The following is a 56,373-nucleotide window of genomic DNA, read 5'->3' on the forward strand; positions in this document are numbered from 1 at the left end:
CTCGGGCGAGTTTGTGATGATCGGCCTGCCCGGCGAAGACGGCGGAAAGCCTGTTTTGCGCGCCTATTCCATCGCCAGCCCTTGCTGGGCCGAGGAGCTGGAGTTCTTCTCGATCAAGGTCGCCGACGGCCCCCTGACCTCGCGCCTGCAGAAAATCCAGCCCGGCGACACCGTCCTGATGGGCAAGAAGCCGACGGGCACGCTGGTGCTAGACGCCTTGACCGGCGGCGAGCGCCTGTTCCTGATCGGCACGGGAACGGGTCTGGCGCCCTGGCTCAGCGTCGCGCGCGATCCAGAGACCTATTCCCGCTTCGGCCATGTCTATGTGATCCACACGGTCCGCAGCGTCGCCGACCTGGCCTATCGCGACTTCTTCACCCGCGAGATCCACGACGATCCACTGATCGGCGAAGAGGCCCAGGCACAGCTGACCTATTACCCCACCGTGACCCGTGAGGATTTCGAAACCCCCGGCCGGATCACCGACCGCATCAAGTCCGGCGACTTCTTCCGCGACCTGGGCCTACCCGAGGGCTTCGACCCCGCCCGCGACCGCGCCATGCTGTGCGGCTCCATGGCCATGATCAAGGAAGCCGGCGAACTGCTGGAGACCTATGGCCTGAAGGAAGGCTCCAACGCCGAACCGGCCGACTATGTTCTGGAACGCGCCTTCGTCGGTTGAGACAGTCTGACGGCTTGGCTTGGGCGGCCTGACCCGCTAACCCCACGCCCATGTCAAAGCCTGCTCTTGTCGCCGTCGATGCGCGCGTCGATCCCGCCGAATGCCAGTCGATGGCCGAGGTCCGCCAGGGCGTCGACGCCCTGGATCGCGCCCTGGTCGCCCTGCTGGCCGAGCGTCAGCGCTACATGGACGCCGCCGCCCGCATCAAGCCCGACCGCGACGCCGTCTTCGACCAGGCCCGGATCGACGACGTGGTCGCCAAGGTTCTGGTCTCAGCCGAGGCCCACGATCTGTCACCCGACATCGCCGAACCCGTCTGGCGGCTGCTCATCGACCGCTGCATCGCCCACGAGTTCGCGACCTACGACCGCACGCGCAGCTGAACGCGACAAGCCCGACTAGGTCTTGAGACTTCTCAGCATGATTTCGTGCCGATAGGCCGCGACATCAGCCAAGGCCGTCGCCAGCGCATCGCGCACCCGCTCAACCGCCGGCGCAGCCAGCTTCTGATCCACCGCTTCCGCCTCGGCGCAGATCACCGCCAGGTCTCGCGCGCCGATGCCCGCCGCCGCGCCTCGGATCGTATGGACCCCGTCGCGCCAGCCCTCGACCTTGGGATCCATCATGACGGACCACAGGCCGGCCTGATTGACGAACAGGCCCAACACCTCCTCATTGATGGCGTCGTCCCCGCCCGTCATGCCGTTCAGCACGGCGAAATCGACGGCGCCCGTCAGATCGCGCAACGCCATCAGGCCGCCGTCTCCTCGCCCTTGGCGAGGCGGGAGTTCCGCGAGGACCACAGCAGATAGATCGCCACGCCGACCACGTTCCAGACCACGAAGCCGATCTGCGTCACCGGCTTCAGGCTCAGGAAGAAGACCAAGCAGCCGATCACGCTGACCGCTCCAACCAGCGGCCACAGCGGCGCCTTGAACACCCGCTTGCGACCGGGCTCGCGGATGCGCAGCACGATCAGGCAAACCCCGACCGAGCAGAAGGCCGCCAGCGTCCCGGCGTTGGCCAGCGACGCCAGTTCGTCCAGCGGCAACAACCCCGCCAGAATCGCCACGACGATGGCGGTGAACACAGTCACCACCGCCGGCACGCCCCGGCTCGATACCTTGGCCAGGCGACGCGGCAGCAAGCCATCGCGCGCCATGCCCAGGAAGATGCGGCTTTGCCCGAACAGGAAGGCCAGCAGGACGGTCGGAAGCGCGATCACCGCCGCAGCGGCGATCCACTGGGCCGCCGTCCCCTGCCCCATCTGACGCAGAATCAGGGCCAGCGGCTCGGGGCTGCTGGCGAAGGTCGCGACCGGCCGCGCGCCGATGGCTGCGGCCGCGACGACCAGATATAGCGCCGTGCAGATGAGCATGGAGCCGACGATGCCGATGGCCAGGTCACGCTCAGGCTTCTTGGTCTCTTCCGCCGCCGTCGAGATGGCGTCAAAGCCGTAGAAGGCGAAGAAGATGATCGCCGCCGCCGCCATTACCCCGGTTTGGACGAAGGGCGCGCCGAAGCCGTTGGGCATGAAGGGCGTGAAATGCTCGGGCTTGAACGCCGGCAGGGCGATGGCGACGAACACCACCAAGGCCGCGATCTTGATCAGGACCAGCACCGCGTTCAGCGTCGCGCTCTCCTTGGTGCCCAGCAGAAGCAGGCCCGTCACCACCCCGATGATGGCCACGGCCGGTAGGTTGATGATGCCCCCCGCATGCGGCCCGGCGACCAGCGCCGTCGGCAGATCGATCCCCAGCCCGCTCAGGAAACCGACCGCATAGCCGGACCAGCCCACCGCCACAGCGCTGACGACCAGCGAATATTCCAAGATCAGACTCCACCCCACGATCCAGGCGATCAACTCACCCAGCACGGCATAGGAATAGGTGTAGGCGCTGCCCGCCGTCGGCATCATGGTCGACAGCTCGGCATAGGCCAGAGCCGCGCAGGCGCAGACCAGTCCCGCGAGGCCGAAGCTGATCAACACGGCCGGGCCCGCCAACCCCGCCCCGACCCCGATCAGCGTCAGGATGCCGGTGCCGACGATGGCCCCCACGCCCAGGGCCAGCAGGTGCGGCCAGCTCAACGTCGGCTTCAGCCGCGGTCCGTCGTGCGGCGCCATCATGGTGTCGATCGATCGACGACGGTTCCAGAAGGCCATGATGTTCGCTCCCCCGCCGCTTGCCGCGGCTGATTCCACGGGGACCATACTCCGTCGCAGAAAGTTTGCGAAAGCGCTTGCCAACCCCCGAACCGCTGGGTAGTAGGAGCGCCCTTCGGCAAGGCCTCGCCCCCGAAGACGCAGACGATCGGTCGGGTGATTAGCTCAGTTGGTAGAGCAGCTGACTCTTAATCAGCGGGTCGTAGGTTCGAACCCTACATCACCCACCATCGTCTTTCTCCAGAATGTATGGATACACGGCTGGCTGGCTTTACTGCGAGGCTAGATCGCGTTTTTCGCCGGTTTGTATCGCCCCGTCAGAGAACCAGGATCGACAAGCCCTGCAGTTCGCGCGACTGATCACAAAGGCAGCCGCCGATCTGCCCAAGCATTCCCCTCTTCACCGGTTACGCCCGATGACTCCTGCTCCGCTGAAACGCATTCTGATCGTCGGGGGTGGCACGGCCGGCTGGATGGCGGCCGCCGCACTGGCGCATGTCACGCGCGGCACGGTGAAGGTCGAGTTGGTCGAGTCGGAGGTTATCGGCACGGTTGGCGTCGGCGAGGCGACCATTCCGCCGATCCTGCTGTTCAACCAGTTGCTGGGCATCGACGAGAACGAATTCGTCCGCGCCACTCAAGCCACCTACAAGCTGGGCATCCAGTTCAATGACTGGTTCCAGAAGGGCCGGAGCTATTTCCACCCGTTCGGAACCTATGGCACGCGCATCGACGCCGCCTCCTTCCACCAATATTGGCTAAGGCTGAACAAGGCGGGGCTGGACGACGACCTGGACGCCTATTCCGTCACGACGATGGCGGCGCGCATGGGCCGGTTCACCCGGCCTGACACCGACCCGCGCGGAGCCGGCTCACAGATGACCTACGCCTTTCATTTCGACGCCGGCCTGTACGCCAAGTTCCTCCGCCAGCGCGCCGAGTCGCAAGGCATCGTGCGTCACGAAGGCAAGATCGCCGACGTGCGCCTGCGCGACGGCGACGGCTTCATCCAGTCGGTGCGGTTGGACGACGGCCGCGAGCTGGAGGCGGACTTCTTCATCGACTGTTCGGGCTTCCGCGGCCTGCTGATCGAAGGCGCGCTGAAGACAGGTTACGAGGACTGGACCCATTGGCTGCCGGCGGACCGTGCTGTGGCCATGCCCTGCACCCGGGTCGGCGATCCGACGCCCTATACCCAATCGACGGCCCTTGAGGCGGGGTGGCGCTGGCGCATTCCGCTGCAGCACCGCACTGGCAACGGCTATGTCTATTGCAGCCCCTACATCTCCGACGACGAAGCCCAGGCCCGGCTGCGCGCCTCCCTGGACGGCGAGGCGATGGCGGAACCCAACTTCCTGCGCTTCACCACCGGTCGCCGAAAGAAGGCCTGGAACAAGAACTGTCTGGCCTTGGGCCTGGCGTCGGGGTTCCTGGAACCACTAGAATCGACCTCCATCCATCTGGTGCAGTCGGGCATATCCAAACTGCTGCTGCACTTCCCCGACACCGGCTTCGCCCAGGCCGATATCGACAACTACAACCGCATGATGCGGCTGGAGACCGAGCGCATCCGCGACTTCATCATCCTGCACTATCACGCCACGGCGCGCGACGACTCGCCCCTTTGGCGCCACGTGCGGGCCATGCCGATTCCCGAGACGCTGAAGCAAAAGATGGATCAGTTCCACAGCCGGGGCCGCATCTTCCGCTATGAGGACGAACTGTTTCAGGAGACGAGCTGGATCGCCGTGTTGCTCGGCCAAGGCGTCATCCCCGAGCGGCACGATCCGATCACGGAGACCATCCCTCTGGCGCAGGTCCAGCAATGGTTGCAGAAGATGAAGGCGATGATCCAGCAGGGCGTGGCGCGAATGCCGACCCACGAGGCCTTTATCGCCGCCAACTGCAAGGCGCCGCGGATCAACTGAACGACTCGACGCGACCAACCTGATTAGGTCTGAACAGACCGTTGAGCTCTTGGATTTCGCGCAGCGTGGCTTAAATGGCGATGCCTGCCGCTGAACGGAATCCGACCTATGGCCGACTACGACTACGACCTCTTCGTCATCGGCGCCGGTTCGGGCGGGGTGCGGGCGGCGCGGCTGACGGCGCTGGATGGCAAGAAGGTCGCGGTCGCCGAGGAATATCGTGTCGGCGGCACCTGCGTGATCCGCGGCTGCGTGCCCAAGAAGTTCATGGTCATGGCATCCGAAGTCAGCCACACGCTCGAGATCGCCGAGGGCTACGGCTGGTCGTTCGACAATGCGAAGTTCGACTGGCCCACCTTCCTTGAAGCCAAGGACGTCGAGATCGCGCGCCTGTCCGGCATCTATGCCGCCAATCTGGGCAAGGCCGGGGTCGAACTGGTCCACGGGCGCGCGGTTCTGAAAGACGCCCACACGGTTGAGATCGTCGGCAAGGATCGCACCATCACCGCCGAGAAGATCCTGATCGCCACGGGCGGCCGCCCGTGGAAGCCGGACGAAATGCCGGGGATTGAGCACGCGATCACGTCCGAAGAAGCCTTTCACTTGCCTGAACTGCCCAAGCGCATCCTGATCGCAGGCGGCGGCTATATCGCGGTGGAGTTCGCCGGCATCTTCGCGGGCCTGGGCGTGGAGACGACGCTGATCTATCGCGGCCCCAACATCCTGCGCGGCTTCGACGACGATGTGCGCGCGCACCTGGCCGGAGAGATCGAAAAGCGCGGCATCAAGGTCATTCTGGGCTGCCAGCACGAGAAGATCGAAAAGACCGAGACCGGCCTCATCAACCACCTCGAAAACGGCATGAAGCTGGAGACGGACGTCGTCATGTTCGCCACCGGCCGGATCCCTCACGTCAAGGATTTGGGGCTGGAGAGCGCTGGGGTCGAGCTGAATGAAGCGGGCGCCATCAAGGTCGATCCCCATTCCAGGACGACGGCCGACAATATCTGGGCCATCGGCGACGTCACCGACCGGATGAATCTGACGCCCGTCGCCATCCGCGAAGCCGTCGCCTTCCATCAGACCGTCTATCGCGACAATCCCCAGCATTTCGACTACGAGGCCGTGGCCACCGCCGTCTTCAGTCAGCCGCCGGTCGGGGTCGTGGGCCTCAGCGAGGCGGAGGCCCGCCGCTCCTGCTCGAACGGCGTCGATGTCTATGTCACCCGGTTCCGGCCCATGAAATACGCCTTCACCGGCTCGGATGAACGGGTGCTGATGAAGCTGGTGGTCGATGCCGACAGCCAGCGCGTGGTCGGCGTCCATATCGTCGGCCCCGACAGCCCCGAGATGATCCAGCTGGCCGCGATCGCCGTGAAGGCCGGCTTGACCAAGGCGCAGTGGGACGCCACCTGCGCCGTCCACCCGACCATGGCCGAAGAGCTGGTCACGCTGAAGGAAAAACAGTCGGGCGCGACCTCCGCCGGCTGACGCTTGCTCTCAGGGTCTGGGCCGCTCGCGGAACCGCTCGAGCAGGTCCAGCCTGGCGCTCAACGGCACGGGCGTCACGGTCGGTCCCGGATTCACGAAGTTCATCAGCCGGGTGTCCCTCAATGTCGCCGTGGGCCAGCGTGGCCGCCCGACGCCGTTCGGATCGCCCGAGCGCGCGAAGGCGGTCCAGTAGCCCATCATGGCCTCCGATGCCTTTCGATCCCGATCCTCGACCGGATACGGCAGGGTGTTCAACGTGCCGAACACATAGGGCCGCTCGATCGCATGGGTCGCGCCGCCATGCGGCTCGGGATTCTGTGGCGACGAGATATCGAACCGATAGAGCCACGCCGGATGGCCCGCCTTGGTATGCAGTCGCGCCAGCATACGGGCGGGCTCCGAAAACACCAGATCCGTGATCGCCAGCTTGTCAAACGCCTCCAGCCCGCCATAGGCCTGGACGGCGTCGGCGCGCTCGAGCCAGGTCATGTCGTCGTCGATCTGACCATAGCCGTTGCGATCCGTGGGCCGCATCCACCAGAACTCGGCGCTGTTGCTGCCGATGATGAAGGGCACCGGGGCCTGCCGACCCGCCTTGAAGGCCACCTCGACGGTGGACGGCACGATCCTCCCGTCGATCAGCGTCAGGTCGCCGTTGGCGAAGACCGGCGGCGGCGTCAGGAACAGATCGGCCGGCGCCGCGCGCAAATCCGCCGCCGTTCGCAGTCCCGCGCCATAGGCCCAGACCTCGCCGCGCTCCCGCGCTGAGGGCGCGCCATAGGGGCCCTTGCGGTCCAGCGGCGTCTGTAACTCCCGCCCCAGTCCGGACTGAACGATCGCCCGATCGAACAGACCGCGCGCCGGGGGCGAGATCATCAGCCGCGTGACGATCGCCCCGCCCGCCGATTCGCCGAAGATGGTCACGTTCTTGGGGTCGCCGCCAAAGGCCGCGATATTAGCGCGCACCCATTTCAGCGCCGCCGTCACGTCCATCAGACCGTAGTTGCCAGCCGCCTCGCCTGCCGGCCGCTCGGCCGCCAGCGCCGGATGATCGAAGAAGCCCAGCCGCCCCAGTCGATAGTTCAGCGTCACCACGACCATGCCGCGCTTGGCCAGGTTCGTTCCGTCATACAGCGGCGCGGTTCCCGACCCGTTCACCAGGCCGCCGCCGTGGATCCAGACCATGACCGGCGCGGGCTGAGCCGCGCTGATGGGCCGCCAGACGTTCAGGTTCAGACAGTCCTCGCTCATCGGCAAGGGACCGACGCCGGGGTCGCCGTTCGGGGGCGCCTGGATGCACAGCGGACCATATGTCGAGGCGTCGCGCTGGCCCTGCCAGGTCGGCGCGGGACCGGGCGGTCGCCAACGCCGCTCGGCCGTCGGCGGCGCGGCATAGGGAATATTCTTGAACGCAGCCACTTCGGCATCCGCGCGTCCGTTCAGGACGCCCTGCGGAATGCGGACAGTGGGCTGGTCGGCTGCGGGCGCCATCATGAGCGAAAGGGTGGCGAAAACGCCGGCAATTGTCATGCGCGCTGATTAGCAAATTACGGCGGCGCGCCAATCATCTTGCGATCACAGATCACGACACACGGTGAGAGAACCGATTTCGATGTGGCGCGTTATCGCCAAGCTGTGCGGGGTAAGCGTTGAACGAAGCGGCAAAATCTGTCGATCCGACCGTCAATCTGGGTGCGGCTTTCGAGGCCTCGCCCAATCCCTATGTGCTGCTTACGCCTGACCTTCGGATCGCGGAGGTCAACCAGGCCTATATGGATGTGACGGGCGCCAAGCGCAGCGAAGTGTTGGGTCAACCGCTTTTTGCCGCCTTTGACTCGGGCCCTGGCTCGGACGCCCCAGAGAACGTCCGCCAAGTCCGTGCCTCACTGGAAAAAGCGCGTGATACCCGACAACGCGATCACCTGGCGGTCGTGCGCTTTTCAATGCCCCGAGCCCAGCCGGACGGCAGCGAGATTTTCGAAGAGCGCCTTTGGAGCGCCACCCATACGCCCATCCTGAACGCCGACGGCGAAGTGGTCATGCTGCTTCAGCACACCACGGATGTGACGGATTTGGCGCCCGTCATCCGCCCGGATGAGCCGACAACCGCGCTGGACGCGATTGTCGGCGGCTCGGTCCTGCGTCGCGCCCAGTCGGTGCAGGAGGACAATCGTCGCCTGGAGACCGAGCGCAATCGCCTCGTTGAAATGTTCATGCAGGCCCCTGGCTTCGTCGCCATCCTGTCCGGGCCGGATCACCGGTTCCAGATGCACAACGACGCCTACAGCCAGCTCATTGGTCACAGGGATATCGCCGGCAAGCCCGTCAGGCAGGCCCTGCCGGAACTGGAAGGCCAGGGCTTCTACGAGTTTCTCGACAGTGTCTTCGCCACAGGCGAACCCTATGAAGGGCGCGAGAGCGCGGCCCAGCTGCAGCGCAAGCCCGACGGGCTGCTAGAAACCGTCTATCTCAACTTCATCTATCAGCCGATCCGGGACGACGCAGGTGCGGTCGTGGGCATCTTCGTGCAGGGCCACGACATCACCGAGAACGTCCTGGCCGCCCAGCGCCAGAAGTTGATGATCGACGAACTGAATCACCGCGTGAAGAACACACTCGCCACGGTCCAATCCATCGCCATCCAGACGGCCCGCTCCAACACCGATCCGTCCAGCTTCGCCGAGACCTTTCAGTCCCGCATCATGGCGCTTTCGCACACCCACAATCTGTTGACGCAAAGCCACTGGGAGGGCGCCGACCTGCGCGCCATTCTGGAACACGAGACTGAAGCCTACGGGCCGACCCGCATCAGCCTGAATGGACCGCCGGTGTCGCTGGAGCCCGCCGTCGTTCTGTCTCTGGGCATGATCTTCCATGAGCTTGCGACGAATGCTGCGAAATACGGCGCCCTTCATACGCCGGACGGTCGCATCCTCATCGACTGGGGTCTGGCGGATCAGCGCGACCGCAAACTGAAGCTGAGCTGGCGCGAAATCGGCGGCCCCAAAGTTACGGTTCCGGACAGAAGAGGCTTTGGTAGCCGTTTGATAGAACGAAACATTCGACATGATCTGGCGGGCGAGATCGATCTGGTCTACGCCCCCGATGGATTGATCGCGGAACTGACGGTTCCATTGGACAGGACGGCCGCACAATGACTCAACCTCTGACCGGTCGCCGTGTCCTTGTGGTCGAGGACGAGTCGCTCGTCGCCATGCTTCTGGAAACGATTCTGGAAGACATGGAATGCGTGCCGATCGGTCCGGCCTCAAATGTGGACGACGGTCAAAGACTGGCCCGGGACACGGAAAATCTCGACGCCGCATTGCTGGACGTGAACGTCGCCGGCCGTCAGGTCTTTCCCGTCGCGGAGGCATTGAAGGAACGCGGCGTGCCGTTCGTCTTTTCGACCGGCTACGGCGAAGGCGGACTGCCCGACGAATGGCGCGGCCAGCCCACGATCCAGAAACCCTTCACAGAAGCCGCCATCCGCGACGCGCTGATGAAGGCAATGGGAGTCGCCGAGGCCTGACCCTAACTCGGCATCCGCCGTGGCGCGAACCACCCGGCGTCCGTTCGGTAGATGCTGCCGGCGGCTGTCATAACATCCAGAGTGTGTCGTAGGTTTTCGGCGACCGCTTTCGCGCCCTTCGGAATCTCGAGACAGGATGCGAGATGTTCGACGTCCACCGGTCGCCCCTCCCCGCGCATCACCTCCAACACGGTCATAATCCGCGCGATTTCGTCAGATGGTAAGATCGGACGAGAAGTGGGCGCCTCTTTCTGCATCGATGGGTGTGATTTGCGGAATTTGGGAGACCTGGCTGTCTGGTAGTCAGGTCGAACATAACGAATCTGGCCCGCATCTTCCTCCGCTGATCGGCTTTGATTTAGCGCCGCCAGCAGTGAAATGACGGCCTCGTCACCGAGATCAGAGGGCCATCCATAAGCTTTCAACACCAGCGCATCCAAACGCTGGTTAATATGCAAAAGCAGGTCCACGCACCCTGCCTGCCGGATGGTTCGATCATTGTCGGTAAGCGCTACGCCCGCCAGGATCTTTTGCATCACGTTGTACAGGCCCGTCATCGACAGGTCCTCATTTTGACCCAGCACGCGGGATCTCAGATCGTCCAGGCCCTCAGCAACGGTGGCGACTTCCTCACGCAGCAATGGACTTGCGTCGGGGAAGGGAAACCGGTCGAAACACGTTCCCTTAGAATAGACAGGGCGATCTTCGAGCTTTCCGCCGACGGCAAGCGCCCACGCCCGGTGTACCCTGGACGACAGCACGCCCAGCACGAAGGCATCGTCAGACGCGATGCAGACCAGCCGATTATCCGGCAATATCGAGGCGTCCAGAAATCGGAACCAACGGTGTTTGGACGTCTCTACCGTTGCAATGAAGCGCGGCAATCCTTTCAAGGCCCGACGAAGTTCTCGTCTCGGCTCGCCAAAAATCCACCAGTTGTCACGATAGGACGCCCTGTTGTTTGCGTCCCGGTCCGGTTTCACAGTTTCCATCAAATGCTGCATGAAGCCGGGATGCTGTCGGATCGCCTCGTCCTGAGGCCATCCGAATAGATCGATGACCTGCAGATTACGCGAGCGGTCCGTCAAATCCTTGCCGTTGCGGTAGGACCTGAGGGGTGCGGTCTGTCGGTCAACCGACTGGTTCGCCAATGCAGCGGCTTTCTTTGAAGCAATGAGAAAGCCGTCTCCCATCAATTGCACGCCTCGGTGAGCCAAAGTGGCGTTGGCCTTCAGTCGCACGGTGCGTTCGACCCCGCGCCCGATCGTGAGATCGCTGCCGATATCGCCTCTGGCCTCTGAGTAGGTCACGCCTTCCGCACTCTCCCGCGCGACGGTCAGCAGCCTTCCCCGCCCATTGGGAGGCCCTGCTTCTGCGACCAGCATCGCCACCCTGACTGCTGCTGCGCCCTTACCCTTGGTCCAGGGATGATCAGCAATGGCGAACGTCAATCGGATCGGCACGTCGCCCTGAAGCCTTTCCTCAATGACGCGGCGCGAAAATGTTTGGGTGATGGAATTCGTCGTCACGAAACCGAAACGCTGCAATGCAGGCGCAGGCATGGAATGGGTTCGAAGCGCACCAGAGAGGTCATCGAACGGACCTCGGTTCGCGGCATCTTCGATTAGAACTTCTGCCGCTCGATCCCACCACACCGTCACGATATCGGCGGACCTAAAACGCTCTCCACGAGAAGCCCACAGCGCCTCGGCGTAGTCCGAGCCCAGTTCGTCGCGAAGGTTCTTCCCCGCGATAAAGGGTGGATTTCCGATGATGAAATGGGCTTTTGGCCATGTTGGCGCGCAGGGTTGGATGTGCCGTACGCCGTCTTTCGATGACGAACAGGGAATCTTAGTGGTCCGCAAGATCGCATCGCCCTGCTCGATGACGCAGTAATTCTTCAAAACTGGATTGGACGTAAGCACCTGGCCCGAGTGCCGGTAATGCCATTGTAGATGGCCGATCCACATGACGACGGTGGCGATCCAGACGGCTTGAGGGTTCTTCTCGATGCCCATGAACTGACGTGGGCCGACCGACAATCCATCGGTCTCCAGCACGCGCTGCGAGACACCCAGCGACGCCAGCCGCTCAACAACCTCGCCCTCAAGGCCCTTCATCCTGTCCATGGCGATGTAGAGAAAATTGCCCGTCCCGCAGGCAGGATCAAGCACGGCGATGTGGCACAAGGCGTCGTGAAAAGACTTCGCCAGCTCACACGCCTTGCGAAGATATCCCTCCCGCTCGAGCTTATCGATTTGGACGCTCGTTGCTTCCCACTCGTTCTGCAGCACATCAATGATGGTCGCCTGCACCAACGTCTCAACCATGGCTTTTGGCGTGTAATGCGCTCCAAGCTCGCCCCTCTCCCCGGCGGACAAGGCATTTTCCATGAGCGCGCCAAAGATCGCAGGCTCGACCTTCGCCCAGTCGCAGGCCGCAGCCTTACAAAGAATATCCAGCTCACTTTCCGAAACCGCGATCGCCGCATCTTCGGCATACAAGCCGCCATTGTACCAGAGCATGTCGCATCGAAGGACCGGGCAGTAACCCCCTGTATCCATCGTGCGAAACACCTGACTGATCGCCTTGCTGAAGTTCTTCGCAGCCCCCTGATAGCTTTTCAGGAACTCGCCAAAGGCTCGGTCCGGGATTAGCTTTATGCTGTCGGCAAACATGGCGAAAACGCACTGCATCACAAAGACGGCCACGCGCCGTTCCCATGCTGCGCGATGAACCGGATCGTTCGCTGCCCCCGCCTCGCGAGAGAAGCGTTTTCGGAAGGACTGAACCAGGCGTCCCAGAAGCGCAGCAATTTCTGTCGTCGCCTCCTCCACACGCCTCGCAGGGTCCAGCGACATGGGATCGCTCCAAACGGCCGCCAGGCGCTCCCTGATCTTGGGATCGCGCAGGTCCGAAAGCGCAATCCGGTAGTTTTCGCGGTCGGGATATTGGAGGTAGGTCTTTCCCATCCGGCTGAAGTCGGACCAGAGTTCAATGGTCCGCCCCACGTCGACCATGATGAGAAACGGCGGCCATTCGTCCAGTGTTCGCGCATAGCCTTTAGCTTGAGCCCGAGCCTTCTCCATTTTTCGTTCGACAACGTCGGGTCCGACCAGCTTCATCTGCTGCTTGTCGGGAGTGTTGGCCAACCGCTTGGCTGTCTGTTTCGCTTCAAGCACGAAACATTCGCGACGATAGCAGTCGATGTAGCCCCAATGGGAGCTGAGGTCGTCGTGACGGAACCTCACGATCCGTTCGAACCCATAATCGGGGTCGTCGACCTTTTCGTCGTTAGGAGCGGCGACGCCAAGAACCCTGCAGAGTTGAATAACGAAGGACTGCGCTGTCTGCCGCTCTGAAGCCGATGCGTTTGCCCAAATCCTGATGAAGTCTTCTACATCCATAAGTCGCACCCCAGAACAGGAATGCGTCTTTAACGTGCATTACAACCGGCCACAACCGGTGATTATGTTTGGCCGAGAAGCATCGGCTTTCCTAGCCAGTAAGACAGTTCAGCAGGTCGCGAGATGTCCCAGATCGCGAAGTCAGCGGCTTTGCCACTTTCCAAAGTGCCGATCTCACCCAACAGACCCAGCGCCCGCGCCGCCTCCCGCGTTGCGCCGGCCAAAGCCTCTTCCGGCGTCAGACGGAACTGCACGCAGGCGAGGTTGAGCGCGGCGGTCATGGAAGCGATGGGAGAGGTGCCGGGGTTGCAGTCGGTGGCGACGGCCATCGGCACGCCGTGCCGGCGCAGTCGATCGATGGGCGGCGCCTGGGTCTCGCGCAGCATCAGATAGGCGCCGGGCAAAAGGACGGCGACCACGCCGGCGGCGGCCATGGCGGCGACGCCTTCCTCGGTCGCATGTTCGATGTGATCGGCGGACAGAGCCTGATAGCGCGCCGCTAGGGCAGCACCACCGCCGTTCGACAACTGGTCGGCGTGCAGCTTGACCGGTAGCCCCAGCGCGCGCGCCTTGTCGAAAAGACGCGACACTTCTTCGGTCGAGAAGGCAATGGGCTCGCAGTAGGCGTCGACCGCGTCGACCAGACCTTCGGCATGGGCGGCGGGCAGGATGTGGTCGATGGCCAAGTCTACATAGGCGGCCCGGTCGTCGCGATATTCAGGCGGCACGGCATGCAGGCCCAGATAGCTGGTACAGACACGCACGCCGCCGTCGCGCCCGATCCTGCGTGCGACGCGCAGCATCTTCAGCTCGGTCTCAAGGTCCAACCCATAGCCGGACTTGATCTCGACGGTGGTGACCCCTGTGGCCTTCAGCCCCGCCAACCGCGTCATGGCGGAAGCGAACAGGTCGTCCTCAGACGCCGCCCGCGTGGCCTTGGCCGAGGAGACGATGCCACCGCAGGCGCGTGCGATTTCCTCATAGGTCGCGCCGCCGAGCCGCTGTTCGAACTCGGCAGAACGGTCTCCGCCGAACACCAGATGGGTGTGGCAGTCGATCAGGCCAGGCGTGATCCATCGCCCCTCCAGCCGCTCGGTTTCAGCCGTCTCTACGGGCGGCAGGTCAGCGCGCGGTCCCACCCAGGCGATGCGGCCATCGGCGACGACCACGGCGGCGTCCTGAATCGCGCCATAAGGGACCGGTCCCTCGACCATGGTGGCTACATGGCAATCGATCAGCAGACGATCGGCCTTCATCGGCGAGGCTCCTTGGCCAAAACGGGTGAATGGGCTGACGAGAAACGCGCGACCAGATCGTAGCGGTCGCCGGGGAAGGTCTGCCAGACCCGCGTCACCCCCTGCCCGTCCCGCCACGTCCGCCGCTCGACGCACAGGCAGGCGGCGCCGGGCTTGAGTTCCAACAGGCGTGCAGCGCGGGCGTCGGCCGCGATGGCCGAGATGCGGTTCTCCGCCTCGGTCCAGGGCGCGGAGTCCAAGAGCCAGCTTCCCGGCGGAACCGTACGAAAATCGACGTCTATGGCTTGAGGCGCCGCGCCGAGCGCGATGAGCCGATATTCCAAAGCCAGGGGCGCGCCGTCGGCGCTGTGCAGACAGGTCAGATCCAACAGAAGACCACCCGACGCCAGTTCGATTTCGTCCGCACCGTCCGGCTCGCGTTCGATCCGCTCCAGCAGGACATAGCCGTAAGCCTGCCCGCGCTCGATCACTTCGGCCCGCAAGTCGGGAATAGCCAGGACGGCGGCGTGGGCCTTGGGCTGGGCGACGAAGGTGCCGGCGCGACGCCGACGCGTCACTAGCCCCCGCCCTGCCAGTTCCGAGATGGCCTTGGAGACCGTCATGCGCGAACAACCGTAGCGTTCGGTCAGCTCATGCTCGAACGGAATGCGGTCTCCGGGCGATAGCTCGCCGGACAGGATAAGCCCCTCCAGATCGGCGTAGATGCGGCGATGCAGGCTCATCCCAACACGGCCGATAAGGCCTTGCGATAGCGCGCCACAATGCCGTCTCGGGCGATATGGCGGCCGTCTTTCACGACCTCCCGCCCCGCTCGCCAAACCGAACGGATCGAGCCCGTCGGCGCGCCGAAGATCCAGCTGTCGAGCACCGCATCGCCCGACCGTCCCGCAAAGGCGACGCCGCTTGTATCCAGCGATACGATGTCCGCCGACGCCCCGACGTTCAGTCCCGACGCCGCGCCTGTCGCCTGGACGCCGCCCGCCAACGCGCGATCGAACAAGGCGCGCCCCGTCGAACGCTGCGGATCGGCCATGACGGCTCGGCCGCGCAACGAAAGACGCTGGCTGTACTCCAGCATCCGCAGTTCCTCTGCGACGCCGATCTGCACGTTGGAATCGGTCCCGATGCCGAACCGGCCGCTGGCGCGCGTGAAATCGACCGCCGGGAAGACGCCGTCGCCCAGATTGGCCTCCGTGATCGGGCACAGACCGACGACGGCGCCGCGCGCGACGACGCCCTGCCACTCGGTCTCGGTCACATGGGTGGAGTGGATCAGGCACCAGCGCTGATCGACCGGCGCATTGGCCAAGAGCCATTCGACCGGCCGAGCGCTAGACCAGGCCAGGCAGTCCGCGACCTCCTTGGTCTGTTCGGCGACATGGATATGGATCGGCCCATCGCCCGCCAGCGCAGGCATTGCCCTCAGCTGATCCGGGCTGACGGCGCGCAAGCTGTGCGGCGCCACCCCGACCACAGCGTCGGGCAGATCGGCGGTCAGGGTCCGGCATCGCTCGACCAGATCGACGAAACCGTCCAGATCGTTGATGAAGCGCCGCTGTCCATGCGCCGGCGGTTGTCCGCCGAACCCGGCATGGGCGTAGAAGACCGGCAGCAGGGTCAGGGCGATGCCCGTCGCCTGCGCCGCCGCCACGATCCGCGCAGCGATCTCGGCCCGGTGCGAATAGGCCGCGCCTGACGGGTCGTTGTGCAGATAATGGAACTCGGCGACGCGGGTGAAGCCGCCCTCCAGCATTTCCATGAAGGCCAGGGCGGTGATGGCCTCGATCTCTTCCGGCCCGCCCCGATCAAGGAAGCGGTACATTAACTCGCGCCACGTCCAGAAGTCGTCGTCTGAAGGCCCGCGCGCTTCGGTCAGGCCCGCCATGGCGCGCTGAAAGGCGTGGCTGTGGACATTGGCGACGCCAGGCAGGGCGACACCGCCCCCCTCGTCCGCCGGGCTGCGCGCAACGTCTGTTTCAAGACTGACGATCCGCCCGCCTGCGATGCCGATGCGGACGCCGCGCCCCCAGCCGTCCGGCAACAAGGCCGCCTCGAACCAGAGGGTGCGATCCACAGGCTGCGGCTGAAGGGTCACTGGACAGGTCCGTGTCGTTACGATCAATATGTCTAGACATACCACGGTGGATCGATTTGGCGAGGGAGGCCGAACGGATGCAGGACTGGCTGACCATCCACGAAGGTTCGGCGCCGCTGGTGATCGGCCTGCCGCACACGGGGACCGACATTCCGCCCGCCATCGAGGCGCGGATGACCTCATCCTGGCTGGCCCGCAAGGACGCAGACTGGTGGGTGGATCGGCTGTACGACTTCGCGATCGACATGGGCGCGACCCTGGTGCGAACGGGCGTGTCGCGCAGTGTCATCGACGTGAATCGCGATCCGTCGGGCGTCTCACTCTATCCCGGCATGACCACGACCGGCCTGTGTCCGACCGAAACCTTCGACGGCGAGCCGCTGTATCGCCCAGACCAAGAACCCGACGCGGCCGAAATCGCCGAGCGACGCGCGACTTGGTTCGATCCCTATCACGCCGCCCTGCAAGCCCAGCTAGAGCGACTGCGCAGCCGAGGTCCGGTCGTGCTCTACGACGCCCATTCCATCCGGTCCGTCGTGCCGCGCCTTTTCGAGGGCGAACTGCCTCAGTTCAACATCGGCGACAACGACGGCGCCACCTGCGCCGGCGAGCTGACGCAGGCTGTCGAAAAAGCCTGTGTGATCAGCGGCGACAGTGTCGTCGTCAACGGCCGCTTCAAGGGCGGCTGGACCACGCGCCACTACGGCCAACCCGACGCAGGTGTTCACGCCATTCAAATGGAGTTGGCGGACCGGGGCTACATTCTCGATCCGGCCGGACCGGTGTCGCCAGAAAACTGGCCCAGCCCCTATGAGCCGGACCGCGCCGAGCCGATGCGCGGCCATCTGCGCCGCGTCCTGACCGCCTGCATCGCCTTCGCCGAGAGCCAACGATGAACACGCCCAACGCCCGGATCGTCCGCAGCCCGCGCGGCCCGGAAAAGACCGCCAAGACCTGGGCCGCCGAAGCGGCCATGCGGATGCTGATGAACAACCTGGACCCCGAGGTCGCCGAGCGGCCCCAGGACCTCGTCGTCTATGGCGGCATCGGCAAGGCGGCGCGGGATTGGGCGGCGTTCGACAGAATCGTGGAAAGCCTGCAGGCGCTGGAGGCCGACGAGACCCTGCTGGTTCAATCCGGCAAGCCGGTCGGCGTCTTCCGCACCCATTCCGACGCCCCGCGCGTGCTGATCGCCAACTCCAACCTGGTGCCAAAGTGGGCGACCTGGGAGCATTTCAACGAACTCGATCGCAAGGGCCTGGCCATGTATGGCCAGATGACCGCCGGGTCTTGGATCTACATCGGCACCCAGGGCATCGTTCAGGGCACCTACGAGACCTTCATGGAGGCGGGCCGCCAGCACTACGGCGGCGACTGGTCGGGCAAATGGATCCTGACCGCAGGCCTGGGCGGCATGGGCGGGGCCCAGCCTCTGGCCGCGACCATGGCGGGCGCATCCTGCATCACGATCGAATGCCAACGCAGCCGCATCGAGTTCCGTCTGCGGACGCGCTACGTCGATGTCATGGCCGAAACCCTGGACGAGGCCCTTGCGCTGCTGGAGCAATCGTTCCGGGACAAAAAACCGTTGTCGATCGGCCTGTTGGGCAATGCAGCCGATCTGATGCCTGAAATGGTCCGACGCGGCATCCGGCCCGATTTGGTCACCGACCAGACCAGCGCGCACGATCTGATCAACGGCTACCTGCCCTCGGGCTGGACGTTCGCGGAGTGGGAAGACAAGCGCGTCAGCGATCCCGACAGCGTCGCCGCCGCCGCGCGCACCTCCATCGTCGCTCATGTGAAGGCCATGCTGGACTTCCAGGCGATGGGCGTGCCGACCACCGACTATGGCAACAACATTCGTCAGGTCGCCTTTGACGCGGGCGTGACGAACGCGTTCGACTTCCCCGGCTTCGTGCCTGCCTACATCCGCCCGCTGTTCTGTCGGGGCATCGGCCCGTTCCGCTGGGCGGCCCTGACCGGCGATCCGGAAGATATCAGAAAGACAGACGCGGCGATGAAGCGCCTGTTCCCCGACAATCCGGGTTTGCATCGCTGGCTCGACATGGCGGGCGAGCGCATTGCTTTTCAGGGACTTCCAGCCCGCATCTGCTGGATCGGATTGGGTGATCGCCACTGCGCCGGCTTGATGTTCAACGACATGGTGGCGTCGGGCGAATTGTCCGGCCCTATCGTCATCGGCCGCGATCATCTGGATAGCGGGTCGGTCGCCAGCCCGAACCGAGAGACCGAGGCCATGATGGATGGATCGGACGCCGTATCCGACTGGCCGCTGCTGAACGCCCTGCTGAACACGGCCTCGGGCGCCAGCTGGGTGTCGCTGCACCACGGCGGCGGCGTCGGCATGGGCTATTCCCAGCATTCCGGCGTCGTCATCGTCGCCGACGGCACGCCGGAGGCCGCCAAACGGCTTGGACGGGTGCTGTGGAACGACCCCGCCACCGGCGTCATGCGTCACGCAGACGCCGGCTACGAGATCGCCCGCGCGGCGGCTCGTGAGCACGAACTGAACCTGCCGAGCCTGAAGGCCTGAGCCATGACGACCCTGACTATCGGCCAATCGCCCCTCACCCTCTCCCAACTGCGCGCCGTGCTGGATGGCCCTGTGACCGTCTCCGTCACACCTGCCGCCTGGACTGATGTTGAGAAGAGCGCAGCGACCATCGCCGCCATCGTGGCCGAGGGACGCACCGTCTATGGCGTCAACACCGGCTTCGGCCTGCTGGCCAACACCTCCATCGCGCCGGAAGATCTGGAGACGCTGCAGCGCAATCTGGTTCTCAGCCACGCCTGCGGGGTCGGGCCGCTGCTGCCGGATTCGGTGACGCGTCTTCTGATGGTGCTGAAGATCGCCAGCCTGTCGCGTGGCGCCTCCGGCGTTCGGCGTGAGACGCTGGAGGCCCTGATTGCTCTGGTCAACGCGGACATCCTGCCCTGCATTCCGTCTAAGGGATCGGTCGGCGCCTCGGGCGACCTGGCGCCGCTGGCCCATATGTCCTGCGTCCTGATCGGCGTGGGCGAGGCGCGGCTGAACGGCGAGACCTTGGAGGCCGAAGCGGCTCTAGCCAAGGTCGGTCTGACGCCGCTCACGCTCGGCCCTAAGGAAGGCCTGGCCCTGCTGAACGGCACCCAGTGTTCGACGGCGCTGGCCCTTGCCGGTCTGTTCGCGGCCGAGGCGGCGTTCGCCGCCGGGATCGCCGCCGGGGCCTTGTCGGTCGATGCCTTGAAAGGATCCGACGCGCCGTTCGATCATCGCATTCACGCCCTGCGCGGCCAACCGGGCCAGATCGCCGTCGCCGCCCGCCTGCGCGAGCTGATGGCGGGGTCCGCCATCCGCGACAGCCACCGCGACGACTGCTCCAAGGTCCAAGACCCCTACTCCCTGCGCTGCCAGCCCCAGGTCATGGGCGCGGTCCTTGATGTGTTGACCAGCGCCGCCGCCACGCTTGCGCGCGAGGCGAACGCCGTGACCGACAATCCGCTGGTCTTCATCGAGGATGGCGACGTCATTTCGGGCGGCAACTTCCACGCCGAACCCGTTGCTTTCGCTGCCGATCAGATCGCCATGGCTCTGTGCGAGATCGGCAATATCTCCGAACGCCGCACATCAATCCTGGTCGATCCCAAGGTGAGCGAACTGCCGGCCTTCCTGGTCAAGGAAAGCGGGCTGAACTCCGGCTTCATGATCGCCCAGGTGACAGCCGCGGCACTGATCGCCGAGAACCGCATGGTCGCTCATCCGTGCAGCGTCGACACCGTGCCGACCAGCGCCAATCAGGAAGACCATGTCAGCATGGCCACCCACGGCGCCCGCCGCCTGCTGGACATGGCCGAGAACACGGCGACGGTGGTCGGCATCGAGCTCCTGGCGGCGGCGCAGGGACTGGAGTTCCATCGGCCGCTCACCAGCTCGCCGGCGCTGGAACAGGTGTTCGCCATCGTCCGCGAAGCCGCCGCCCCCTACGCCAGCGACCACTATTTCGCTCCGGACATCGCCCGAGCGACCGACGCCGTGCGCGCCGGTCGTTACCGGACCTTTGCGGAGGACCTGCTGCCTTCGGCCTGATCGGGCTCAGCCGCCGAGAACGCCCAAGTGTTCCAGCAGGATGGCCGTGCCCAGACCGATCAGGGCCACGCCGCCGATGATCTCGGCCGTCTTGCCGAAGCGCGTGCCCACGGCCTTGCCGATCAGCATGCCGATGGTCGTCAACACAAAGGTGGTGAAGCCGATCGAGGCGGCGATCACCCAGATATTGGCCCCGATGAAGGCCAGCCCCACGCCCACGGCTGCAGCGTCGATGCTGGTTCCGACCGCCGTCGCCACAAGCGCCCACGGGCCGGACCGGCGCGGCGCCTCATCATCCTCCGCGCCGCGAGGTTGAACGCCTTCCCAGATCATCTTGCCGCCGACGATCAGCAGCAGGGTGAAGGCGATCCAGTGATCCACCTTCTCGACCAGGCCGGCGGCGATGATGCCCAGTCCCCAGCCGATCAGGGGGGTGATCGCCTCGATCACGCCGAAGACTAGTCCAGCCTTGACGGCGTCCTTGACGGCGGGTCGATGCGACGCCCCGCGTCCGACGGCGGCTGCAAAGGCGTCCGTGGACATGCTGAGCGAGAGAATGGCGATGGCGCCTGGGGTCATGAAACAGCACTCGACCGGACGCGTGACAGCGGTCCTGCACCGGCCGGTCGCGGCGTCAGGACACGCTGGTCTCGCTAGGCGGTGGTTCCGCTGATCGCGCCACGCGCCGAAGCGCGAGTATGTTGACGCGATCCCGACGACGAACGCCGGAAGCTACTCCCCAACAGGAGGCGGCTCTCTACACGCCGCTTGCCGCGCTTGGCAACCTCATAGGTCGGTCACGTGCCCGACTTGGGCGCCGTCGCGGCGGGCGCATCATCGCGGGCCGAGGTCGATGCGCCGGCCGGTTGGCGCTCGACCGTCAGGGCATAGGCGCCCATCTGATTGGGTCCATAGGCGCGAGCGCGCACGACATACCAGCCGTCGTCCGGCGCGGTCCAATCCAGCTTGGCGTGCGCGTCGGACAGGCTGTCGTCATCGGTGGCCAGGCTGGTGAAATCGCCGTCCTCATCCTGCTTGCCCAAGTCGATGAAGGGGTCGAAGGCGTTCGAAACCATCGTCAGACGCAGCTTCTCGTCCTTCTTGGCCTGGAAGCGGTAGGCGTCGAAAAAGGCGCCTTCGTCGCTGAGCGCGGCGCTGTTCGACAAGGTTCCGCGCACGGTCGATCCGATCAGCAGGCTGCCGGGCTTGGGCTCTGGTCCGCGATCCAGCAACTCCAGCGAATAGAGGCCCTTGCCTTCCGCATCCAGCGGCATGGCGCGGACCACATAGTTCCCGTCCGAAGGCAGGGTGAAGTTCAGCCGCGAATCCGTGCCCTCGGCCAGGCCGTCGTCATCGCTGGCCAGCGCCTCGAACTCACCGTCGGCCTTGCCGATCTCCAGATAGGCGTCGAAGTCGCCGGACCGCAGGATCGCCTGAACGCGCTGGCCTTCCGTTCCAGCAAAGACATAGGCGTCATAGCGTTTGCCATCGTCGCCCTGGGGGTCCTCGTCGGTGATCTCGCCCTCCACGGTTTGACCCAAAGTCGCCGTGGTCGGCGGCGGCGGCGGCGCGGTTTCGGTCAGCTTCAGCGTATAGTCGCCCTCGGCCTCGTCACTGAATCCACGCGCCTCGATGATGTAGTCACCGTCGGCGTCCAAGGTGCGGGCGATGCGGGCGTCGGTGCCCGAGCCGGCGCCGTCATCGTCCTCCGCCAGAACGGTATCGTCCGAAGCACGGCGAAGCGTCAGATAGGCGTCGAAGTCGCTCGACTTCATCTCGATGGCCACGCGCTGGCCGTTCGTCCCGGTGAAGCGATAAGTCTCCGCGCGCTGGCCGCCGTCGTTCGTGGCGCTGTCCGAGTCCAGTCCACCCTTGATCTCGTCACCGATCGCGATGGGCTTTGACGGCGGCGCGGGCGGCGCCTCTGTCAAGCCCAGTTCGTAGCGACCCAGCCCGTCTTCCAGCGACGTGGCGCGGATCACATATTCGCCGGCCGTCGGCGCCGTGAAGGTCAGACGCGAATTCAGCCCGCCGCCGGGCGCATCGTCGTTCGAACTGATCTCGACGAAATCGGGACCGTTCATCCGCCCGACCCGCACCAGGGGATCGAAGGCCTCGGAATCCAACGTCACCACAAACCGATCGCCGGCATTGGCGCGGAAGGCGTAGGCGTCATAGCGGCCGCCGTCTTCCTGCTCAGGATCGCGAGTCGTCAGTTCGCCGCTCTGGGTCGCCCCGACACGAATGCCGCTGGGTCGCGGCGCACGCGGCGGCGCCGGGCGTTCCTGCAACGACAGACGATAGTCGCCGCCGTCCAGTCCGCTCAGCGTCCGGGCTCTCAGAACATAGGTACCCGCCTGTTCCGGCGTGAACCGCAGCCGCGCATTGGTGCCGTCCCCCAATCCGTCGTCGTCGGACGCCAGCGGCTCGCCCGCTGCGCCGTCGTCGTAGACTTCCAGATAGGCGTCGAAAGCGTCCGATCTCAGCGTGGCTTCCAGCCGCTGCCCCGCCCGCGCCTCGAACCGATAGTCGTCGTAGCGATATTCGTCATCCGCCGCCTTGGCGTCGCCGTCCGTCAGGGCGCCGGTCACATTGGCGCCGATGCGCAGCGACTGCGCGTCCTGGGCCACGGCCGGCGCGACCGCCCACAACAGGGCCAGGGTGCTGACAGCGGCGGCGAGCGACGGACGGTTCATGAATTCCTCCAGCATGGACTGCGGATCATAGACGCCGAACCGTGACGGCTGTAAATCGCCGCCATCCTGATTTCCCGCCAGACGGAGCTGCCATGTCGGCCCAATCCACGCGTGCGACCCTGATCGACGGCAAGGCCTTCTCGGCCGCCCTGGTGGACCGCGTCGGCGCGGCCGTCGCCCGGCTGGAAGCCGCGCACGGCGTAAAACCCGGTCTGGCCGTCGTCATCGTCGGCGAGGATCCGGCCAGCCAGATTTACGTCCGCAACAAGGGTGAGACGACGCTGCGCGCCGGCATGCGCTCCGACACCCACCGCCTGGCCGATTCGACCCGCCAGGATGAACTGCTGGCCCTGATCGCCCAGTTGAATGCGGATGCCGGCATCCACGGCATCTTGGTCCAACTGCCCCTGCCCGCCCACATCGACGCGACGGTGGTTCTGGACGCCATTTCGCCGGACAAGGATGTGGACGGCTTTCACGTCGTGAACGCCGGTCGTCTGGCCGTCGGCCTGCCGGGTCTGGTCCCCTGCACCCCGCTGGGCTGTCTGATGCTGCTGAAGGGTCAACTTGGCGATCTGTCGGGCCTGAACGCCGTCATCGTCGGCCGTTCCAACATCGTCGGCAAACCGATGGCGCAACTGCTGCTCGGCGAAAGCTGCACGGTCACCGTCGCCCATTCGCGCACGCGGGACCTGCCCGACGTCTGCCGCCGCGCCGACATTCTGGTCGCCGCTGTCGGTCGGCCCGAGATGATCAAGGGCGACTGGATCAAACCGGGCGCGACCGTCATCGACGTGGGCATCAACCGCGTCCCCTCGGCTGATCCCGTCAAGGCCGCCGAGGGCAAGACCCGCGTCGTCGGCGACGTCGCTTTCAAGGAGGCGGTCGAGGTCGCAGGTCACATCACCCCGGTGCCGGGCGGCGTCGGCCCCATGACCATCGCCTGTTTGTTGGCCAACACCTATTCGGCCGCCTGCCGCCTCAACAATATCCAACCGGAGCCATTGGACGCTTGATGCATTCATTGGGCCGGTGAATAGTCCCGCTCAACGGCGCTATCGCCGAACGGGAGATGTCATGGTCCGCTTCAACGCTCGCGCCGTCGCTCTGACCGGCGCTCTGATGATCGTCCCCGCCGTGGCGGGCTGCGGCTACAACACCATTCCGACCAAGCAGGAACGCGCGGAGGCGGCCTGGGCCGATGTGCAGAGCCAGTATCAGCGCCGCGCCGACCTGATCCCCAATCTGGTCGCGACGGTTCAAGGCGCCGCGATCCAGGAACGCACCACCCTGACGGACGTCATCAACGCCCGCGCCCGCGCTACCTCTGTCAATGTCTCGGCCGACGACCTCGATAATCCGCAGGCCTTCCAGCAGTATCAGGAGGCCCAGGGCCAGTTGTCCGGCGCCCTGTCGCGCCTGCTGGTGACGGTCGAAGCCTATCCGCAACTGCAGGCCAACCAGAACTTCCTGACCCTGCAGTCGCAACTGGAAGGGACTGAAAACCGCATCCAGATCGCGCGCCGCGACTACAATGAAGCCGTTCGCGACTACAACACCACCCTGCGCACCTTCCCGCAGGTGATCTGGGCCAAGACCCTGCATGGCGGGTCGCAGCCGATGCAGCTGTTCACCGCCACCGCCGCCGCCCAGTCGGCGCCGCAAGTCAACTTCAACCTGAACGCCCCGCCCGCCAACGCGTCGGCGCCCGGCGGCGGCGGCGCGCCGGCCGTGGCGCCGGGCGCGACCCCGCCCGCCCAGTGACGAACCTTCAAGCGGCGGCGCGGCGTTCGCCGGGCGTCGCCGCCCTCCTTTTTGGCCTTGTCATCGCCTTGCTGCTGGTCCTGCCGGCGGCGGCGCAGAGCAAGATTGACTACCCGCCCCTGACCGGCCGCGTGGTCGATCAGGCCAATCTGCTCGATCCGGCGACGGAACAGGCCCTGACTGAAAAGCTCGCGGCGCTGGAAGCCAGTTCCACCGACCAGCTGGTCGTCGTGACGGTCAACAGCCTGCAGGATCAGGAGATCGAGGACTACGGCTATCAGCTGGGTCGCGCCTGGGGCATCGGTCAGAAGGAAAACGACAACGGCGCCCTGCTGATCGTCGCGCCGAATGAACGCAAGGTCCGCGTCGAGGTCGGCTATGGGCTGGAGCCCATTCTGACCGACGCCTTCTCGTCCCAGGTCATTCGCAACGACATCCTGCCGTCCTTCCGCGACGGCGATTATCAGGCGGGCGTGATCAAGGGCGTGGACGCCCTGATCGCTCAGTTGTCGCTCGACCCGGCGGAGGCGCAGGCGCGCGCCCAGGCCGCCGCGGCCGAGCAAGCCGACACCAAAGGCGAATCCATCATTCCGCTGGTCATCATCGCCGGGCTTTTCCTGTTCATCTTCTTGATCGCCATGCGGTCCGGGCGCGGACGACGCAGCAATGTCAGCTCAGTCCTGCTGTGGGCGGCGTCAGAGGCGCTGCGGAACTCCGGCAGAGGCGGCGGCGGTTGGGGCGGCGGCGGCGGCTTCGGCGGGGGCGGGTTCGGCGGCGGCGGGTTCGGCGGCGGCGGCGGCAGTTTCGGCGGCGGCGGCGCCTCGGGGGGATGGTGATGCAGATCACGGACAACGACCGCACCCGCATCGCCGAAGCCATAGCGGCGGCCGAGCGTCAGACATCGGGCGAAATCTTTTGCGTCGTCGCGCGACGGGTCTCGACCTACGTGGACGTCAGCCTGGCCTGGGCGGCGGCGATGGCGCTTTTGACCCCGATCGTCTTCGTTCCGTTCGTGCTGGATCTTCGCTGGCCTAGCGATGGCTGGGAGGCGGCCCACCAGGCCGCGCAGGACGCCACGACGGCGCAGGCCTTGGGCCTTTATGCCCTGTCGCAGGCCGTCGTCTTCGTTGCTGTCTTTCTACTGACCCGTATCCCGGCCTTGCGCCGTCTGGTGACGCCCGCCGGCGTCAGGCGCGGCCGCGTCAGGGAGGCGGCCTTGCAGCAGTTCATGGCCCAAGGCGTCCATGTCACGCGCGAGCGCACGGGCGTGCTGATCTTCGCGGCCACGGACGAACATCAGGTCGAACTGATCGCCGATGAAGGCATCTACGCCAAGGTGGATGAGGACGCCTGGGCTCAGGCCGTCGCGGTCCTGACCCGCGAACTGCGCGCCGACCGACCCGTCGATGGCTTTGCCGCCGCCATCCGTCTGTGCGGAGAGGTTCTCGCCCGCCATTTTCCGCCACGCGCCGACAATCGCAACGAGTTGCCCGATCATCTGATCCTGCTCTGATCGTCGCATCGGGGTCGCATTCGCGCGCCAGAAGGCCTAGCCCACGGTCAAAGTTCAAACAGCCGCCAGCTCATGCCTCGCCTTCTTACCTACAATGTTCACCGCTGCGTCGGCACGGATCGCCGTCTGGATGTCGGCCGGATCGTCGCCGTCATCGCCGAGTTCGAGCCGGACATCGTCTGCATGCAGGAACTGGACGTGGGCCGCGCGCGCACGGGCGGGGTCGATCAGGCCGAGGCGATCGCCGACGGTCTGGCCATGACCTCGCGTTTCCATCCAGCGATGCGGGTCGAGGCGGAACAGTACGGCGACGCCATCCTGACCCCGCATCCCGAACGGCTGATCCGCGCCGGCGCCCTGCCGACCGTGAGCGGCATTCCGGGGCTGGAACCGCGCGGGGCGATCTGGTCGGAAATCGAGATCGACGGCACGGGCGTCAACGTCATGAACACCCACCTCGGCCTGGTGCCACGCGAGCAGCGTCTTCAGGCCGCCGCGTTGGCCGGATCCGGCTGGGTTGGAGGATGCGAGGGACCGATCCTGCTGGCCGGCGATTTCAACGCCACTTCGATCACCCGCCCCTACCAGACCCTGTGCCGCAGCCTGCAGGACTGCCAGCGTCAATTGGGCCAGAAGCCCAGCGTGAAGACCTTCCCGTCGGCCTTCCCTGCCATCCGCATCGACCACTGTTTCGTCAGCCCGCATATCCGCATCCGCGCGGTGCAATCCGCCTTCTCGCCCCTGGCCCGCGTAGCCTCGGACCACCTGCCGCTGATCGTCGATTTCGACGTCGTTCAACCCGGCGCGTGACCGCCCTCGGACGCTGGTCGCGTGCGTTGCGAACGGTTCAGACGCTTCCAAGGCCGCCAGGCGTCGCTGGACGACGTCGGGTCGCCCAGCTGCCATTCAGCGAACATCCGCTGGATACGCGTCGGGGGCTCTGAACCGAGCGGCCTCAATCGATCGGTTTCGAAGTTGCAGATCGCCTGCCCCACCGAGCCGAAGACGCCCTCGACCGCCGCATAGTCCTCCTTTGCGACGCCTAGCCAATGGGCGATCGTCCGGTGACGGTGCGCCGTGATGAAGGCCCGACCGGCCGCATCGACAGGCTCGGCGGCGATGTCGCATTCTGTATCCAGGCCCATCGACCGGTTGTTCAGATTGGTGGACCCGATCCGCAGAAGCCGATCATCGATGATGGTCACCTTGGCGTGGACGATGATCCGGTCGCCGTCGGCGGTGAGCGGGGCGAAGGCGAAGAAGCGGTTGTATTTGTCCGCCTGCTCCAGCCGGTGCAGCACCTCGGCACGGGCCGTGTCCATGGTCATGCTGTCAAACCAACTCGGGCTCTTGGCGGTCGAGATGACGATGACCTGCGGTCCCTCCACCTCGGCCAGTCGTTCGGCCAATGCGGCGGCGATGACCGGCGAGGTGAAATACTGGTTTTCGATATAGATCAGCCGCTTGGCGCGCCGGATTGATTCCAAATGCAAGGCTTCGCTCTCGCGCACCTCCTGCCGCCCCGACCATTTCGGCTCGGTGCGGGCGATGCCGACGGGCACGTCCGTCATCTGCACCGGCACGCCGTCGGGCCAGGGATCGTCCTCGACCTCATCCGGGGTCGTGCGTTCCCACGTCGCCTTGAACCAGCGTTCCCGCGCCAGATCGCCCAGCGCCCGCGCCGCCGGCCCGTCCATCACGCTCATTACCTCGTGCCGGGCTTTGCAGATCAAGCCGCTGGGCAGGGCGCGCCGCGGGTCGCCGTCCAGATGTTCGTCGGAGTCCCAGCGATCGGTCGAGATGTCGCCGCCGCCGCAGAAGGCCACCTTGTCGTCGATGACCACCACCTTCTGGTGATGACAGGCGCCGATAGGACCGGGGGAATCAAGCCGGAACTCCACCATCCGCTTACGGAACCAGCGCTGCGCCTTGTGCGGATAGAAGCCTTGCGACGCGGCGATCAGCAGCGGCGATTTCCAGATGAGCAGTCGCACATCCAGGTCCGGCTTCTTCTTGACCAGCATCCGCAGCTGGCGACCGATTTCCGCCGATTTGTCGCCGGGCCGCGTCTCTGGATCCAGATGGGTGCGCGGATCGAATTGCCATCCCAGCAGCACGATGGAGCGTTGCGCCTTGTGGATCGCAGACGACAGGGCGTCGAAATAGGCTTCGTTTTCCATCAGCACGGAAAAGCGGTGCGCGACGGCGGATGTCCACAGGGCGGGCCCCGGCTCCAGCAGACTGCCTTCGTAACTGTCGCCGGCTAAAGTCATGCGACCTATCTGTCTGATTCGCGTGACATGGTGTCGAAGCGCCTGCATCCTCCGTTCCACGCGCGTGTCCTTCGGTCAATCTTTCAGGGCGGGATTGTGACGTTCGCCGATTTGGCGCATAAGGAGCGTAGCCATACAGGCTGCGAGGGAGGGTAGAATGCAGGCGCTTGTCGAACTGATCGCTGGCTTCATCGCCCTGCTGGCCGCCGCCGTCCTGACGCAGTTCGGCGTCGACACCCACAACCCCAACCACGGCGACCGCGAAGTGCGTCGTGTGGTGGAGTGTCGTGACACCGGCTCCAACGCCACGCTGCTTTCCGAATCCAAGCGCGACTGCTGAACGCGGCGGCGCTTTGCGCTGCATGACGCGGTTCATCGACAGGTTGCGGGCTTGAGTCGGTTTCGTCCGCATCGATCATGCTCTAGGGTTTCATTGGCGCTGTCTGACGCCCGCGTAGAGATCGAGTTTTTGAGCTTATGAAGTCTCCCAAACGGCCGCCGTTGAACCTGACCGACGACGAGGCCGTCGCGCCGGTCGAGCTTTCGACCTTAGATGAAATGCCGGTCCAAGAGGCGACACCGCCGCTCGACCCGATCCCCGAGCCCGATTTCGAGATCGTGCAGCCGACGTTCGAGCCGCCGATGTCGGAGCGCCGCCGCCGTCGCCTGCTGGAAGAGCAGCGCCAGGCCGAGGAACGTGCCTTTGCCGCCGAACGCGGCGCCGCCCCCGTCAATGCGAAACCGACGCCAGAGGCTCCTGTCGATATGGCCGTCACCGCCGGTCAGCCGCCCGCGCCGTTCGAGCTGTCCAAACCGCCAGCTGTGAAAACCGTTCAAGCCAAGGCCCAGGGCGAGCCGTCAGGGCGCCACGCCTATGTGATTGCGGGCGTCGCCTCAGCTCTGTGGATCGGCGGCGTCGCCTCCTGGGCCGCTTACGAGTTCGGCGCCGGCGGGGCAGAACTGGATCCGCTGCGAATCGCCATCTACGCCCTGATCGCCTTGGCCCCTGCGGGCCTGGCCATCATGCTGGCCCATGCCGTCCGACAGGGCGCCGGTCTGGCCGCAGAAACCCGTCGCGCCCGCCAACTGGCCGAGGCCCTGGTCGCCCCGACCGCCCTGGCCGCCCAGCAGACCGGCGAGGTGCTTCAGTCGCTGCGTTCCGACATCGATCACGCCACTCTGGCGGCGGAACGCGCACGCAACGACATGGCCCTGCTCCGAGAGGCGCTGGCCCAGGAGACAACGCGGCTGAACGAGGCGGCCGAGAACGCCGGCCGCACCGCGCGTCGTCTGACCGAAAACCTGGGCCGCGAGCGCGACCAGATGCAGACCCTGGGCATCCATCTGGATACGCAGGCGTCGGGCGTCATCGACGCCGTCGAGCGGCAGTCGCGTATGGTCGCCGACGCCTCTGATTTGGCTCAGGCGCAACTTCGCGAAGCCGAGGCCGCCCTCGCCGCCCGCGCCGCCGACCTCGCCGCCGCCGCAGGCGAAGCCCAGGACGCCGCCCGCGTGGCGTCCGACGATCTGGCGCGCCAGACCATTCGACTTGAGAACGCCGGTTCGGGCGTCGCCGAGCAGATTCAGTCCGTCGAGGAAGGCCTCAGCCAGCAGCGCGCCGCCCTGGTCACCGCCGCCTACGCCCTGCGCACCGATCAGGAGGACTTCTCCGCCCAGGTCGAAAGCCAGCGCGCTCAACTGATCGAACATCTTTCCACCACGCGCAGCGCCGCGGGCGATCTGGATCGCACCACCCAGACCTCGGTCGAGTCCATGCGCGATCTGGTCGAGGCGGCCACCGACCAGTTCCGCGCTCTCGTCGACATGTCGCAACGCGAGGCCGACGGCTTCGATTCCGCTACCAAGCTCGCCCTGGATCGTTTCGAAGCCTTGGCGGCCGAGGCGCGCGACGCCCTGATGGAAGAGACGCGCCGCGCCCTGGAGCAGATGCGCGCCACGGCCGAGGATTCTCGCGCCGCCGCCGCCGACGCCGCCGAACAGGCGCGTCTGCGCACCGACCGCCTGGGCGAATCCTTGTTCGACGCGGCCCAAAAGGCCGACACCGCCGCCGACGCCCGCATCGCCGACGCCCGCCGCATCGTCACCGAAACGTCCGGCCTGGTCGAAGAGACCGGCGAGCGGATGGTCAGCCGCCTGGAAACCCTGGTGGCACGTCTCAACAGCGCCTTGTCAGAAATCGACACCGCCGTCGCCGACATCGACGAGCGCGCCGCGCGCCTGCCTCAGGAAGCTCGCGCCCGCGCCGACGCCGTGCGCGCCACTGTCGAGGAAGGCCTGGCCTCCCTTTCCGCCGCCTCGCGCAAGGCGGCCGAGGACACCGAGGCGCTGGATGTCGGCTTCCAGGATCGCGTGCGCCGAAACTACGACATGCTGACCGAGGCCGTGCGTCTGATGGGCGTGGTGTCGGGCGATACGACGCCGGCGCGTCGTCGCGAGCCGGCCGCAGAGATCGAGGCCCGGCCCGAACCTCGTCCCGAGCGCCGGACCGATCGCCCAACGCCTCCCGCCTCGCCGCCCGCCGAGGAGCGCCGGTTTGGTCTGCGCAGTCGCCTGCGGCTCGAGCCCGCAGAGACGCCCCCGCCGGCGACGGACAAGGGCCTGGATTGGAGCGATCTGATCGACGGCGACGACGACAACGAGGCGCCGCTGGAGTTGGACACGCCCTCCCCTTCGCCTGCCGAGGCCGAAGCCCTGTCCGACCGGGTCGCCGCCGCCATTCGGCGCATGGGGGTCGATCCCAACGCCCTTCTGCCCCGCTCGCGCGTCGAAGAGGCCGCCCGCGCCTTCAGCAATGGCGACCCCGACGCCGCGCGTCAGATCGTGCGTCGCGTCGCGCCGGCCGCTGTCCGCAGCGTGTCTCGCCGTGTCCTCAGCGACGCCGAACTGCGCGCCGACGCCGAACGCTATGTCCGCAACTTCGCAGTCATGCTGAACGCTTCCGCCCGCGCTGGAGACAGCGCAGCGGTTCAGTACAGCCTGGCGTCGGACAGCGGTCGCGCCTTCATGTTGCTGGATGCGGCGGTCGGCGACCTGGGCTAAGACTCTTGCGGACTTGACGGCGTTGGGAAGTTACAGCCTCTTGCACGTCACCGAACTGTCATGGATGGGGCTATGGCTGGCACGATGAACGAAATCGACAGTCGTGCCAGTGGTGATCGCCGCCCTGGCATCATCATCTGCGCCTATGACGGCGACGATGACGGTTGGGATCTGGTCGAGGATCTGTCGGGCGAAATCTGGAGCCCCAGCGGGGCCCGCGCTGTGCCTATCGCCGCCGCCGATCCCGACGAACTGGCCTCGACCCTGGCCGCCCGTCTCGGCAGCGGGGAATGCCGGGCCGTCCTCCTGGTCGGACGCACGCAAAAGGGCGCAGGCTTCCGGGTCCAGATGCGCGCCGAAAACCGCACCCTCGATTACAAGCACCGCCTGTCCAGCACCGGGCCGGGCGTGGCCCGCACCACGGCGCCCGTCGCCGACATGGTTCGCGCCCTGACCGCCGCCGGGCTGCAGGCCGACGCCTCGTCCGACATCGAAGAGGACGCCGGCTCCTACCTGCTCTACCGCGTGCTCTCGGACCTGCCGGATGGGCCGCTGACGCCGTCGATCGGCCTGCTGCGCGCGCCCGCCCCCGCCAACGAGGCGGCGGTGCGCAAGGGCGTCAAGGCCGCCGCCTCGGCCATGGCCAGCCACCTGACGCCGCTGCCGCGTGTCGGTTAACCCTCCTGGATCGCAGACATCGACGAACGGGCGGTCTAGGGTTTTCGAATGACAGTGAGTCGCAACCTGATCGTCTTCGCCGCCCTGAACGGCGCCCTGGCCGTGGCGCTTGGCGCCTTCGCCGCGCATGGCGCCGGGCCGCAGATCAAGACCCTGCTGACCACCGGCGCCCAGTACCAGATCGTCCACGCCGTCTTCGCCTTCGCCTGCGCTCAATGGACAGGGGGTGGCGGGCTGGCGCGGCTTGCGGGTTGGCTCGGGTCGATCGGCGGTCTGATCTTCTGCCTCGCCCTGACGGCGATCGCCTTTCTTGGCGTGCCGGCGTTCGGCGCCGTGGCCCCGATCGGCGGCCTGTTGATGATTGCCGGTTGGCTCTGCCTGGCCTTTGCGGCCTTGCGTTCTCGCCCCTGATTTCCTCGTAGAAAGACCAAGCATCCATGGCCTTCCCCACGCCCGCCGAGCCGCGTCGTGTGCTCCACCCTGAGATCGAGGCCTATGCCTCGGGTTGGATGCCGACCGAAGGCGTGCATGAAATCTATTACGAGGAGTCCGGCAATCCGCACGGCCTGCCGGTTCTGGTCCTTCACGGCGGACCAGGCGGTGCGGTCAATCCGGGCATGCGCCGCTTCTTCGATCCCGCCGTCTATCGCATCATCATGTTCGACCAGCGCGGCTGTGGTCAGTCGCGGCCCCACGCCTCGCTGGAAGACAACACGACCTGGACCCTGATCGACGACATCGAGCGTCTGCGCGCTTTGTGCGGCGTCGACAAATGGGTGGTGTTCGGCGGGTCGTGGGGTTCGACCCTGTCGATGGCCTACGCCATCACCCATCCTGAGCGGGTTATTGCGCTGCTGCTACGCGGCATCTTCCTGCTGACGAAGAAGGAGTTGCACTGGTTCTATCAGGACGGCGCCTCGATGATCTTCCCCGACGCCTGGGAGCGCTTCGTCGCTCCGATCCCCGAGGCCGAGCGCGGCGACCTGATGGCCGCCTATTACAAGCGGCTGATCGGCGATGACGTCGCCGAGCGCGAACGCTGCGCCGTCGCCTGGTCCAGTTGGGAGGGCGAAACCGTCAGCGTCGAGGGCCCCAACGCCCGCCCGGACAAGTTCGCCGAGCCCGACTTCGCCGTCGCCTTCGCCCGGATCGAGAACTGGTTCTTCACCAACGCCGGCTTCTTCGACGAGGACGGCTGGCTGCTGAAGAATGTCGACCGGATGCGGCTTATCCCGTGCTGGATCGCGCAGGGCCGGTTCGACGTGGTGACGCCGATTTCAGGCGCCTGGGCGTTGCACCGCGCCTGGCCCGAGGCGCATCTGGACATCGTCGGCGACGCCGGCCACGCCTCGTCGGAACCCGGCATCGTCGACAGCCTGGTCCGCGCCGCCGACTGGGCCGCAAGCCTTCAGGCATGAAAAAGCCGCCGCGCAGGACAGCGCGGCGGCCTTTCCCATTCTGGAGAAATCAGAACCGCTTTGCGGTTCGATTGTCGATGCTCCACGCGCCTGGACCGGCAGTGAAGATGTAAAGGAAGATGAAGCAGTACAGGATGGCCGCATCGCCGCCGTTCACCGCCGGATAAGGGCTGCTGGGGAAGTGGAACATCCAATAGGCCACGGCCATCTGACCCGAGGCGATGAAGGCGGCTGGACGCGTGAACAGGCCCAGGATCAGCAGCAGGCCCGTGATCAGCTCGATTACCCCGCCGATGCCGAACAGCGACAGCAGCTCCTGCTGACCGGGTTCGGCCCCGGTCGGAAAGCCGAAGACCTTGATGACGCCATGCGCCAGGAACAACAGACCGGCGACGATCCTGAGCGCCGCCAGGGCGCGGGAAGACCAGCCATTCACTTGATTGAACATTCTCTTTCCTCGCCTTTTTGATGCGGTTGTTCACGGCCGGATCGGGTCCGACCGTGAAGCTTGTTCCGAAAATCAGGCGGCGTCCACCAGCACGATCTCGGCGTCGGACAGCGCCTTGACCGTCACGACATCCTCCTGGGCGATGGCCGCGCCGTCACGGGCGTTCAGCCGGACGCCATTGACCTCGACCTCGCCCTTGGCCGGGACCAGATAGGCCCGCCGCGCGCCGCCCAGCGGATAGTCGGCGCTGTCGCCTGCCTTCAGCGTCGCCGCCACAATCCGCGCATCCGTGCGGATCGGCAGGGCGTCCTTGTCGCCTTCGAAGCCCGAAGCCAGGACCACGAACTGGCCTGACCGCTCGCCCTTGGGGAAGGGCTTGGTGCCCCAACTCGGCGCATCCCCGCGCCGGGTCGGCTCGATCCAGATTTGGAAGATCCGCGTCAGGTCCGGCTCGGCGTTGTACTCGGCATGACGGATGCCGGTTCCGGCGCTCATCACCTGGACATCGCCCGCGACGGTGCGGCCCTTGTTGCCCAGACTGTCCTCATGGGTGATGGCCCCATCGCGGACGTAGGTGATGATCTCCATGTCGGCGTGCGGATGCGGCGGGAAGCCCGTTCCGGCGGCGATCTCGTCGTCGTTCCAGACCCGAAGATTGCCCCAGCTCATCCGCTTGGGATCATAGTAGTTCGCAAACGAAAAATGGTGTTTGGCGTTCAGCCAGCCGTGGTTGGCGCCGCCGAGGGATTCAAATGGTCTGCGCTCGATCATCGCACTCGTCCTTTCGCGTCGGAACCGTCCGACGCCTTTGCTTGACGTCAAGATAGAGATCGGCGACCGATCAGAAATAGAAACAACCGAAACTCATCGTTTCAGGACGCGAGGCCGCCCATGTCCCGCCTGCCCGATCTGGAAGCCTTGGCCATCTTCGCCAAGGTCGCCGACAGCCAATCCTTTTCCGGCGCAGCCGAGACCCTGGGCCTGTCCAAGGCCACCGTATCCAAGGCGGTGACGCGGCTGGAGCAGCAGCTGAAGACCACCCTGCTCCACCGCACCTCGCGCCGTTTCGCCCTGACCGATGCCGGTCGCACCCTAGCCGCCCGCGCCGCCCACATGCTGGCCGAGGCCGAGGGCGCGGTGTCGGAGGCGTTGGACATGTCCGTCACCCCGCGCGGCTTGGTGCGACTGGCGGCGCCCATGTCGTTCGGCATGGCCTATGTGGCCCCAGCCCTGCCCGAGTTCCTCGCCACTCACCCGGACGTGTCGGTCGATCTGCACCTGTCGGACGAGGTCATCGATCTGGTCGGCGGCGGCTTTGACTGCGCGCTTAGGATCGCGGCCTTGGCGGACTCATCGCTGACGGCGCGCAAGCTGCGGCCTGTGGCCCGCGCCCTGGTGGCCTCGCCATCCTATCTGGAGCAGCGCGGTCGCCCGACCCACCCCGACGATCTGGCCCGTCACGCCTGCCTCGGCTACGCCTACATGCCCAGTCCCGACACCTGGCGGTTCAGCAATGCGGCGGGTGACGAAGTGGTGGTGCATCCGCGCGGGCCGCTGCGCGCCAACAACTCCGACGCCCTGACGGCGTCGTTGTGCGCAGGGCTAGGGCTCTTTCCCCAGCCGGACTTCATCTACTGGAAGGACGTCGCCGACGGCCATCTCGAGACGGTGATGACCGACTGGCGCCTGCCGCCCATCGCCCTGCATCTGGTGGCGCCCAGCGGCGGACCGCGCCCGGCCAGGGTCACGGCCTTCATGGACTATCTGGCGGCGAAGTTCAGCGGACCGCTGTGGCCGGGCGATACGGTGGGGCGCTAACGCTCAACCGCACTTCACTTCGCGCACGATGTTCGTCGCCTCGTCATAAACGAAGTTCACCCGGTTCTCGCGATAGTCCATGGTCGCGGCGCAGGTGGTGCACAGCACGCGGAACGTCTGGCCGGCGGGCGCGGTCGGGATGGCCGAGCGGCTGCGCCCCACATAACTTTGATAGTCCGAAATCTTGCAGGCCTTGAAGGCGGTGTCCGATCCGGGCGCAGGCTCGGCGGTCTGGACCGGCGCGCAGGCCGACACGGCCAAGGCGCCAGCGGCCAACAGGGTGCTCACGATGATCTTCATGGTCGTCTCCTTGCGTCAGGCTCAGCCGCAGCGGACCTGTTCGATGATGCCGGTCTGTTCGTTGTAGAAGATGTTCAGACGATAGGCGGAGAAGTCCTGCGTCACCGGGCAGGTGGTGCAGGTCACACGCCGATTGACGACATCCACCGGCACCGGGATTTCGGTCCGGGACTTGCCGACCAGATATTGCATCTCGCCGGCCTTGCAGACGTCCTCGGTCTGGGCGGTCGGCATCCGGCTGCCGACGGGCAGGTTGAGCTGAGCCTGCTCGACCGCGCGCGGCGCAGGCGCCTCGGAGACCGGCGTGGAGCAACCGGCCAGCAGAACCAGTCCGATCAGGCCGCCTTTTCCCAGCGCCCTTCGTCCGTTTGACGCCAATAGGCCAGATTCGCGCCCTGCCCCTTCAGCGCCTTCCAACGTCCCCGCGCGTGTTGCAAAGCCGGCTCGTCCCGACCGTCGAAAATGATGAAGCATCGTTCGAACCCTTCCGTCACACCCAGTTCTGCGTCGTCGACTATGAACAGCGCCTGAGCGCCGTTCAGGTTCTCGCCCGTCTCGCTCAACAGCACAGGCTGGCGCTCGGCATGGGGCTGGTCGGCCCGGCCGTGCGGCAGGAAACTGTCATCACGAAACGTCCACAGCGTCTCGTCGACCTCGTCCAGACGATGCGAATGCGATGACTTGATCATGGCCCGCCAGCCCCGCTCGATCGTCTTTTCGAGCAGGGTTGGCAGCACCTGATCCAGCGATGAACGCTCCAGGTGATAGAACCAGATTTCGGGCTTGTCGCTCACCCGGCTCCACCTCCCGACCGATCAGCCTTCGTAGGAATCCGCGACCATCCGGTCCAGAGTCCGCACAGCGAAGCCGACGCCGCCTTCCGGTACGGTGGGGCTGGGGCTCTTGTTGGCCCAGGCCGTCGGGGCGATGTCCAGGTGCGCCCACGGCACGCCGTTGGTGAAGCGTTGCAGGAACAGGGCGGCGGTGATCGAGCCACCGGCGCGGCCGTTGCCGGTGTTCTTCACATCGGCGATCTTGGAATCGATGTGCTGCTCGTAGATGGCCGGGATCGGCATGCGCCAGAAGTTCTCGCCGACCTTCTTGGCCGCCGCCAGGATCGGGTCAGCGACATCGTCGGAGTTCGAGAAGACGCCGGCGTAATCCAGGCCAAGGGCCACGATCATGGCGCCTGTCAGAGTGGCCAGGTCGATCATGAACTTCGGCTTGAAACGCTCCTGGGTGTACCAGAGGGCATCGGCCAGAACGAGGCGACCTTCGGCGTCGGTGTTGATGACCTCCACCGTCTGACCCGACATGGACACGACCACATCGCCCGGACGCTGGGCGTTGCCGTCCGGCATGTTCTCGACCAGACCCAGCACGCCGATGACATTGGCCTTGGCCTTGCGGCTGGCCAGGGCGATCATGGTGCCGGTCACGGCCGCCGCGCCGCCCATGTCCCACTTCATGTCTTCCATGCCGTCCGCCGGCTTGATCGAGATGCCGCCGGTGTCGAAGCAGACGCCCTTGCCGACGAAGGCCAGGGGCTGAGCGCCGGCTTCGCCGCCGTTCCACTTCATGATCGCAAGCTGGCTTTCGCGACGGCTGCCCTGGCCCACGCCCAATAGGGTGCGCATGCCCAGCTTCTCCATCTCGGCCTCGCCGAGGATTTCGACCTCCAAGCCCAGGCTCTCCAGCGCCTTCACCCGCTTGGCGAACTCCGCCGGATACAGGACGTTGGCGGGTTCGGACACCAGGTCGCGCGCGAAGATCACGCCGTCGGCGACGGCCGACAGCGGCTCCAGCGCGGCTTCGGCACCCCGCAGGTCGGTCGTGACCACGCGGATGGTGGTGATCGACGGAATCTTGTCGGCCTTTTGCGTCGTGCGATACTTGTCGAAGCGATAGGCGGCCAGACGCGCGGCGAAACCGACGCGGGCGGCCTGCTCAGGCGACAGATCCAAAGCGTCGATCGTCAACACCTCGGCGCCCGACAGCTTGACCGCCGCATAGGCGTTGCCGCCGAAGGCCTCGACCGCCAGGTCATCCAGCTTGTCCTTGGCGCCCGCGCCCACCAGCAGCACGGCGTCCGCCTCGACGCCCGCCGGCGCGGCGATGCTCAGGCTCTGTCCTGCCTTGCCGGTGAAACGACCCTTGCCCGCCGCCTTGGTCAGCGCGCCGTTGGCCTTGCCGTCCAGCGCGGTCCCGGCAGCGGTGAAGCTGCGATCTTCAAAAACCGGAACGGCCAGGATTTCGGCGGCGTCCACGGCGGCGACGAATTCGATCTTCATTCAATCAACTCCAGCCAGGCCCCACCCGGCGTCTGCAAACAGCAAAATGACAACGGCGCGTCTGCTTGTCGCGGACGCGCCCTGATGTGCTACTAGATGCGCCTCAATATCGCCGCCTGCAACCGGGCGAAAACCATCCGCCCATGACCCTGATTCAAAGATACCTTTTTCGCCAGATCCTGTTCCCTGTGATCGCCGCGTGCGCAGCGCTGGCGGGAATCGGGATTCTGAGCCAAAGCCTCGACCAACTCCAGGTCATTGTGGAGCGGGGTCAGAGCGTGTGGATCATGGTCAAGCTGACCCTGCTTGCCCTGCCGCAACTGCTGTCGGTGATTCTGCCCATCGGCCTTTTCGTCGGCGCCCTGATCGCCCTGACCCGTCTGCAACGCGAGCAGGAACTGACGGCGGCCTTCGCGGGCGGCATGACCCGATGGCAGGTCATATCCCCCGCCGCCCGTATCGCCGTGCTGGTCGCCCTGGTCACCCTGCTGGTCAACGTCTTCGTTCTGCCGTGGGCGCAGCAGGAGGCGCGGCGACAGGCGTTCGACATCCGCACCGACCTCGCCGCTCTGCTGGTCGAGGAGGGCCAGTTCGTTCAGGGGCCTGACGGTTTGACCGTCTATGTGCAGCAGATCGAACAGAACGGTCTGTTGAAGAACCTGTTTGTCTATCTGGATGACAAGGACAAGGTCACGACCTGGAACGCGTCCGAGGCGCGCTTCAGCCGCGACGCCGACGGCATTCCGATCCTGACCATGATCGACGGCTCGGCCCAACGCTATTCGTCGGGCGGCGTGCTGGAGACGCTGTCGTTCGGGCGATACGATTTTTCTCTCGCGCCCTTCGTCGGGGTGACCGACACCATTCGCTACAAACCGACCGACCTTTATCTGCGCCAGTTGCTGAACCCGACGGCCAAGGTGCTCGAGGTCGCCGGATCGCGCGGCGAACTGCTGGCCGAGGCGCATTCGCGGCTGGCCTCGCCGCTCTACGCCATGGTCGCCATGGCCCTGGCGCTTTCGGCCATTCTGGGCGGCGCCTTCAGCCGCACCGGCTATACGTTGCGCATCGCCAAGGCGGCGGGCCTGTTCCTGGTCCTGCGCGTCATCGGCTATGGCCTTGTCGCCGCCAGCGCCTGGAACGGCTGGATGAACGTGCTCCAATACGTCGTGCCGATCGTGGCCATTGTCATCGCCCTGCGGATTCTGTTCCGCGCGCTGAAGCCGCGTCGCAGCCGGACCAACGCCGCCCTGCGCGATCTGAAGGCCAAGTTCGCATGACCGCCGTCGCCGCCTCCGCCCGTCGCTCGCCTCATATCCCCCGTCTCGGCGGCATCGAACGCTATGTGCTGGTCCAGCAGCTGAAGTCGCTGGGCGTGGCGTTGGCCGTGATCTCGGCCCTGGTCATGCTGATCGACTTCGTCGAGGTCTCTCGCGGCGTCGGCTCGGCCCAGGATTTGTCGGCCGTCCGCATTTTCGGCCTGGTGCTGTTGAAGTCGCCGTCGGTCATCGTGCAGTTGATGCCGTTCGTCTTCCTGTTCGGCACCCTGTCGGCCTTCATCAGCCTGAACCGCCGCAGCGAACTGATCGCCATGCGCGCGGCGGGCGTCTCCGCCTGGCGTTTTGTCCTGCCGGCGGCCGGCATGGCCTTCGTCCTGGGTGTGCTGACCGTCACGGTCTTGGGTCCGATGGCGTCGGCCGGCGACGGTCTGTGGCAACGCGAGCGCGCGCGGATTTCCGGTACTGCGCCCGGCGGCGACCCCAAGGAGGCGATCTGGCTGCGCGAGGGCGACGATCAGCGCCAGATGATCATCCGCGCCGGCCAGCAGGACCGCGCCAACGCCCGACTGCTGAACGTCAGCTTCTTCATCTACACGACCGCCGCCGGCGGCGGTCGCACCTTCTCCGAACGGATCGACGCCAAATCGGCCTCTCTCAACGCCGGCAGCTGGCGCCTGACGGACGCCGTCGGCGCCCAGATCGGCCAGCGCGCGGTCACCTATTCCAGCCTGACCCTGGTCTCCAGCCTGGCGGACGACGAGGCCTTCGATCGTTTCGCTCGACCGCAGGCCACGCCCTTCTGGTCGCTGCCCAACCAGATCAGCCGAATTGAAAACGCGGGCTTCACCTCGACCGCCTATCGCCTCCGCTTCCAGCAACTTCTGGCCACGCCGCTGGTGTTCGCCGCCATGTCCATTCTGGCCGCCGCCTTCTCGCTGCGGCTGATGCGATTGGGCGACCTGGCACGCATGAGCGTGGCGGCCGTGGTGCTGGGCTTCGCCTTCTTCTTCCTGAACCAGTTCTCGTCGGCGATGGGATCGGCCGAGGTCGTGGCGCCGTTCGTCGCCGCCTGGCTGCCGCCTGTTCTTACGGCGCTCGCAGCCTTGACCTTGCTGTTCTATACCGAAGACGGCTAATCGGGCGCTCGCTTCTCAGACTACGGATGGCCTATGCAGGGTGATCGGCGCTTCGACGCTTTCAAAGCAAGGCTTCTCGCCGGTGCGGCCCTGGTCGCCTGCGCGCCCTTGGCGACGCCTGCATGGGCGCAAACGACCCCGCCAGCCGCAGCCGCGCCTTCCGACGGCCTGCCGCCCGAAGCGGTCTATGTCGATGCCGACAATGCGCGTCGCGAAGGCGACAACATCATCGTCAGCGGCACGCCCGAGAACCGCGCCTATGTCCGCACACGCGGCCATGTGCTGCGCGGCGAGAACCTGTCCTATGATCTGAACGCCGGTTCGGCAACGGCCGAAGGCCGCGTCGAGGCCATCGCGCCCGACGGCACCGTGGTCTACGCCAGCCGTCTCGAGCTGGATGAAAACCTGGAGACCGGCGTCGCCGTGGATTTCGCCACGCGTCTGGCCAACGGCGCCAGTCTGATGGCGGCAACGGCTGTCCGCCGCAGCGAGAACGTCAGCGAGCTGAACTACGCCCGTTTCACCCCCTGCCCGATCTGCGACGATGGCGGTCCAAAGACGCCGACCATCTCGATCCAGGCGGAGAAGGTGACGCAGGACGAGCAGTTGCGCGCGATCCTGTATCGCAACGCCGTCTTCTACATCGGGCCGGTGCCCGTCTTCTACACGCCCTTCTTCGCCCACCCCGATCCCTCGGTGGAACGGGCCTCGGGCTTCCTGGTGCCCATCGTCAACTATGACGAAGGCCGCGGCGTCTCCGTCGAGGTTCCCTATCTGCACGTCGTATCGCCGTCCGAGGACTGGCTGATCAGCCCGCAGATCAACACCAGGGTCGCGCCGCTGCTGAACCTGCAATTGCGGCGACGGTTCGCCAACGGCATGATCGTGGCGCGCGGCGGCTACACCTACGAGCGTGAGTTCGGCGACTTCGATCGGGACGGCGACGGCGACTTCGAAAGCAACGTCAAGTTCGGCGATCGCGAACACCGCAGCTATCTGTTGTCGCACGGTGAGTTCGATCCGGATGGCCCATGGCGGTTCGGCTTTACGGCCGAGCGCACCTCGGACAAGACGCTGTTCGACCGCTATGACGTGCGCTCTCCGTATCAGGACAACGGCCTCTATTATGGCGACCGCCGTCGTCTGATCAGCCAGATCTACGCGGAACATCAGACCGATCGGTCTTACGTTTCGGTCGCGGCCTTCTCGATCCAGAGCCTGCGTCTGAACCCGGCCTTCGCCGCGACGGACTTCCGCGACGCCAACGGCTTCAAGGTGTTCGAGGACGACGACACCCTGCCCTTCGTCGCCCCGTTGATCGATGCCCGCTGGGAACCGCGCGAACTGATCTTCGGCGGCCGGCTGCGCCTGAAAGGTTCGGCCGTGTCTCTCTACCGCGACGCTTTCGTCGGCGCGCCGATTCTGAATCCGGAGATCGTTCCGCCCGTCACGACAGGTCGGGCTGGCGTGGACAGCCGCCGCGTCACGGGCCAGGTGGAATGGCGACGGGCGATCATCCTTCCTGTTGGCATGCGGGTGGAGCCGTTCGTCGATACGCGCGTCGATCTCTATTCCATGTCCGACCTGCCGCCGATGATGGGCGTCGACAGCGACGAGACGGTCAGTCGATCCAGGTTTAGCGCGGGCGTGGACGTCACCTATCCGCTGATCAAACGCATCGCCGACGCCGACATCATCCTGGAGCCGGTGGGTCAGTTCTCGGTCTCCAACAAGGTCAGCCTGGACCGCCGCATCCCCATCGAGGACTCGCAGGTTCTGGAACTGGACGAATCGTCGCTGTTCCGCATGGATCGCTTCTCCGGCTACGATCTGCTGGAAGGCGGCGCGCGCGTGACGGCGGGCGGTCGCGCCGCAATCCGCTGGGCTGAAGGTCGCAAGGCCAGCCTGTTCGTGGGACGCAGCTATCGCTTCGATCAGCAGGACGACTTCAAAACGTCGATTCCGGACGATCCCGCGCGTCTCTATGACCCGACAGGTCTGGCCTCCGAGACCTCCGACTGGGTGGTCCAGGGCGATTTCTCGCCGTCGGATCGCATCCGCAGCTGGTTCCACGCCACGGTGGACGGTTCAGGCGAGGTGCGCCGCGCCGAGGCGGCGCTGGACGGTCGCTGGGGTCAGCGCAATCTGGCCACCGTCAGCTACATTCTGGATCAGTCGAACCCAGTCGACGGGCCCCTGAACCGCAACTATGAATTCGTCCAGCTGGCGGGCCAGCAGTTCGTCTTCCAGAACTGGGGCTTCACCGTCGCCGGCATCGCCGATCTGGACCAGAACGAGATCACGCGATCCGAAGTCGGCGTGCTGTTCGACGACGACTGCTTGCGGTTCGAGCTGGGTTATCGGCGCGACAACACCCGCGCACGGCCCGGCGGCCCGTCGGAAGGCATCTATGTGCGCCTAAACCTCGCCACTTTCGGAGGTTCAGGTTATGGACAGGGCGATATGCGTTGAGCATGACGCTTTACGGGGCGCGACCGCCTGCCGGCCTGGCTGGCGGACCGCTGTGAGGAATCAGGACGACCAATGGGTTTGATGCGTTATTCGACGGGGGCTGCGCTCGCGGCAGTCCTCCTCGCCGGTTCGGCCTATGCCCAGACGGCGCCCGCTCCGGCACAGACCCCCACGCCCGCGCAAGGTCCTGCGGCCGGCGCGCCGAATCCTGCGGCTGAAGAGGCGCCGACGACGGCGCGCGCCGAGCCTCAGTTCGAAATGGCCGACGGCATCGTCGCAACGGTCAACGACAAGATCATCACCGGCTATGACCTGCGTCAGCGCATGCTGATGTTGATCGCCTCGTCCCAGGTCCAGCCGACCGAGCAGAACCTGCCCGCCATTCAGCAGGCCGCCCTGAACGCCCTGATCGAGGATCGCCTCAAAGATCAGGAGATGGCCAAGTTCGAGAGCCTGAAGGTCACGGACGAGGAAATCGACGGCGAGATCGCCGAAATGGCCCGCGCCGCAGGCACGACGCCGCAGGCCTACATGCAGTTCCTGCAACAGGGCGGCATCCAGCCCGCCGCCTTCCGCGACAATCTGCGCACCCAGATCGGCTGGAGCCAGCTGATCCCGGGCCGCTTCAACAGCCGCGCCCGCGCCAGCACCCTTCAGGTCGATCAGGAAGTCCGTCGGCTGAACGAGGCGGCCTCCAAGCCCCAGTTCCTGCTCGGGGAAATCTACATCGACGCCGCCCGCGTCGGCGGCGCGCAGGCAGCCTTGAACGGCGCCCGCCAGCTGGTGCAGCAGATCATCCAAGGCGCGCCGTTCCAGGCCGTCGCTCAGCAATTCTCCGCCGCCCCCTCGGCCAGCGCCCGCGTCCCAGGCGATGCGGGCTGGGTCGTAAAGGACTCGCTCCAGCCGGCTGTGCAGTCAGTGCTGGAACAGCTCCAGCCGGGCCAGCTGTCCAACCCCATCGTCGTCGATGGCGGCGTCTACATCCTCTACCTCCGCGACAAGCGTGACGGCGCCTCGACCAGCCTGGTTTCGCTGAAACAGGTCATGGTCGAACTGCCCGAAACCGCGTCGGAAGCTGACGTGGCCTCTGCGACCGCCAAGCTGGAAGGTCTGCGCAACGGTCTGACCTGCGACAACATCATCTCCCAGGCCCGCGCGACGCAGGGCGTCTTGGGCGCTGATCTCGGTGAATCGGATGTCGCCAACCTGGCGCCCCAGTTCCAGCAGTTCGCGCGCACCGGCGAAATCGGTTCGGTCTCCACGCCGATCCGCACCCCGCTGGGCCTGCACCTGGTCGCCGTCTGCGGTCGTCGCGTCGGTGGGCCGGAAGCGCCGAACCGTCAGCAGGTCGAAAACCGTCTGCGCGCCCAGAACCTGGCCGTGCTGGAGCGCCGCTATCTGCGCGACCTGCGCAGCGACGCCCTGATCGAGTTCAAATGAGCCCAGCGGTCGCGCCTCTGGTTCTGACGCTGGGCGAACCCGCCGGCGTCGGGCCGGAGATCGTAGCCGCCGCCTGGAAAGCGTTGCGCGCCGACCAGACGCCCTTCGCCGTCATTGGCGATGCGGCGCTATTGCGCTTGCAAGGCGTTGCTGTGGCCGAGGTCGGGGCTCCCGGCGACGCTAGTGGCCTGTTCGGGTCCGCGCTTCCCGTCATCCATCGCCCCCTCCCCGCGCCGGTCTTGGTCGGATCGCCCGATCCGGCCAATGCCTCGGCCGTCGCGGACGGCATCGAGGAGGCGGTCAGCTTTGCCCTGTCCGGCGAGGCGTCCGGCGTTGTCACCGCCCCGATCGCCAAGGCGCCGATGTACGCCTCGGGCTTTCGCTTTCCCGGCCATACCGAGTTCATCGCCGAACTCACCGCCGATGCGCCCTACGCCGGCACGCGCGGTCCGGTGATGATGCTGACGGCCCAAAACCTGCGTGCCTGCCTCGTCACCATTCACGTCGCCCTGGACCAGGTGCCGGAACTGGTCACGGCCGAGCGTGTCGCCCGCACCGCCCGCGTCGTCCACGAAAGCCTGAAACGCGACTTCGCCATCGCCCGCCCGCGCCTGGCCATGGCAGCCCTGAATCCCCACGCGGGCGAAGGCGGCGCCTTGGGCCTGCAGGAACTCGACATCCTGATCCCTGTCGCCGAACAGCTCCGCGCCGAGGGGATCGACATAACCGACCCCAGACCCGCCGACACGATGTTCCATGACGAGGCGCGCGCCACCTATGACGCCGCCATCTGCATGTACCACGACCAGGCCCTGATCCCGGTCAAGACGCTGGACTTCTGGGGCGGGGTCAATGTCTCCCTCGGCCTGCCGATTATCCGCACCTCGCCCGATCACGGCACCGGCTTCGACATCGCCGGTAAGGGCGTCGCGCGTCCGGACAGTCTGATCGCCGCCATTCGCCTGGCATCGGAGATGGCGGCCGCGCGCGCCGCGCGCTAACAGGGCGTGTGACCGACCTTCCCTCCCTCCGCGAAACCCTCGACGCCCACGGCCTTTCGGCCAAGAAGAGCTTTGGCCAGCATTTCCTGCTGGACCTGAACGTCACTCGCAAGATCGTGCGTCTGGCCGGTCCGTTTGAGGGCCGCGCTGTGATCGAGGTCGGCCCCGGTCCCGGCGGCCTGACCCGCGCCCTGCTGGAATCCGACGCCGGCCCCGTGGTCCTGGTGGAAAAGGATCCGCGCTTCATTCCCTTGCTCACCGAACTGGACGACGGCTCCGGCCGCCTGACCATCGTCGAAGCCGATGCGCTGAAGGTGAAGGAGGCGGATTTGGTCTCCGGCCCGACCCATCTGGTGTCCAACCTACCCTACAATGTCGGGACGCCCCTGCTGATCAAATGGCTGACCGGCCCGTGGCTGCCGCACAGCCTGACCCTTATGTTTCAGAAGGAAGTGGCCGAGCGCGTCGCCGCGGGGCCAGGCGAGGACCCCTACGGCCGTCTGGCGGTTATCGCCCAGGCTGTCTGCACCGCCCGCATCGTCATGCATCTGCCCGCCGCCGCCTTCACGCCACCGCCCAAGGTGGCCTCGGCCGTGGTCCACCTGGTTCCGCTGGATGAGCGCCCGTCGCCGGAACGTCTGAAGAAGTTGGAACGCGTCACCGCCGCCGCCTTCGGCCAGCGCCGCAAGATGCTGCGCTCCAGCCTGAAACAACTGGGCGGCGCCGCCCTGTGCGAGGCAGCTGGCATTGAGCCCGACGCCCGCGCCGAAACCATCGACGTCGCGGGCTTCCTGCGACTGGCGGACGCCCTTCAATGACCGTCGAACCGTTCCGCGCCATCTCCGTCAGCCGCCTGGCGCATCAGCTCAAGAGCGAAGGCCGCTCGATCATCCATATGGAGTTCGGCCAACCCTCCACAGGCGCGCCCGCCGCCGCTATCGCGCGAGCGCATCAGGTGCTGGACGCCGATGCGATGGGCTATTGGGAAAGTCCCGATCTGCGCGCGCGCATCGCGCGCCTGTACGACGAGCGTTACGGTGTCGCCGTCGATCCCAACCGCATTCTGCTGACCAGCGGCGCCTCTCCTGCGCTGGTGCTGGCGCTCAGCACTCTGTTCAAACCCGGCGACCGGATCGCCCTGGCCCGGCCCGGTTACGTCGCCTATCGCAACACGCTGCGCGCCCTTCATCTTGAGCCCGTGGAGATCGCCTGCGGTCCCGACACCCGCTTCCAGCTGACCGCCGTCCAACTCCAGGCGCTGGATCCAGCCCCTGCCGGCGTCATCATCGCCAGCCCCGCCAATCCGACCGGCACCATCATCCCGGACGCCGAGCTGGCCGCCATCGCCGAGGTCTGCCGCGCGCGAAACATCGCCATCGTCTCGGACGAGATCTATCACGGTCTCAGCTACGTCGGCCCGACGCCTTCAATGCTGCAGTTCGCGCCGGACGCCGTGGTCATCAACAGCTTTTCCAAATACTGGAGCATGGCGGGCTGGCGCCTGGGTTGGCTGCTGGTCCCAGAGGACCGGATCGACGCCACCCGCGCCTATATCGGCAACATGTTCCTGACGCCCCCCAGCCTCAGCCAGCACGCCGGTCTTGTCGCCTTGGACGCGATCAATGAGCTGGAAGCCCATATCCAGACCTACGCCCGCAACCGCCAGCTCATGCTGGAGGCCTTGCCAGCGCTCGGTCTGCGCAAGATCGCGCCGCCGGACGGCGCCTTCTATATCTGGGCCGACATCGGCCATCTCACAAACGACAGCGTGGCGTTCTGCGAGCAGTTGCTGCGCGACACCGGCGTCGCCACCGCGCCCGGCGTCGACTTCGACCCTGTCGAAGGCCACCATTTCATCCGTTTCAGCTTCGCCGTCTCGACGCCGGAAATCGAGGACGCCTTGACCCGCCTGCGGCCTTGGTTTGCAGCCCTCGGATAAGTTGCCTCGGGCTAAGCCGCCTTGGGCTGAACTGCAGCCGATGTCGCGCGGTGCAAGGCGTCGTAGAGCTTCTTCGGCTCAAGCGGCTTAGCCAACCAGTCCGTCATACCGGCCGCATAGCAGGCCTGCACCTGTTCGACCTCCGTGCCCGCGCTGAACCCGATCACCGGGGCGTCCGCATTGGGGCCGTCAGACGCGCGCAAGCGCCGTGTCGTTTCGTTGCCGTCAATGCCCGGCATATTCACATCCATCAGCACGACGTCGAACGCCTTCTCCGACAACAGCGCCAGCGCCAGATGGCCGTCCGAGGCCGTGGTCAGATCGACATCCAGCGGCTGAAGCACGAGCGAGATCGTGCGGCGATTGATCTCGTGATCGTCCACGGCCAGGACGCGAAGCCGCCGGGCCAGAACGGGCGCCGCCGTCTCCTGCCCGTCCAAAGCCTGCGTCGGCTGACCCGCTGGCAGATCGACACATAGGGTGAAGGCCGCGCCCTGCCCCGGCGTGCTCTCGACTGTCAGGTCGCCGCCCATCAACCGCGCCAGTTCCCGACTGACGGTCAGGCCCAAGCCCGTCCCGCCATAGGTGCGCGCCACCTCGGCCGACCCCTGTGCGAAGGGGGTGAACAGCCGGTTCATCGCGTCTGGCGCAATGCCGGCGCCCTGGTCGATGACGGTCAGGGTCAGACAGTGCTTCCCGTCGCCACGCGGCGCGGACGCCTCAAGACGGATCACGCCTGACGGTGTGAACTTGATCGCATTGGACACCAGATTGTTGATGATCTGGCGCAGACGATACGGGTCTCCGCGCAGCCACACCGCCTCGCTGTCCACACCCGACATGTCCAGCGTCAGTCCCTTGTCCGCCGCCGGCGCCGCCCAGAACCGCACCGTATCGCGCATCAAATCGCCCAGCTCGAAGTCGCGGCTTTCCATCGCCATCGCCCCGGCCTCCATCTTGGAGTGGTCCAGCAGATCGTTCAGCATGCCGGTCATCAATCGTCCGGCGTCGATGATCAGGTCGGCCGTCTCCTGGCGGTGTTCCGACGACTTGCCGTCGCGAATGACATGGGCGCCGGCCAGGATGGCGCTGACGGGCGTACGCAGTTCGTGGCTGACGATCGCCGCCATCGCCGCACGATCGGCCATGGCCGCCTGCGCCTGCTCCAGCCGCGTTTCCGCTTCCGCCCGGGATTTCACCTCGGCTTCGCGTGATCCGTGCACGCGCCAATAGATGTTCAGCACCATGCCGACGAACAGGATGGCGGACAGGGTCATGACCACGACCCCGCGGATATCGCCCTGGATCACCTTGATCGCCGGCATCAAGGCCAGCGCCGCCAGATAAGGGCTGCCGCCGATGAAGAAGATCCGGCGCGAGGCGATGCCGGACGCGACATTGGTCAATAGCCCGCCCGCCATCGTCAGGGCGGCGAGCGTCACAAGCGCTGGGTGATTGGTGGACCAGACCATCAGGGCCATCGCGGCATAGGTCGTCGCCATCACGGTGGTGGACGCCAGAGCGACGAACGCGGACAGCGGGCTCTGCGACGCTTCGGCGCGTCTGAACGGCGCCATAGCCCACAGTTCGAACGCCTGAACCAGAACCGCGACCGCCAGCCACAGCGGGACCCATCGCAGCATCCCAGCTTCGTTCATGGCCCAACCGACCAAGGCGGCCAGCAAAAGCCTGACCGGGACCTGCCTGACCCTCTCCTTGGCGCTGCTGGCCAAGAGAGGCGCGATCGAATGAAGAAAGCCCATGATACCCCCGTTCACCACCTGACGTTAGGTCAAGAGGGCGAACAGGACGTAAACCTGAGCCGTTGGGCGGCTACGGGACATTCCCTATGGCCGCGTTTACCGTCCGAAATCTTCTGGGCGGCAAAACAGCATCAGTAGCGTAGCGTTGAGTACCCCACAGCGCCGCAGGTCCCCACGGCCTGTGGCGCTGTTTTTTTTCAGACGACTTCGTTCAGAAGGGCGGCCTTGTAGTCGCCGACCCACAGGTTCCTGAACCGACGCGAACGCTCGGCGTGATAGATGTGGGCCAGTTCAGCGTAGGACCGGTCGAAATCCTCGTTCACCAGCACATAGTCGAAGGCGTCGCAGTGTTCGATCTCGCCCTTGGCGTTGGCCACACGGCGCTCGATCACGTCGTCGGCGTCCTGTGAGCGGGTGACGAGACGGCGACGCAGCTCTTCCAGGCTAGGCGGCAGGATGAAGACGCGCACCGCGTCCTCTGGGCATTTCTCAGCCACATCCCGCGCACCCTGCCAGTCGATGTCGAACAGGACGTCGCGTCCCTCGGCCAGCGCCTTGTCCACCGGCCCGCGCGGGCTGCCGTAGCGATTGCCGTGGACGTCCGCCCATTCCAGGAAGGCGTCTTCGTCGATCAGGCGCTGAAACTCGTCATGGCCGACGAAGTTGTAGTCGCGCCCATGCACCTCGCCCGGCCGGATGCCGCGCGTGGTCATTGAGACCGACAGCTCCAGACCGCCGTGATCGGCCATCAACCGCCGGCACAGCGAGGTCTTGCCGGCGCCCGAAGGACTGGCGACGATCAGGAGGACGCCCCGGCGGGGGCTGCGTTCATTCGACATTCTGGACCTGCTCACGCAACTGTTCGATGACGGCCTTGAGCTCCAGGCCGATTCCGGTGAGCGCGGTCGTAGCGGATTTCGAGCACAGCGTGTTGGCCTCACGCATGAATTCTTGCATCAGAAAGTCGAGTTTCCGCCCGGCGGGCGCCGACGCCACAAGCTGGCGGGCCGAGTCGACGTGGGCGGTCAGCCGATCCAGCTCCTCGCGCACGTCGGCCTTGGTCGCAAGGGCGGCCGCTTCCAGGAAGATCCGATCCTCAAGCCCCGGCGCATCGGGCGCCAGTTCGGAGATTCGACGGGTGAAGCGATCGCGAATAGCTTCGACCTGCGCGGCCGCCTCACCTTCCGCCTGGGCGACCAGCGCCTCGATCCGAGCGATGAATTCGTCCAGCACCGGCGTCAGTTGCGCGCCCTCGTTCTGGCGTGACGCCTTCAGCGCATCCAGCGCCTCTTCGACGGTGCGGGTCATGGCTTCCTCGACCGCCGCCCGCGCCTCGGGATCGTCCGCTTCTTCGGGCGCCTCGATTACGCCGCGCAGGGCTAGCAGGCCGTCGGCGGACGGCGGCGTTGCGCCGTCCTCGGCCAACTCATTGGCCAAAGTTAGATAGCGCGCCAGCACGGCGGCGTTGATCGTGACCGCCGCCGTGCTGGCCTCGGCCCGCTTGGCCTGAACGCCGATGGTGACCTGGCCCCGCGCGAATCGCGCCTGGCCGGCCGCCTTGGCCGCACGTTCCAACGCATCGAAGCCGTTCGGGCCTCGGAACCGGATTTCCAGATTGCGCCCGTTGACCGAGCGCGCCTCGACCGACCAGGTCCAGCCTTCGCCGGCCCCGTCGGCCCGGCCGAAGCCGGTCATGCCAGAAAGCGTGCTCATCGAGGCTCCTGCGTCGCGCCGGCCGGAAGGGTAATCGTCGCCTGACCGTTCCCGACAGGCGCGGCGGCGGGTTCGGTCGTCATCGGCGCCGCACTGGTTCCCGGCGTTGCGGGCGGCGTGGCCTCTGGCGGCAGGCCCGCCTTTTGGCGCTCGATCTGACGCCACCGCGCGACGTTTTGCAGATGCTCGTCATAGGTCAGGGCGAAGGCGTGTCCGCCGGAGCCATCCGCCACGAAGAAAAGAGCCGGATCGGCCGGCGGGTTCAACACGGCCTTGACGGCTTCCTTGCCCGGATTGGCGATCGGCGTCGGCGGCAGCCCGTTAATCTGGTAGGTGTTCCACGGCGTCGGCGCCAGCAGCTCCGAGCGCCGGATGCCGCGCCCCAAAGGCCTGCCCTTGGTCACGCCATAGACGATGGTCGGATCGCTCTCCAGCCGCATCCCTGCCCGCAGACGATTAGAGAACACCGCCGCGACACGCGGCCGCTCAGCCGCCAGCGCTGTCTCCTTCTCCACGATGGAGGCAAGGATCACCGCCTCCTCCGGCGTGCGCGCCACGGTCGCGGGCGACCTCTGGCTCCACAGCAGTCGCAGGTTCTCGGTCGCCGCGCGCTGCATCCGGTCGATCACCGACTGGCGAGTGTCGCCGCGCGAAACTTCATAGGTGTCGGGCCAGAGGCTTCCTTCCTCGGGCGTCTTGGCGACCGTCCCGGTCAGCACGGCTTCCTTATTCAGGATGTCCACCGCCTGCAACGACGACCAACCCTCAGGCAGGGTCACGAAATGGCGCACCACCCGCCCCTCGACCAACAGGTTCAGCACCCCGGCCAGGGACGTGCCGGACGGCACCTCGTATTCGCCGGCCCTTAACCGCCGATCCGCGCCGGTCAGGGTCGCCGCCGCACGGAAGAGGTCCGTCGAACGGATCACCCCCGCCGCCTTCATCCGCGCGGCGATGGCCGAGACGCCGGAACCGCTGGGCAGGGTGACGACCGTCGTCTGACCCTGCCGCGCGGACGGTCCCGGCGCATAATAGACCGCCCAGACGGCGATCAGCGCCACCAGCAGGAACAGGCCGAAGGTCGCGGACGCGGTCAGCAGCGAGACCGTAAAACCCGACCGCCCGCTGGATTTCTCGACCCGCCCGCGCCCGAACATCTCAGTCGACCTTCTTGAAGATCACCGAGGCGTTGGTGCCTCCGAAGCCGAAGCTGTTGGACATGGCCACATCGATCTTCATCGGCTTGGCCTTGTTGGGGACCAGGTCGATGGGCGTCTCCATCTCGGGATCGTCCAGATTGATCGTCGGCGGCGCGATCTGATCGCGGATCGCCAGCACGCAGAAGGCCGCCTCGATGGCGCCCGCCGCGCCCAGCAGGTGTCCGGTCATCGACTTGGTCGAAGAGACGGTCAGGTTCTGTGCATGATCCCCGACCAGCCCCTCGATCCCCTTCAGCTCGATCCAGTCGGCCATGGTCGAGGTGCCGTGGGCGTTGACATAGTCCAGGTCCGACGGCTGCAGACCGGCCCGTTTCAGCGCCGCCTTCATGGCCCGCACGCCGCCTTCGCCGTCCTCGGACGGGGCGGTGATGTGATAGGCGTCGCCGCTCATGCCATAGCCCACCACCTCGGCATAGATTTTGGCCCCGCGCGCCTTGGCGTGTTCGTATTCTTCCAGCACCAGGATGCCGGCGCCTTCGCCCATGACGAAGCCCGCATGGCCCCGATCATAGGGACGCGACGCCTTCTCAGGCGTGTCGTTATAGGCGGTGCAAAGCGCCTTGCAGGCCAGAAAGCCCGCGATGCCGATCGGCACGACCGAGCTTTCGGCTCCGCCCGCCACCATCACGTCCGCGTCGTCAAGCGCGATCATCCGGGCCGCATCGCCGATGGCGTGGGCGCCGGTGGCGCAGGCGGTCACCGCCGCATGGTTCGGCCCCTTTAGGCCGTGACGGATAGAGATTTGGCCGCCGGCGAGGTTGATCAGGGCGCTGGGGATGAAGAAAGGGCTGACGCGACGCACGCCCTGTTCCTTCAGCACGATAGCCGTGTCGGCGATGGGGCCCAGGCCGCCGATACCGGAGCCGACCATCACGCCGGTGCGCTCCTTGTCCTCGTCCGTCTCGGGCTTCCAGTTCGCATCGGCCAAAGCTTCGTCCGCCGCCGCGATGGCGTACAGGATGAAGTCGTCCACGCGCTTCCTGTCCTTGGCGGACATGATCTTCGCGGGATCGAAGTCGCCCTCGCCGCCGCCGCCGCGTCCATCCACGCTCGGCACTTCGCCGGCGATGGTGCAGCCATAGCCCGTAGTGTCGAACGACGTGATCGGGCCGATGCCCGACCGTCCCTCGACGATGCCCTTCCAGCTCTTCTCGACGCCCCAACCCAGGGGGGTCAGCAGACCGATGCCCGTAACGACGACGCGGCGCATGGTGCGTGCTCCCTTATCTCCAGCCCGACCCTTCGGAATCATTGCGGATTCGCGCGGGTCAGAAACAGTAAAGGCCGCCGGGCGTCTCCGCTAGGAGCGCCGGGCGGCCCTGTGAACCGTCAGCCTGTTCGGCCGAGATCGGCGACTGAGATCAGCCGGCCGACTTTTCGTCGATGAACTTGACCGCATCGCCGACCGTCTGGATGTGCTCGGCGGCGTCATCCGGGATCTCGATGTCGAATTCTTCTTCGAAGGCCATCACCAGCTCGACGTTGTCGAGCGAGTCGGCGCCCAGGTCGTCGATGAAGCTGGCCTTTTCGGTGACCTTGTCCGGATCGGCGTCCAGATGGTCGATGACGATCTTGCGAACGCGCTCGAGGGTGTCGGACATGAGTGTCTCTCTGCCTGTTTGAAATCGCCGTAGAGGCGGGGGTAGCTCAGAAATCGCCGTCTCACGGCAGCGATGGCGACGCAAGCCCGAAAGCCCGAACCGCCGACGCATTCAACCCTTTAGCACAGGCTTTCGGGCTGGAAATAGTCTGTTGCGCGACGTGATAAGGGCCGCGGTCCTTAAATCATCGCCATGCCGCCGTTCACATGCAGGGTCTGGCCCGTCACATAGGCGGCTTCGTCGGACGACAGATAGACGGCGGCGGCGGCGATCTCGTCGCCCGAACCCAGCCGGCCTGCCGGAATCCGGCCCAGAATGGTCTCGCGCTGCTGATCGTTCAGCACGTCGGTCATCGGCGAGGCGATGAAGCCCGGCGCGATGCAGTTGACGGTGATGCCGCGCGAGCCGACCTCCTGCGCCAGCGACTTGGAAAAGCCGATCATCCCGGCCTTGGACGCCGAATAGTTCGTTTGGCCCGGATTGCCGGTCACGCCGACGACCGAGGTGACGCCGATGATTCGGCCCGAACGGCGCTTCATCATCCCCTTCACCGCGGCGCGGGTCAGGCGGAAATAGCTTTCCAGATTGATCTGGATGACGGACTGAAAATCCTCGTCCTTCATCCGCATCAGCAGGCCGTCCTTGGTGATGCCGGCGTTGGCGACCAGGATGTCCAGCGGCGCGCCCGCCGCCGTTTCGGCTGCGTTGACCAGATTGTCGACCGATTCCGGGTCCGACAGGTTCGCCGCGGCGAAATGCGCCCGCTCGCCCAACTCCTTGGCCAGATCGGCCAGCACGGCCTCGCGCGTGCCCGACAGCACCACGGTCGCGCCCTGCGCATGCAGGGCCCGCGCCACAGCCCCGCCGATTCCGCCCGTCGCGCCGGTCACCAGCGCGGTCTTGCCTGCAAGATTGAACATCTGTTCCCTCTATTCCTTCCGTCATCCTCGGGCTTGACCCAAGAATCAGGCACCGTGCGGCGCCAATGTCGATAATGGCGCTCAGACGCCGAAGTGCGGACGGTCCGATCCTCGGGTCAAGTCCGAGGATGGCGACCTGCGTGGCTCACAACGCCTTGGCGAAGGCTTCCAGCTCTTCCGGCGTGTTCAGCGGCAAGGCCTCGGCGTCCGGCGCGATCCGCTTGGCCATGCCGGTCAGCACCTTGCCCGAGCCGATCTCGACGAAGCGCGTGACGCCGCCTTCGGTCGCCATCCACTCCATACTCTCGCGCCAACGCACACGGCCCGTGACCTGTTCGACCAGCAGGCGGCGGATGACTTCCGGATCGCTCTCGGGCCGCGCCAGGACGTTGGCGACGACGGGCACGACCGGCGCCAGGATGGTCGCCGACGCCAGGGCCGCAGCCATTTCGTCCGCCGCCGGCTGCATCAGCGGGCAGTGGAACGGCGCCGAAACGTTCAGCGGGATCGCGCGCGCTCCCAGTTCCTTGGCTTTCTCGATGGCCCGATCCACTGCGGCCTTCTCGCCTGAGATGACGATATTGCCGTTATTGTTGTCATTGGCGACGACGCAGACGCCGATTTCCGAACCGGCCGCCGCCGCTGCTTCCGCCAGCGCTAGATCCGTCTTGGGGCCGATCAGCGATGCCATCGCCCCCTGCCCCACCGGCACGGCGCGCTGCATCGCCTGGCCGCGCAGTTTCAGTAGCCGCGCTGTATCCGACAGCGAGATCGCGCCCGCCGCCGCCAGGGCCGAATATTCTCCAAGCGAGTGACCGGCGACATAGGCCGCGCTCGCCGCGTCAAAGCCGAACTCGGTCTTCAACGCCCGGATCGCCGCCACGGACACCGCCATGAGCGCGGGCTGGGCGTTCTCGGTCAGGGTCAGTTGATCCTCGGGCCCTTCGCGCATCAGCACCGACAGCTTCTGGCCCAAGGCCTCAT

51 protein-coding genes, 1 tRNA gene and 1 riboswitch (2 of these 53 cut by a window edge) are annotated in these 56,373 nt (G+C 66.0%); of the genes, 28 read left to right on the forward strand and 24 right to left on the reverse strand.

What is annotated here, in order from left to right; translation table 11 throughout:
* On the forward strand, positions 1-682 hold the 3' portion of the coding sequence (locus tag AC3WRC_RS09955) for a ferredoxin--NADP reductase (protein WP_492303724.1). 134 nt of this gene lie to the left of the window's left edge; only the last 682 of its 816 coding nucleotides appear in the window; its start codon lies off the left edge, out of view; the stop codon is at positions 680-682.
* Positions 683-732: 50 nt separating this feature from the next.
* Positions 733-1,065, forward strand: coding sequence for a chorismate mutase (locus AC3WRC_RS09960; RefSeq protein ID WP_091747140.1), 333 nt, complete (start codon positions 733-735; stop codon positions 1,063-1,065).
* 15 nt (positions 1,066-1,080) lie between these two features.
* Here the strand turns inward: AC3WRC_RS09960 and AC3WRC_RS09965 are convergent, their stop codons facing one another.
* Together AC3WRC_RS09965 and AC3WRC_RS09970 are read right to left on the reverse strand one after the other, a co-directional pair.
* The gene (locus tag AC3WRC_RS09965) at positions 1,081-1,434 is read right to left on the reverse strand and encodes an Hpt domain-containing protein (protein ID WP_492303725.1); all 354 of its coding nucleotides are present in this window, start codon (positions 1,432-1,434) and stop codon (positions 1,081-1,083) included.
* The gene (locus AC3WRC_RS09970; protein WP_492303726.1) at positions 1,434-2,846 is read right to left on the reverse strand and encodes an amino acid permease; all 1,413 of its coding nucleotides are present in this window, start codon (positions 2,844-2,846) and stop codon (positions 1,434-1,436) included. Before AC3WRC_RS09970 ends, AC3WRC_RS09965 begins: the two co-directional genes overlap by 1 nt.
* 154 nt (positions 2,847-3,000) lie before the next feature.
* Between AC3WRC_RS09970 and AC3WRC_RS09975 the strand changes: the two genes are divergently transcribed.
* From AC3WRC_RS09975 to gor, 3 genes are all read left to right on the forward strand, one after another.
* Positions 3,001-3,076 (forward strand) — tRNA-Lys (locus AC3WRC_RS09975).
* Positions 3,077-3,262: 186 nt separating this feature from the next.
* Positions 3,263-4,774 (forward strand): tryptophan halogenase family protein, encoded by a 1,512-nt coding sequence (locus tag AC3WRC_RS09980; RefSeq protein WP_492303727.1) that lies wholly within the window; start codon positions 3,263-3,265, stop codon positions 4,772-4,774.
* 108 nt (positions 4,775-4,882) lie between these two features.
* Complete coding sequence (gor, locus tag AC3WRC_RS09985; protein WP_492303728.1) at positions 4,883-6,265, forward strand: glutathione-disulfide reductase; 1,383 nt, start codon at positions 4,883-4,885, stop codon at positions 6,263-6,265.
* A gap of 9 nt (positions 6,266-6,274) precedes the next feature.
* Here the strand turns inward: gor and AC3WRC_RS09990 are convergent, their stop codons facing one another.
* Positions 6,275-7,795: a carboxylesterase/lipase family protein gene (locus AC3WRC_RS09990; protein WP_492303729.1), complete on the reverse strand. Its 1,521-nt coding sequence runs from the start codon at positions 7,793-7,795 to the stop codon at positions 6,275-6,277.
* Between the two features lie 119 nt (positions 7,796-7,914).
* Here AC3WRC_RS09990 and AC3WRC_RS09995 point away from each other — a divergent pair, with 119 nt between their 5' ends.
* Positions 7,915-9,423, forward strand: a complete 1,509-nt coding sequence (locus tag AC3WRC_RS09995; protein WP_492303730.1) for a sensor histidine kinase — start codon at positions 7,915-7,917, stop codon at positions 9,421-9,423.
* On the forward strand, positions 9,420-9,797 hold the full coding sequence (locus AC3WRC_RS10000) for a response regulator (RefSeq protein ID WP_055755213.1): 378 nt from the start codon (positions 9,420-9,422) through the stop codon (positions 9,795-9,797). The genes AC3WRC_RS09995 and AC3WRC_RS10000 overlap by 4 nt, the downstream gene beginning before the upstream one ends.
* Before the next feature lie 2 nt (positions 9,798-9,799).
* On the opposite strand, the gene AC3WRC_RS10005 is transcribed toward AC3WRC_RS10000, so the two are convergent.
* The 4 genes from AC3WRC_RS10005 to AC3WRC_RS10020 form a co-directional block, all read right to left on the reverse strand.
* The gene (locus tag AC3WRC_RS10005; RefSeq protein ID WP_492303731.1) at positions 9,800-13,204 is read right to left on the reverse strand and encodes a class I SAM-dependent DNA methyltransferase; all 3,405 of its coding nucleotides are present in this window, start codon (positions 13,202-13,204) and stop codon (positions 9,800-9,802) included.
* Positions 13,205-13,266: 62 nt separating this feature from the next.
* Positions 13,267-14,460 carry an imidazolonepropionase gene (hutI, locus tag AC3WRC_RS10010; RefSeq protein WP_492303732.1) on the reverse strand — a complete coding sequence of 398 codons (1,194 nt, stop codon included), beginning with the start codon at positions 14,458-14,460 and terminating at the stop codon, positions 13,267-13,269.
* The gene (gene hutC / locus AC3WRC_RS10015; RefSeq protein WP_492303733.1) at positions 14,457-15,182 is read right to left on the reverse strand and encodes a histidine utilization transcriptional repressor HutC; all 726 of its coding nucleotides are present in this window, start codon (positions 15,180-15,182) and stop codon (positions 14,457-14,459) included. The genes hutI and hutC overlap by 4 nt, the downstream gene beginning before the upstream one ends.
* The gene (locus tag AC3WRC_RS10020; protein ID WP_492303734.1) at positions 15,179-16,555 is read right to left on the reverse strand and encodes a formimidoylglutamate deiminase; all 1,377 of its coding nucleotides are present in this window, start codon (positions 16,553-16,555) and stop codon (positions 15,179-15,181) included. Before AC3WRC_RS10020 ends, hutC begins: the two co-directional genes overlap by 4 nt.
* 77 nt (positions 16,556-16,632) lie before the next feature.
* On the opposite strand from AC3WRC_RS10020, the gene hutG reads away from it, so the two are divergent.
* From hutG to hutH, 3 genes are read left to right on the forward strand one after another with little or no spacing between them, the layout of a single operon-like run.
* Positions 16,633-17,451 carry an N-formylglutamate deformylase gene (gene hutG / locus AC3WRC_RS10025; RefSeq protein WP_055755209.1) on the forward strand — a complete coding sequence of 273 codons (819 nt, stop codon included), beginning with the start codon at positions 16,633-16,635 and terminating at the stop codon, positions 17,449-17,451.
* Complete coding sequence (gene hutU, locus AC3WRC_RS10030; RefSeq protein WP_492303735.1) at positions 17,448-19,112, forward strand: urocanate hydratase; 1,665 nt, start codon at positions 17,448-17,450, stop codon at positions 19,110-19,112. Before hutG ends, hutU begins: the two co-directional genes overlap by 4 nt.
* Before the next feature lie 3 nt (positions 19,113-19,115).
* A complete protein-coding gene (gene hutH / locus AC3WRC_RS10035) occupies positions 19,116-20,645 on the forward strand; it encodes a histidine ammonia-lyase (RefSeq protein ID WP_492303736.1) in 1,530 nt (509 codons plus the stop codon).
* A gap of 6 nt (positions 20,646-20,651) precedes the next feature.
* Here hutH and AC3WRC_RS10040 read toward each other — a convergent pair whose 3' ends face one another.
* A complete protein-coding gene (locus AC3WRC_RS10040) occupies positions 20,652-21,224 on the reverse strand; it encodes a manganese efflux pump MntP (RefSeq protein WP_492303737.1) in 573 nt (190 codons plus the stop codon).
* 27 nt (positions 21,225-21,251) lie between these two features.
* Positions 21,252-21,395: riboswitch (yybP-ykoY riboswitch) on the reverse strand.
* Between the two features lie 47 nt (positions 21,396-21,442).
* Positions 21,443-23,341 (reverse strand): PPC domain-containing protein, encoded by a 1,899-nt coding sequence (locus AC3WRC_RS10045; RefSeq protein WP_492303738.1) that lies wholly within the window; start codon positions 23,339-23,341, stop codon positions 21,443-21,445.
* A gap of 92 nt (positions 23,342-23,433) precedes the next feature.
* Here AC3WRC_RS10045 and AC3WRC_RS10050 point away from each other — a divergent pair, with 92 nt between their 5' ends.
* The 5 genes from AC3WRC_RS10050 to AC3WRC_RS10070 all read left to right on the forward strand — a co-directional run bounded on the left by AC3WRC_RS10050 (position 23,434) and on the right by AC3WRC_RS10070 (position 27,428).
* The gene (locus tag AC3WRC_RS10050) at positions 23,434-24,357 is read left to right on the forward strand and encodes a bifunctional methylenetetrahydrofolate dehydrogenase/methenyltetrahydrofolate cyclohydrolase (RefSeq protein WP_492303739.1); all 924 of its coding nucleotides are present in this window, start codon (positions 23,434-23,436) and stop codon (positions 24,355-24,357) included.
* 61 nt (positions 24,358-24,418) lie between these two features.
* A complete protein-coding gene (locus AC3WRC_RS10055; protein WP_492303740.1) occupies positions 24,419-25,105 on the forward strand; it encodes a LemA family protein in 687 nt (228 codons plus the stop codon).
* On the forward strand, positions 25,102-25,941 hold the full coding sequence (locus AC3WRC_RS10060; RefSeq protein ID WP_492303741.1) for a TPM domain-containing protein: 840 nt from the start codon (positions 25,102-25,104) through the stop codon (positions 25,939-25,941). The genes AC3WRC_RS10055 and AC3WRC_RS10060 overlap by 4 nt, the downstream gene beginning before the upstream one ends.
* The gene (locus AC3WRC_RS10065; RefSeq protein ID WP_492303742.1) at positions 25,941-26,618 is read left to right on the forward strand and encodes a TPM domain-containing protein; all 678 of its coding nucleotides are present in this window, start codon (positions 25,941-25,943) and stop codon (positions 26,616-26,618) included. The genes AC3WRC_RS10060 and AC3WRC_RS10065 overlap by 1 nt, the downstream gene beginning before the upstream one ends.
* A 72-nt stretch (positions 26,619-26,690) precedes the next feature.
* On the forward strand, positions 26,691-27,428 hold the full coding sequence (locus AC3WRC_RS10070) for an endonuclease/exonuclease/phosphatase family protein (RefSeq protein ID WP_492303743.1): 738 nt from the start codon (positions 26,691-26,693) through the stop codon (positions 27,426-27,428).
* Here AC3WRC_RS10070 and AC3WRC_RS10075 read toward each other — a convergent pair.
* Positions 27,413-28,891, reverse strand: coding sequence for a phospholipase D-like domain-containing protein (locus AC3WRC_RS10075; protein ID WP_492303744.1), 1,479 nt, complete (start codon positions 28,889-28,891; stop codon positions 27,413-27,415). The genes AC3WRC_RS10070 and AC3WRC_RS10075 overlap by 16 nt on opposite strands.
* A 157-nt stretch (positions 28,892-29,048) precedes the next feature.
* On the opposite strand from AC3WRC_RS10075, the gene AC3WRC_RS10080 reads away from it, so the two are divergent.
* The 5 genes from AC3WRC_RS10080 to pip all read left to right on the forward strand — a co-directional run bounded on the left by AC3WRC_RS10080 (position 29,049) and on the right by pip (position 34,047).
* Positions 29,049-29,231 carry a hypothetical protein gene (locus AC3WRC_RS10080; RefSeq protein WP_039247996.1) on the forward strand — a complete coding sequence of 61 codons (183 nt, stop codon included), beginning with the start codon at positions 29,049-29,051 and terminating at the stop codon, positions 29,229-29,231.
* A gap of 137 nt (positions 29,232-29,368) precedes the next feature.
* Positions 29,369-31,951: a coiled-coil domain-containing protein gene (locus AC3WRC_RS10085; RefSeq protein WP_492303745.1), complete on the forward strand. Its 2,583-nt coding sequence runs from the start codon at positions 29,369-29,371 to the stop codon at positions 31,949-31,951.
* Positions 31,952-32,023: 72 nt separating this feature from the next.
* A complete protein-coding gene (locus tag AC3WRC_RS10090) occupies positions 32,024-32,629 on the forward strand; it encodes a C15 family peptidase (RefSeq protein WP_082503548.1) in 606 nt (201 codons plus the stop codon).
* 48 nt (positions 32,630-32,677) lie between these two features.
* Positions 32,678-33,040 (forward strand): DUF423 domain-containing protein, encoded by a 363-nt coding sequence (locus AC3WRC_RS10095; protein ID WP_492303746.1) that lies wholly within the window; start codon positions 32,678-32,680, stop codon positions 33,038-33,040.
* A 26-nt stretch (positions 33,041-33,066) separates the two neighbouring features.
* On the forward strand, positions 33,067-34,047 hold the full coding sequence (gene pip, locus AC3WRC_RS10100) for a prolyl aminopeptidase (RefSeq protein ID WP_492303747.1): 981 nt from the start codon (positions 33,067-33,069) through the stop codon (positions 34,045-34,047).
* A 49-nt stretch (positions 34,048-34,096) separates the two neighbouring features.
* On the opposite strand, the gene AC3WRC_RS10105 is transcribed toward pip, so the two are convergent.
* Both AC3WRC_RS10105 and AC3WRC_RS10110 read right to left on the reverse strand, forming a co-directional pair.
* Positions 34,097-34,495, reverse strand: coding sequence for a DoxX family protein (locus AC3WRC_RS10105; RefSeq protein ID WP_295209662.1), 399 nt, complete (start codon positions 34,493-34,495; stop codon positions 34,097-34,099).
* A gap of 72 nt (positions 34,496-34,567) precedes the next feature.
* Complete coding sequence (locus AC3WRC_RS10110; protein WP_404414044.1) at positions 34,568-35,266, reverse strand: pirin family protein; 699 nt, start codon at positions 35,264-35,266, stop codon at positions 34,568-34,570.
* Between the two features lie 120 nt (positions 35,267-35,386).
* Between AC3WRC_RS10110 and AC3WRC_RS10115 the strand changes: the two genes are divergently transcribed.
* Complete coding sequence (locus AC3WRC_RS10115; protein WP_492303748.1) at positions 35,387-36,313, forward strand: LysR family transcriptional regulator; 927 nt, start codon at positions 35,387-35,389, stop codon at positions 36,311-36,313.
* A 3-nt stretch (positions 36,314-36,316) separates the two neighbouring features.
* Here the strand turns inward: AC3WRC_RS10115 and AC3WRC_RS10120 are convergent, their stop codons facing one another.
* Genes AC3WRC_RS10120 through AC3WRC_RS10135 form a run of 4 tightly spaced genes read right to left on the reverse strand, consistent with a single transcriptional unit; the run spans position 36,317 to position 38,904 of the window.
* The gene (locus AC3WRC_RS10120) at positions 36,317-36,613 is read right to left on the reverse strand and encodes a hemolysin (protein WP_492303749.1); all 297 of its coding nucleotides are present in this window, start codon (positions 36,611-36,613) and stop codon (positions 36,317-36,319) included.
* A gap of 21 nt (positions 36,614-36,634) precedes the next feature.
* Positions 36,635-36,991: a hypothetical protein gene (locus AC3WRC_RS10125; protein ID WP_492303750.1), complete on the reverse strand. Its 357-nt coding sequence runs from the start codon at positions 36,989-36,991 to the stop codon at positions 36,635-36,637.
* On the reverse strand, positions 36,949-37,407 hold the full coding sequence (locus AC3WRC_RS10130) for a DNA polymerase III subunit chi (RefSeq protein ID WP_492303751.1): 459 nt from the start codon (positions 37,405-37,407) through the stop codon (positions 36,949-36,951). The genes AC3WRC_RS10125 and AC3WRC_RS10130 overlap by 43 nt, the downstream gene beginning before the upstream one ends.
* A gap of 21 nt (positions 37,408-37,428) precedes the next feature.
* The gene (locus AC3WRC_RS10135) at positions 37,429-38,904 is read right to left on the reverse strand and encodes a leucyl aminopeptidase (protein ID WP_492303752.1); all 1,476 of its coding nucleotides are present in this window, start codon (positions 38,902-38,904) and stop codon (positions 37,429-37,431) included.
* 143 nt (positions 38,905-39,047) lie between these two features.
* Between AC3WRC_RS10135 and AC3WRC_RS10140 the strand changes: the two genes are divergently transcribed.
* From AC3WRC_RS10140 to AC3WRC_RS10170, 7 genes are all read left to right on the forward strand, one after another.
* Complete coding sequence (locus AC3WRC_RS10140) at positions 39,048-40,184, forward strand: LptF/LptG family permease (protein ID WP_492303753.1); 1,137 nt, start codon at positions 39,048-39,050, stop codon at positions 40,182-40,184.
* Positions 40,181-41,320, forward strand: coding sequence for an LPS export ABC transporter permease LptG (gene lptG / locus AC3WRC_RS10145; protein ID WP_492303754.1), 1,140 nt, complete (start codon positions 40,181-40,183; stop codon positions 41,318-41,320). Before AC3WRC_RS10140 ends, lptG begins: the two co-directional genes overlap by 4 nt.
* A 33-nt stretch (positions 41,321-41,353) precedes the next feature.
* Entirely contained in the window at positions 41,354-43,792 is a 2,439-nt protein-coding gene (locus AC3WRC_RS10150; RefSeq protein ID WP_492303755.1) for an LPS-assembly protein LptD, read from the forward strand.
* Positions 43,793-43,864: 72 nt separating this feature from the next.
* On the forward strand, positions 43,865-45,232 hold the full coding sequence (locus tag AC3WRC_RS10155) for a peptidylprolyl isomerase (RefSeq protein WP_492303756.1): 1,368 nt from the start codon (positions 43,865-43,867) through the stop codon (positions 45,230-45,232).
* Positions 45,229-46,233 carry a 4-hydroxythreonine-4-phosphate dehydrogenase PdxA gene (pdxA, locus tag AC3WRC_RS10160; RefSeq protein WP_055808666.1) on the forward strand — a complete coding sequence of 335 codons (1,005 nt, stop codon included), beginning with the start codon at positions 45,229-45,231 and terminating at the stop codon, positions 46,231-46,233. The genes AC3WRC_RS10155 and pdxA overlap by 4 nt, the downstream gene beginning before the upstream one ends.
* Before the next feature lie 8 nt (positions 46,234-46,241).
* On the forward strand, positions 46,242-47,051 hold the full coding sequence (rsmA, locus tag AC3WRC_RS10165; protein ID WP_055808664.1) for a 16S rRNA (adenine(1518)-N(6)/adenine(1519)-N(6))-dimethyltransferase RsmA: 810 nt from the start codon (positions 46,242-46,244) through the stop codon (positions 47,049-47,051).
* Complete coding sequence (locus AC3WRC_RS10170) at positions 47,048-48,172, forward strand: pyridoxal phosphate-dependent aminotransferase (RefSeq protein WP_492303757.1); 1,125 nt, start codon at positions 47,048-47,050, stop codon at positions 48,170-48,172. The genes rsmA and AC3WRC_RS10170 overlap by 4 nt, the downstream gene beginning before the upstream one ends.
* A gap of 11 nt (positions 48,173-48,183) precedes the next feature.
* On the opposite strand, the gene AC3WRC_RS10175 is transcribed toward AC3WRC_RS10170, so the two are convergent.
* From AC3WRC_RS10175 to fabD, 8 genes are all read right to left on the reverse strand, one after another.
* Positions 48,184-49,815, reverse strand: coding sequence for an ATP-binding protein (locus AC3WRC_RS10175; protein ID WP_492303758.1), 1,632 nt, complete (start codon positions 49,813-49,815; stop codon positions 48,184-48,186).
* Positions 49,816-50,132: 317 nt separating this feature from the next.
* Positions 50,133-50,774, reverse strand: coding sequence for a guanylate kinase (gmk, locus tag AC3WRC_RS10180; RefSeq protein ID WP_492303759.1), 642 nt, complete (start codon positions 50,772-50,774; stop codon positions 50,133-50,135).
* Positions 50,764-51,648 (reverse strand): YicC/YloC family endoribonuclease, encoded by an 885-nt coding sequence (locus AC3WRC_RS10185; RefSeq protein WP_492303760.1) that lies wholly within the window; start codon positions 51,646-51,648, stop codon positions 50,764-50,766. Before AC3WRC_RS10185 ends, gmk begins: the two co-directional genes overlap by 11 nt.
* Positions 51,645-52,805 (reverse strand): endolytic transglycosylase MltG, encoded by a 1,161-nt coding sequence (gene mltG, locus AC3WRC_RS10190; protein ID WP_492303761.1) that lies wholly within the window; start codon positions 52,803-52,805, stop codon positions 51,645-51,647. Before mltG ends, AC3WRC_RS10185 begins: the two co-directional genes overlap by 4 nt.
* A 1-nt stretch (position 52,806) precedes the next feature.
* Positions 52,807-54,078 (reverse strand): beta-ketoacyl-ACP synthase II, encoded by a 1,272-nt coding sequence (gene fabF / locus AC3WRC_RS10195; RefSeq protein ID WP_492303762.1) that lies wholly within the window; start codon positions 54,076-54,078, stop codon positions 52,807-52,809.
* 151 nt (positions 54,079-54,229) lie between these two features.
* Positions 54,230-54,469, reverse strand: coding sequence for an acyl carrier protein (locus AC3WRC_RS10200; RefSeq protein WP_008264317.1), 240 nt, complete (start codon positions 54,467-54,469; stop codon positions 54,230-54,232).
* 179 nt (positions 54,470-54,648) lie between these two features.
* Positions 54,649-55,389, reverse strand: coding sequence for a 3-oxoacyl-[acyl-carrier-protein] reductase (gene fabG / locus AC3WRC_RS10205; protein WP_055755179.1), 741 nt, complete (start codon positions 55,387-55,389; stop codon positions 54,649-54,651).
* A gap of 145 nt (positions 55,390-55,534) precedes the next feature.
* Positions 55,535-56,373: the 3' portion of an ACP S-malonyltransferase gene (gene fabD / locus AC3WRC_RS10210; RefSeq protein ID WP_055755178.1), read on the reverse strand. Its footprint extends 106 nt past the window's final position; 839 of the gene's 945 nt are visible here — the last part of the coding sequence; its start codon lies beyond the right edge, outside the window; the stop codon is at positions 55,535-55,537.

The sequence above is a fragment of the Brevundimonas sp. EU05-FHT14B07 genome, from assembly GCF_058790795.1.

What these genes read in the sequence shown, in the direction of transcription:
- AC3WRC_RS10055 (WP_492303740.1), top strand. Translation starts at nt 24,419, where the DNA reads ATGGTCCGCTTCAACGCTCGCGCCGTCGCTCTGACCGGCGCTCTGATG.
- hutI (WP_492303732.1), bottom strand. Translation starts at nt 14,460, where the DNA reads ATGAAGGCCGATCGTCTGCTGATCGATTGCCATGTAGCCACCATGGTC.
- AC3WRC_RS10150 (WP_492303755.1), top strand. Translation starts at nt 41,354, where the DNA reads ATGCAGGGTGATCGGCGCTTCGACGCTTTCAAAGCAAGGCTTCTCGCC.
- gmk (WP_492303759.1), bottom strand. Translation starts at nt 50,774, where the DNA reads ATGTCGAATGAACGCAGCCCCCGCCGGGGCGTCCTCCTGATCGTCGCC.
- AC3WRC_RS10110 (WP_404414044.1), bottom strand. Translation starts at nt 35,266, where the DNA reads ATGATCGAGCGCAGACCATTTGAATCCCTCGGCGGCGCCAACCACGGC.
- hutH (WP_492303736.1), top strand. Translation starts at nt 19,116, where the DNA reads ATGACGACCCTGACTATCGGCCAATCGCCCCTCACCCTCTCCCAACTG.
- AC3WRC_RS10045 (WP_492303738.1), bottom strand. Translation starts at nt 23,341, where the DNA reads ATGAACCGTCCGTCGCTCGCCGCCGCTGTCAGCACCCTGGCCCTGTTG.
- AC3WRC_RS10075 (WP_492303744.1), bottom strand. Translation starts at nt 28,891, where the DNA reads ATGACTTTAGCCGGCGACAGTTACGAAGGCAGTCTGCTGGAGCCGGGG.
- hutG (WP_055755209.1), top strand. Translation starts at nt 16,633, where the DNA reads ATGCAGGACTGGCTGACCATCCACGAAGGTTCGGCGCCGCTGGTGATC.
- AC3WRC_RS09965 (WP_492303725.1), bottom strand. Translation starts at nt 1,434, where the DNA reads ATGGCGTTGCGCGATCTGACGGGCGCCGTCGATTTCGCCGTGCTGAAC.
- hutC (WP_492303733.1), bottom strand. Translation starts at nt 15,182, where the DNA reads ATGAGCCTGCATCGCCGCATCTACGCCGATCTGGAGGGGCTTATCCTG.
- pip (WP_492303747.1), top strand. Translation starts at nt 33,067, where the DNA reads ATGGCCTTCCCCACGCCCGCCGAGCCGCGTCGTGTGCTCCACCCTGAG.
- AC3WRC_RS10065 (WP_492303742.1), top strand. Translation starts at nt 25,941, where the DNA reads ATGCAGATCACGGACAACGACCGCACCCGCATCGCCGAAGCCATAGCG.
- AC3WRC_RS10080 (WP_039247996.1), top strand. Translation starts at nt 29,049, where the DNA reads ATGCAGGCGCTTGTCGAACTGATCGCTGGCTTCATCGCCCTGCTGGCC.
- AC3WRC_RS10050 (WP_492303739.1), top strand. Translation starts at nt 23,434, where the DNA reads ATGTCGGCCCAATCCACGCGTGCGACCCTGATCGACGGCAAGGCCTTC.
- AC3WRC_RS10155 (WP_492303756.1), top strand. Translation starts at nt 43,865, where the DNA reads ATGGGTTTGATGCGTTATTCGACGGGGGCTGCGCTCGCGGCAGTCCTC.
- AC3WRC_RS10170 (WP_492303757.1), top strand. Translation starts at nt 47,048, where the DNA reads ATGACCGTCGAACCGTTCCGCGCCATCTCCGTCAGCCGCCTGGCGCAT.
- AC3WRC_RS10040 (WP_492303737.1), bottom strand. Translation starts at nt 21,224, where the DNA reads ATGACCCCAGGCGCCATCGCCATTCTCTCGCTCAGCATGTCCACGGAC.
- AC3WRC_RS10140 (WP_492303753.1), top strand. Translation starts at nt 39,048, where the DNA reads ATGACCCTGATTCAAAGATACCTTTTTCGCCAGATCCTGTTCCCTGTG.
- AC3WRC_RS10095 (WP_492303746.1), top strand. Translation starts at nt 32,678, where the DNA reads ATGACAGTGAGTCGCAACCTGATCGTCTTCGCCGCCCTGAACGGCGCC.
- AC3WRC_RS10115 (WP_492303748.1), top strand. Translation starts at nt 35,387, where the DNA reads ATGTCCCGCCTGCCCGATCTGGAAGCCTTGGCCATCTTCGCCAAGGTC.
- AC3WRC_RS09970 (WP_492303726.1), bottom strand. Translation starts at nt 2,846, where the DNA reads ATGGCCTTCTGGAACCGTCGTCGATCGATCGACACCATGATGGCGCCG.
- AC3WRC_RS10070 (WP_492303743.1), top strand. Translation starts at nt 26,691, where the DNA reads ATGCCTCGCCTTCTTACCTACAATGTTCACCGCTGCGTCGGCACGGAT.
- pdxA (WP_055808666.1), top strand. Translation starts at nt 45,229, where the DNA reads ATGAGCCCAGCGGTCGCGCCTCTGGTTCTGACGCTGGGCGAACCCGCC.
- gor (WP_492303728.1), top strand. Translation starts at nt 4,883, where the DNA reads ATGGCCGACTACGACTACGACCTCTTCGTCATCGGCGCCGGTTCGGGC.
- hutU (WP_492303735.1), top strand. Translation starts at nt 17,448, where the DNA reads ATGAACACGCCCAACGCCCGGATCGTCCGCAGCCCGCGCGGCCCGGAA.
- AC3WRC_RS10135 (WP_492303752.1), bottom strand. Translation starts at nt 38,904, where the DNA reads ATGAAGATCGAATTCGTCGCCGCCGTGGACGCCGCCGAAATCCTGGCC.
- lptG (WP_492303754.1), top strand. Translation starts at nt 40,181, where the DNA reads ATGACCGCCGTCGCCGCCTCCGCCCGTCGCTCGCCTCATATCCCCCGT.
- fabG (WP_055755179.1), bottom strand. Translation starts at nt 55,389, where the DNA reads ATGTTCAATCTTGCAGGCAAGACCGCGCTGGTGACCGGCGCGACGGGC.
- mltG (WP_492303761.1), bottom strand. Translation starts at nt 52,805, where the DNA reads ATGTTCGGGCGCGGGCGGGTCGAGAAATCCAGCGGGCGGTCGGGTTTT.
- AC3WRC_RS10120 (WP_492303749.1), bottom strand. Translation starts at nt 36,613, where the DNA reads ATGAAGATCATCGTGAGCACCCTGTTGGCCGCTGGCGCCTTGGCCGTG.
- AC3WRC_RS09960 (WP_091747140.1), top strand. Translation starts at nt 733, where the DNA reads ATGTCAAAGCCTGCTCTTGTCGCCGTCGATGCGCGCGTCGATCCCGCC.
- AC3WRC_RS10000 (WP_055755213.1), top strand. Translation starts at nt 9,420, where the DNA reads ATGACTCAACCTCTGACCGGTCGCCGTGTCCTTGTGGTCGAGGACGAG.
- fabF (WP_492303762.1), bottom strand. Translation starts at nt 54,078, where the DNA reads ATGCGCCGCGTCGTCGTTACGGGCATCGGTCTGCTGACCCCCCTGGGT.
- AC3WRC_RS09990 (WP_492303729.1), bottom strand. Translation starts at nt 7,795, where the DNA reads ATGACAATTGCCGGCGTTTTCGCCACCCTTTCGCTCATGATGGCGCCC.
- AC3WRC_RS10090 (WP_082503548.1), top strand. Translation starts at nt 32,024, where the DNA reads ATGGCTGGCACGATGAACGAAATCGACAGTCGTGCCAGTGGTGATCGC.
- AC3WRC_RS10200 (WP_008264317.1), bottom strand. Translation starts at nt 54,469, where the DNA reads ATGTCCGACACCCTCGAGCGCGTTCGCAAGATCGTCATCGACCATCTG.
- AC3WRC_RS10085 (WP_492303745.1), top strand. Translation starts at nt 29,369, where the DNA reads ATGAAGTCTCCCAAACGGCCGCCGTTGAACCTGACCGACGACGAGGCC.
- AC3WRC_RS09980 (WP_492303727.1), top strand. Translation starts at nt 3,263, where the DNA reads ATGACTCCTGCTCCGCTGAAACGCATTCTGATCGTCGGGGGTGGCACG.
- AC3WRC_RS10005 (WP_492303731.1), bottom strand. Translation starts at nt 13,204, where the DNA reads ATGGATGTAGAAGACTTCATCAGGATTTGGGCAAACGCATCGGCTTCA.
- AC3WRC_RS10175 (WP_492303758.1), bottom strand. Translation starts at nt 49,815, where the DNA reads ATGCTGCGATGGGTCCCGCTGTGGCTGGCGGTCGCGGTTCTGGTTCAG.
- AC3WRC_RS10105 (WP_295209662.1), bottom strand. Translation starts at nt 34,495, where the DNA reads ATGTTCAATCAAGTGAATGGCTGGTCTTCCCGCGCCCTGGCGGCGCTC.
- AC3WRC_RS10185 (WP_492303760.1), bottom strand. Translation starts at nt 51,648, where the DNA reads ATGAGCACGCTTTCTGGCATGACCGGCTTCGGCCGGGCCGACGGGGCC.